The 55,508-nt window shown below is 63.6% G+C and carries 57 protein-coding genes (2 of these 57 only partly in view); 29 read left to right on the top strand and 28 right to left on the bottom strand.

Features of this window, described 5'->3' with window-relative positions; all coding sequences use genetic code 11:
- From truB to AB4136_RS13385, 5 genes are all read left to right on the top strand, one after another.
- Positions 1–377, top strand: partial view of a tRNA pseudouridine(55) synthase TruB gene (gene truB / locus AB4136_RS13405; RefSeq protein ID WP_137901144.1) — the end only. 580 nt of this gene lie to the left of the window's left edge; only the last 377 of its 957 coding nucleotides appear in the window; its start codon lies off the left edge, out of view; the stop codon is at positions 375–377.
- Between the two features lie 44 nt (positions 378–421).
- Positions 422–1,516: a magnesium/cobalt transporter CorA gene (corA, locus tag AB4136_RS13400; protein WP_024922301.1), complete on the top strand. Its 1,095-nt coding sequence runs from the start codon at positions 422–424 to the stop codon at positions 1,514–1,516.
- 180 nt (positions 1,517–1,696) lie between these two features.
- On the top strand, positions 1,697–1,966 hold the full coding sequence (gene rpsO / locus AB4136_RS13395; protein ID WP_024922302.1) for a 30S ribosomal protein S15: 270 nt from the start codon (positions 1,697–1,699) through the stop codon (positions 1,964–1,966).
- A 267-nt stretch (positions 1,967–2,233) separates the two neighbouring features.
- Positions 2,234–4,381, top strand: coding sequence for a polyribonucleotide nucleotidyltransferase (gene pnp / locus AB4136_RS13390; RefSeq protein WP_024922303.1), 2,148 nt, complete (start codon positions 2,234–2,236; stop codon positions 4,379–4,381).
- 96 nt (positions 4,382–4,477) lie between these two features.
- The gene (locus AB4136_RS13385; protein ID WP_024922304.1) at positions 4,478–5,494 is read left to right on the top strand and encodes a class I SAM-dependent methyltransferase; all 1,017 of its coding nucleotides are present in this window, start codon (positions 4,478–4,480) and stop codon (positions 5,492–5,494) included.
- Between the two features lie 58 nt (positions 5,495–5,552).
- Here AB4136_RS13385 and AB4136_RS13380 read toward each other — a convergent pair whose 3' ends face one another.
- The 4 genes from AB4136_RS13380 to fabA all read right to left on the bottom strand — a co-directional run bounded on the left by AB4136_RS13380 (position 5,553) and on the right by fabA (position 9,909).
- Complete coding sequence (locus AB4136_RS13380) at positions 5,553–7,112, bottom strand: putative bifunctional diguanylate cyclase/phosphodiesterase (RefSeq protein ID WP_024922305.1); 1,560 nt, start codon at positions 7,110–7,112, stop codon at positions 5,553–5,555.
- 201 nt (positions 7,113–7,313) lie between these two features.
- On the bottom strand, positions 7,314–8,126 hold the full coding sequence (gene fabI, locus AB4136_RS13375; protein WP_024922306.1) for an enoyl-ACP reductase FabI: 813 nt from the start codon (positions 8,124–8,126) through the stop codon (positions 7,314–7,316).
- 10 nt (positions 8,127–8,136) lie between these two features.
- Positions 8,137–9,360, bottom strand: coding sequence for a beta-ketoacyl-ACP synthase I (fabB, locus tag AB4136_RS13370; RefSeq protein WP_024922307.1), 1,224 nt, complete (start codon positions 9,358–9,360; stop codon positions 8,137–8,139).
- A gap of 33 nt (positions 9,361–9,393) precedes the next feature.
- Positions 9,394–9,909: a 3-hydroxyacyl-[acyl-carrier-protein] dehydratase FabA gene (fabA, locus tag AB4136_RS13365; protein WP_024922308.1), complete on the bottom strand. Its 516-nt coding sequence runs from the start codon at positions 9,907–9,909 to the stop codon at positions 9,394–9,396.
- 286 nt (positions 9,910–10,195) lie between these two features.
- Between fabA and irrA the strand changes: the two genes are divergently transcribed.
- Positions 10,196–10,594, top strand: coding sequence for an iron response transcriptional regulator IrrA (gene irrA / locus AB4136_RS13360; RefSeq protein WP_051504856.1), 399 nt, complete (start codon positions 10,196–10,198; stop codon positions 10,592–10,594).
- Between the two features lie 174 nt (positions 10,595–10,768).
- Here irrA and AB4136_RS13355 read toward each other — a convergent pair whose 3' ends face one another.
- Positions 10,769–11,326 carry an SH3 domain-containing protein gene (locus AB4136_RS13355; protein WP_024922310.1) on the bottom strand — a complete coding sequence of 186 codons (558 nt, stop codon included), beginning with the start codon at positions 11,324–11,326 and terminating at the stop codon, positions 10,769–10,771.
- Between the two features lie 165 nt (positions 11,327–11,491).
- On the opposite strand from AB4136_RS13355, the gene AB4136_RS13350 reads away from it, so the two are divergent.
- Positions 11,492–12,493, top strand: a complete 1,002-nt coding sequence (locus AB4136_RS13350; RefSeq protein ID WP_024922311.1) for a 2-hydroxyacid dehydrogenase — start codon at positions 11,492–11,494, stop codon at positions 12,491–12,493.
- 40 nt (positions 12,494–12,533) lie between these two features.
- Here the strand turns inward: AB4136_RS13350 and AB4136_RS13345 are convergent, their stop codons facing one another.
- From AB4136_RS13345 to AB4136_RS13295, 11 genes are all read right to left on the bottom strand, one after another.
- Positions 12,534–12,947: an aconitase X swivel domain-containing protein gene (locus AB4136_RS13345; RefSeq protein WP_137901143.1), complete on the bottom strand. Its 414-nt coding sequence runs from the start codon at positions 12,945–12,947 to the stop codon at positions 12,534–12,536.
- A complete protein-coding gene (locus AB4136_RS13340) occupies positions 12,947–14,203 on the bottom strand; it encodes an aconitase X catalytic domain-containing protein (RefSeq protein ID WP_137901142.1) in 1,257 nt (418 codons plus the stop codon). The genes AB4136_RS13345 and AB4136_RS13340 overlap by 1 nt, the downstream gene beginning before the upstream one ends.
- A complete protein-coding gene (locus tag AB4136_RS13335) occupies positions 14,200–14,682 on the bottom strand; it encodes a GNAT family N-acetyltransferase (RefSeq protein WP_137901141.1) in 483 nt (160 codons plus the stop codon). The genes AB4136_RS13340 and AB4136_RS13335 overlap by 4 nt, the downstream gene beginning before the upstream one ends.
- Positions 14,679–15,437, bottom strand: a complete 759-nt coding sequence (locus AB4136_RS13330) for a molybdopterin-synthase adenylyltransferase MoeB (RefSeq protein ID WP_137901140.1) — start codon at positions 15,435–15,437, stop codon at positions 14,679–14,681. Before AB4136_RS13330 ends, AB4136_RS13335 begins: the two co-directional genes overlap by 4 nt.
- Before the next feature lie 31 nt (positions 15,438–15,468).
- Positions 15,469–16,644 carry a DNA replication/repair protein RecF gene (gene recF / locus AB4136_RS13325; protein ID WP_137901139.1) on the bottom strand — a complete coding sequence of 392 codons (1,176 nt, stop codon included), beginning with the start codon at positions 16,642–16,644 and terminating at the stop codon, positions 15,469–15,471.
- A gap of 21 nt (positions 16,645–16,665) precedes the next feature.
- On the bottom strand, positions 16,666–17,784 hold the full coding sequence (dnaN, locus tag AB4136_RS13320) for a DNA polymerase III subunit beta (RefSeq protein WP_137901138.1): 1,119 nt from the start codon (positions 17,782–17,784) through the stop codon (positions 16,666–16,668).
- A 198-nt stretch (positions 17,785–17,982) separates the two neighbouring features.
- A complete protein-coding gene (gene dnaA, locus AB4136_RS13315) occupies positions 17,983–19,524 on the bottom strand; it encodes a chromosomal replication initiator protein DnaA (RefSeq protein WP_036254945.1) in 1,542 nt (513 codons plus the stop codon).
- Between the two features lie 819 nt (positions 19,525–20,343).
- Positions 20,344–20,610 (bottom strand): 30S ribosomal protein S20, encoded by a 267-nt coding sequence (gene rpsT, locus AB4136_RS13310; protein WP_024922319.1) that lies wholly within the window; start codon positions 20,608–20,610, stop codon positions 20,344–20,346.
- 159 nt (positions 20,611–20,769) lie between these two features.
- Complete coding sequence (locus AB4136_RS13305) at positions 20,770–21,543, bottom strand: enoyl-CoA hydratase (protein ID WP_024922320.1); 774 nt, start codon at positions 21,541–21,543, stop codon at positions 20,770–20,772.
- A gap of 40 nt (positions 21,544–21,583) precedes the next feature.
- Complete coding sequence (mutM, locus tag AB4136_RS13300) at positions 21,584–22,474, bottom strand: bifunctional DNA-formamidopyrimidine glycosylase/DNA-(apurinic or apyrimidinic site) lyase (RefSeq protein ID WP_024922321.1); 891 nt, start codon at positions 22,472–22,474, stop codon at positions 21,584–21,586.
- A complete protein-coding gene (locus tag AB4136_RS13295; protein ID WP_024922322.1) occupies positions 22,467–23,702 on the bottom strand; it encodes a phosphopentomutase in 1,236 nt (411 codons plus the stop codon). The genes mutM and AB4136_RS13295 overlap by 8 nt, the downstream gene beginning before the upstream one ends.
- A gap of 204 nt (positions 23,703–23,906) precedes the next feature.
- Between AB4136_RS13295 and AB4136_RS13290 the strand changes: the two genes are divergently transcribed.
- On the top strand, positions 23,907–24,827 hold the full coding sequence (locus AB4136_RS13290; protein WP_036254950.1) for a phosphate/phosphite/phosphonate ABC transporter substrate-binding protein: 921 nt from the start codon (positions 23,907–23,909) through the stop codon (positions 24,825–24,827).
- On the opposite strand, the gene AB4136_RS13285 is transcribed toward AB4136_RS13290, so the two are convergent.
- From AB4136_RS13285 to AB4136_RS13275, 3 genes are all read right to left on the bottom strand, one after another.
- Positions 24,824–25,447, bottom strand: a complete 624-nt coding sequence (locus AB4136_RS13285; RefSeq protein ID WP_051504849.1) for a TadE/TadG family type IV pilus assembly protein — start codon at positions 25,445–25,447, stop codon at positions 24,824–24,826. The two genes, AB4136_RS13290 and AB4136_RS13285, sit on opposite strands and share 4 nt — an antisense overlap.
- Positions 25,448–25,488: 41 nt before the next feature.
- A complete protein-coding gene (locus AB4136_RS13280) occupies positions 25,489–26,079 on the bottom strand; it encodes a TadE/TadG family type IV pilus assembly protein (RefSeq protein WP_024922325.1) in 591 nt (196 codons plus the stop codon).
- A 138-nt stretch (positions 26,080–26,217) separates the two neighbouring features.
- Entirely contained in the window at positions 26,218–26,637 is a 420-nt protein-coding gene (locus AB4136_RS13275; RefSeq protein ID WP_024922326.1) for a pilus assembly protein N-terminal domain-containing protein, read from the bottom strand.
- 35 nt (positions 26,638–26,672) lie between these two features.
- On the opposite strand from AB4136_RS13275, the gene AB4136_RS13270 reads away from it, so the two are divergent.
- From AB4136_RS13270 to AB4136_RS13230, 9 genes are all read left to right on the top strand, one after another.
- A complete protein-coding gene (locus tag AB4136_RS13270) occupies positions 26,673–26,807 on the top strand; it encodes a hypothetical protein (protein WP_275041526.1) in 135 nt (44 codons plus the stop codon).
- 51 nt (positions 26,808–26,858) lie between these two features.
- A complete protein-coding gene (locus AB4136_RS13265; RefSeq protein WP_024922327.1) occupies positions 26,859–27,377 on the top strand; it encodes an A24 family peptidase in 519 nt (172 codons plus the stop codon).
- A 202-nt stretch (positions 27,378–27,579) separates the two neighbouring features.
- Positions 27,580–28,392 (top strand): Flp pilus assembly protein CpaB, encoded by an 813-nt coding sequence (gene cpaB, locus AB4136_RS13260; protein WP_024922328.1) that lies wholly within the window; start codon positions 27,580–27,582, stop codon positions 28,390–28,392.
- Complete coding sequence (locus tag AB4136_RS13255; RefSeq protein WP_024922329.1) at positions 28,389–29,921, top strand: type II and III secretion system protein family protein; 1,533 nt, start codon at positions 28,389–28,391, stop codon at positions 29,919–29,921. The genes cpaB and AB4136_RS13255 overlap by 4 nt, the downstream gene beginning before the upstream one ends.
- 14 nt (positions 29,922–29,935) lie before the next feature.
- Positions 29,936–30,661 (top strand): CpaD family pilus assembly protein, encoded by a 726-nt coding sequence (locus AB4136_RS13250; RefSeq protein ID WP_024922330.1) that lies wholly within the window; start codon positions 29,936–29,938, stop codon positions 30,659–30,661.
- Positions 30,662–30,691: 30 nt separating this feature from the next.
- Positions 30,692–31,975, top strand: coding sequence for an AAA family ATPase (locus AB4136_RS13245; protein WP_024922331.1), 1,284 nt, complete (start codon positions 30,692–30,694; stop codon positions 31,973–31,975).
- A 27-nt stretch (positions 31,976–32,002) separates the two neighbouring features.
- The gene (locus AB4136_RS13240; RefSeq protein WP_024922332.1) at positions 32,003–33,493 is read left to right on the top strand and encodes an ATPase, T2SS/T4P/T4SS family; all 1,491 of its coding nucleotides are present in this window, start codon (positions 32,003–32,005) and stop codon (positions 33,491–33,493) included.
- 29 nt (positions 33,494–33,522) lie between these two features.
- A complete protein-coding gene (locus tag AB4136_RS13235; RefSeq protein WP_024922333.1) occupies positions 33,523–34,536 on the top strand; it encodes a type II secretion system F family protein in 1,014 nt (337 codons plus the stop codon).
- 5 nt (positions 34,537–34,541) lie between these two features.
- Positions 34,542–35,561, top strand: a complete 1,020-nt coding sequence (locus AB4136_RS13230) for a type II secretion system F family protein (RefSeq protein ID WP_024922334.1) — start codon at positions 34,542–34,544, stop codon at positions 35,559–35,561.
- Between the two features lie 123 nt (positions 35,562–35,684).
- On the opposite strand, the gene AB4136_RS13225 is transcribed toward AB4136_RS13230, so the two are convergent.
- Entirely contained in the window at positions 35,685–36,518 is an 834-nt protein-coding gene (locus AB4136_RS13225) for a tetratricopeptide repeat protein (protein ID WP_024922335.1), read from the bottom strand.
- A 122-nt stretch (positions 36,519–36,640) separates the two neighbouring features.
- Here AB4136_RS13225 and AB4136_RS13220 point away from each other — a divergent pair, with 122 nt between their 5' ends.
- From AB4136_RS13220 to AB4136_RS13210, 3 genes are all read left to right on the top strand, one after another.
- Positions 36,641–37,999 carry a M17 family metallopeptidase gene (locus AB4136_RS13220; protein WP_137901184.1) on the top strand — a complete coding sequence of 453 codons (1,359 nt, stop codon included), beginning with the start codon at positions 36,641–36,643 and terminating at the stop codon, positions 37,997–37,999.
- 94 nt (positions 38,000–38,093) lie between these two features.
- Complete coding sequence (locus AB4136_RS13215; protein ID WP_024922337.1) at positions 38,094–38,444, top strand: MarR family transcriptional regulator; 351 nt, start codon at positions 38,094–38,096, stop codon at positions 38,442–38,444.
- A 23-nt stretch (positions 38,445–38,467) separates the two neighbouring features.
- The gene (locus AB4136_RS13210) at positions 38,468–39,328 is read left to right on the top strand and encodes a C40 family peptidase (RefSeq protein WP_024922338.1); all 861 of its coding nucleotides are present in this window, start codon (positions 38,468–38,470) and stop codon (positions 39,326–39,328) included.
- Positions 39,329–39,331: 3 nt separating this feature from the next.
- On the opposite strand, the gene moaB is transcribed toward AB4136_RS13210, so the two are convergent.
- The 6 genes from moaB to AB4136_RS13180 all read right to left on the bottom strand — a co-directional run bounded on the left by moaB (position 39,332) and on the right by AB4136_RS13180 (position 43,027).
- Entirely contained in the window at positions 39,332–39,889 is a 558-nt protein-coding gene (gene moaB / locus AB4136_RS13205) for a molybdenum cofactor biosynthesis protein B (protein WP_024922339.1), read from the bottom strand.
- The gene (locus AB4136_RS13200; protein WP_024922340.1) at positions 39,876–40,760 is read right to left on the bottom strand and encodes a 4-(cytidine 5'-diphospho)-2-C-methyl-D-erythritol kinase; all 885 of its coding nucleotides are present in this window, start codon (positions 40,758–40,760) and stop codon (positions 39,876–39,878) included. The genes moaB and AB4136_RS13200 overlap by 14 nt, the downstream gene beginning before the upstream one ends.
- A gap of 38 nt (positions 40,761–40,798) precedes the next feature.
- Positions 40,799–40,984, bottom strand: a complete 186-nt coding sequence (locus AB4136_RS13195; RefSeq protein ID WP_024922341.1) for a hypothetical protein — start codon at positions 40,982–40,984, stop codon at positions 40,799–40,801.
- Between the two features lie 82 nt (positions 40,985–41,066).
- On the bottom strand, positions 41,067–41,930 hold the full coding sequence (locus AB4136_RS13190) for a S49 family peptidase (RefSeq protein WP_024922342.1): 864 nt from the start codon (positions 41,928–41,930) through the stop codon (positions 41,067–41,069).
- 84 nt (positions 41,931–42,014) lie between these two features.
- On the bottom strand, positions 42,015–42,806 hold the full coding sequence (locus AB4136_RS13185) for a tRNA1(Val) (adenine(37)-N6)-methyltransferase (protein ID WP_024922343.1): 792 nt from the start codon (positions 42,804–42,806) through the stop codon (positions 42,015–42,017).
- Positions 42,803–43,027 (bottom strand): putative signal transducing protein, encoded by a 225-nt coding sequence (locus AB4136_RS13180; RefSeq protein WP_024922344.1) that lies wholly within the window; start codon positions 43,025–43,027, stop codon positions 42,803–42,805. The genes AB4136_RS13185 and AB4136_RS13180 overlap by 4 nt, the downstream gene beginning before the upstream one ends.
- 155 nt (positions 43,028–43,182) lie before the next feature.
- On the opposite strand from AB4136_RS13180, the gene AB4136_RS13175 reads away from it, so the two are divergent.
- The 6 genes from AB4136_RS13175 to AB4136_RS13150 all read left to right on the top strand — a co-directional run bounded on the left by AB4136_RS13175 (position 43,183) and on the right by AB4136_RS13150 (position 51,065).
- A complete protein-coding gene (locus AB4136_RS13175) occupies positions 43,183–44,199 on the top strand; it encodes a polyprenyl synthetase family protein (protein ID WP_024922345.1) in 1,017 nt (338 codons plus the stop codon).
- A 221-nt stretch (positions 44,200–44,420) separates the two neighbouring features.
- Positions 44,421–46,181, top strand: coding sequence for a tetratricopeptide repeat protein (locus AB4136_RS13170; protein WP_024922346.1), 1,761 nt, complete (start codon positions 44,421–44,423; stop codon positions 46,179–46,181).
- Between the two features lie 332 nt (positions 46,182–46,513).
- A complete protein-coding gene (locus AB4136_RS13165) occupies positions 46,514–47,458 on the top strand; it encodes a glycine--tRNA ligase subunit alpha (RefSeq protein ID WP_024926654.1) in 945 nt (314 codons plus the stop codon).
- Positions 47,459–47,467: 9 nt separating this feature from the next.
- On the top strand, positions 47,468–47,944 hold the full coding sequence (locus AB4136_RS13160; protein ID WP_024926655.1) for a DUF4262 domain-containing protein: 477 nt from the start codon (positions 47,468–47,470) through the stop codon (positions 47,942–47,944).
- 396 nt (positions 47,945–48,340) lie between these two features.
- The gene (gene glyS, locus AB4136_RS13155; protein ID WP_024926656.1) at positions 48,341–50,653 is read left to right on the top strand and encodes a glycine--tRNA ligase subunit beta; all 2,313 of its coding nucleotides are present in this window, start codon (positions 48,341–48,343) and stop codon (positions 50,651–50,653) included.
- Between the two features lie 145 nt (positions 50,654–50,798).
- A complete protein-coding gene (locus AB4136_RS13150; protein ID WP_024926657.1) occupies positions 50,799–51,065 on the top strand; it encodes a hypothetical protein in 267 nt (88 codons plus the stop codon).
- A 53-nt stretch (positions 51,066–51,118) separates the two neighbouring features.
- Here AB4136_RS13150 and AB4136_RS13145 read toward each other — a convergent pair whose 3' ends face one another.
- Positions 51,119–51,592, bottom strand: coding sequence for a hypothetical protein (locus AB4136_RS13145; protein WP_137901186.1), 474 nt, complete (start codon positions 51,590–51,592; stop codon positions 51,119–51,121).
- An 84-nt stretch (positions 51,593–51,676) separates the two neighbouring features.
- On the opposite strand from AB4136_RS13145, the gene AB4136_RS13140 reads away from it, so the two are divergent.
- The 3 genes from AB4136_RS13140 to AB4136_RS13130 all read left to right on the top strand — a co-directional run bounded on the left by AB4136_RS13140 (position 51,677) and on the right by AB4136_RS13130 (position 55,001).
- Complete coding sequence (locus AB4136_RS13140) at positions 51,677–52,648, top strand: L-threonylcarbamoyladenylate synthase (RefSeq protein WP_024926659.1); 972 nt, start codon at positions 51,677–51,679, stop codon at positions 52,646–52,648.
- Between the two features lie 173 nt (positions 52,649–52,821).
- Positions 52,822–54,252: an FAD-binding oxidoreductase gene (locus AB4136_RS13135; RefSeq protein ID WP_024926660.1), complete on the top strand. Its 1,431-nt coding sequence runs from the start codon at positions 52,822–52,824 to the stop codon at positions 54,250–54,252.
- Between the two features lie 182 nt (positions 54,253–54,434).
- On the top strand, positions 54,435–55,001 hold the full coding sequence (locus AB4136_RS13130) for a DUF6101 family protein (protein WP_024926661.1): 567 nt from the start codon (positions 54,435–54,437) through the stop codon (positions 54,999–55,001).
- Between the two features lie 86 nt (positions 55,002–55,087).
- Here AB4136_RS13130 and ubiA read toward each other — a convergent pair whose 3' ends face one another.
- Positions 55,088–55,508 carry the final stretch of a 4-hydroxybenzoate octaprenyltransferase gene (gene ubiA / locus AB4136_RS13125; RefSeq protein WP_024926662.1) on the bottom strand. It continues 563 nt past the right edge of the window, so 421 of the gene's 984 nt are visible here — the last part of the coding sequence; its start codon lies beyond the right edge, outside the window; the stop codon is at positions 55,088–55,090.

Below are 55,508 nucleotides of genomic sequence, written 5' to 3'. Positions count from 1 at the left end.
GTTTTGGCCATATCGCTGACCTGCGCCGCACCGAGGTCGATCCGTTCACGTCGGAGGACTTCGTCACCGTCGCGGAATTGGAGGCAGCGTTGCCGCCGGTCAGCGAAGGCGAGGATGCACCGTTTTCCGGCGTCGACCGCTTCGCGGCGCTCGATGCATTCCTGATCGACACGGCGGCGGCGCTGGAATGCCTGCCGCAAGTGGCTATCTCCGATGAAGCGGCCTCCAAGATCAGGCTCGGCAATCCGGTGATCGTGCGTGGCCGCGACGCCCCGGTCGAGGCCGAGGAAGCCTGCGCCACCGCGCGCGGCAAGCTGGTTGCCATCGGCGCCATCGAGCAGGGCATGTTCAAGCCCAAGCGGGTCTTTGCCGGTTGAGGCGTGCCCGATAATCTCCGCGTCAGGATTCGCAAGAGGCCCGGATGGCAAAGGCTGAGACCGCTTCGCTTCATGTAGCGCGATCCGCGCGGCGGGTGCCGGCCGGTGCTTCTCCGGGCACATTGATCGCCGATCCGGCGGCGCATCGCAGCGAACTCCGTCTGACGCTGATGTCGCCCGACAAGGTCGAAACCATCGCCAATGCCAGCATCGACGACCTCACCGTCCATTGCGAGAAATGGCCGCTGATCTGGCTCGACTGCGTCGGCCTTGCCAACATCGCGCTGATCGAGGAGATCGGCCGCATCTTCGACCTGCACCCGCTGGCCCTGGAAGACGTGGTCAACACCGGCCAGCGGCCGAAGGTGGATTTCTTCGAGGATCATGCCTTCGTCGTCATCTCGATGATCGACGACGTCGCCACCAACCGCTACGAACAGGTGTCGGTCTTCTTCGGAAAGAAGTTCGTCATCACTTTCCAGGAGCGTGAGGGCGATCCGTTCGACCCGGTGCGCAAACGCATCGCCTCCACCGCACCCAGCCGCCTGCGCTCGCGCGGCGCCGACTATCTTGCCTATGCGCTCATCGATGCCGTGGTCGACAGCTATTTCCCCGCGGTGGATGCATCGAGCGACATCATCGACAGGGTCGAGGACGACATGATGCGCGGCCCGCAGAAACAGCAGATGCAACAATTGCACCAGCTGCGCCGGCGTACCGGCGTCTTGAAGGGTGCGCTGTGGCCGCTGCGCGACGCATTGGCCACGCTGATCCGCAGCGACGCCGCCTATGTGAAGGCCGAGACCAAGATATTTCTCAATGACACGCTGGACCACGCGCTTCGCCTGATTGAGCAGGTGGAAACCCAGCGCGACATGACGACCGGGCTGATCGAGATGCATCTTTCGCTCAGCCAGGCACGCACCAACGAGGTCATCAGCCTGCTGACCATCGTTTCGGCGATCTTCATCCCACTGACCTTCCTGGTCGGCGTGTGGGGCATGAATTTCGACCCGGCATCGTCGCCCTGGAACATGCCGGAGCTGCATTCTCGCTATGGCTACCCGGCCGCGCTGGTTTTCATGGCCGCGATCGCGTTCGGCCTGATCTCTTTCTTCAAATGGAAGAAGTGGCTGTAGGGGCAGGGCGCGTCACGCCCCCGGCTCAAGGCAGCCATGTGAATATGGGCTGGCTTTTTGCGATCATTTGCACTATACGCGCCGCAACATCGCGCCGGACTGCGTGATGATCATTGACCCTTGCTGGACGACATCCCGGCTATGGGCGCCTCGTTTCCTCCCTTTAGAAAGGAAAATACGATGTCGATTACTGCTGAACGCAAATCGGAACTGATGACCGAATTCGCAACCGCCAAGGGTGATACCGGCTCGCCGGAAGTCCAGGTTGCAATCCTTTCCGAGCGCATCAAGAACCTCACCGAGCACTTCAAGGACCACAAGAAGGACAACCACTCCCGTCGTGGCCTGCTCGCCCTCGTTTCCCAGCGTCGCAGCCTGCTTGACTATCTCAAGCGCAAGGATGACGCACGCTATCAGACGCTGATCGACAAGCTCGGTCTGCGCCGCTGACGAATTGGCCGGCGGACCCTCTCGGAGGGTCCGCCGGTCGCGCATTCGGGCTCTGAAAGGCCCGGCCCGGTTTCATCGGCAGAGGGCCGCATGAAACCGCCCGTGGACGGTCATGGGGCAGGATTGCAGGATGCTTGGCTCGGGCGTGGCCCGCACATATTCAAGCCTCCCGTTGTCTTGCCCGTGGCTGCCCGAGAAAGGAAGCCAGGAAGGGGGCGTCGCGCATGATCGTATGGCGCGGCCCCTTCCGCATATGAAGGACAAGATATGTTCAATTACCACAAAGTCGAAATCGAATGGGGCGGCCGTCCGCTCATCCTGGAAACCGGCAAGATCGCCCGCCAGGCCGACGGCGCCGTGCTCGCCACCTATGGCGAGACCGTCGTTCTGGCCACAGTCGTTTCGGCCAAGGAGCCGAAGCCGGGCTTCGACTTCTTCCCGCTGACCGTCAACTATCAGGAAAAGACCTACGCCGCCGGCAAGATCCCGGGTGGCTATTTCAAGCGTGAAGGCCGTCCGAGCGAGAAGGAAACCCTGGTTTCCCGCCTCATCGACCGCCCGATCCGTCCGCTCTTCGCCGACGGCTACAAGAACGACACGCAGGTTGTCGTCACCGTCGTGCAGCACGACCTCGAGAACGATCCGGACATCCTGTCGATCGTTGCCACCTCGGCCGCGCTGACCCTGTCTGGCGTACCGTTCATGGGCCCGATCGGCGGCGCCCGCGTCGGCTACATCAACGGCGAATACGTTCTGAACCCGCACATCGACGAGATGCAGGAATCCAAGCTCGACCTCGTCGTCGCCGGTACGGGCGATGCCGTTCTGATGGTCGAGTCGGAAGCCAAGGAACTGCCGGAAGACGTTATGCTCGGGGCCGTCATGTTCGGCCACAAGGGCTTCCAGCCGGTGCTCGACGCGATCATCAAGCTCGCTGAAGTTGCTGCCAAGGACCCGCGCGATTTCACCCCGCCGTCCTTCGGCGACCTGGAGAAGGACATGCTCGGCGTTGCCGAGGCTGATCTGCGCGCCGCCTACAAGATCACCGATAAGCAGGCCCGTTACGCCGCTGTCGACGCCGCCAAGGCCAAGGTCAAGGCTGCCTTCACCCCGGCCGAGGGCGAGGAAGCGAAGTATTCGCCCGAGCAGGTCGCGACCGTGTTCAAGGAACTCCAGGCCAAGATCGTGCGCTGGAACATCCTCGACACCTCCGCGCGTATCGACGGCCGCGATCTCTCGACCGTCCGCCGCATCGAATCGGAAGTCGGCATCCTGCCGCGCACCCACGGTTCGGCCCTGTTCACCCGCGGCGAGACCCAGGCGATCGTTGTCGCCACGCTGGGCACCGGCGAAGACGAGCAGTATGTCGACGCGCTGACCGGCATGTACAAGGAGACGTTCCTCCTTCACTACAACTTCCCGCCCTACTCGGTCGGTGAGACGGGCCGCATGGGCTCGCCGGGCCGCCGCGAAATCGGTCACGGCAAGCTCGCATGGCGCGCCATCCGTCCGATGCTGCCGGCTACCGAGCAGTTCCCCTACACGCTGCGCGTTGTCTCGGAGATCACCGAGTCCAACGGTTCGTCCTCGATGGCCACCGTTTGCGGCACCTCGCTGGCGCTGATGGATGCCGGCGTTCCGCTGCAGAAGCCGGTTGCCGGCATCGCCATGGGACTGATCAAGGAAGGCGAGCGCTTCGCGGTACTCTCCGACATCCTCGGCGACGAGGATCACCTCGGCGACATGGACTTCAAGGTGGCCGGTACGACCAACGGCATCACCGCCCTGCAGATGGACATCAAGATCGACGGTATCACCGAAGAGATCATGAAGGTCGCGCTTGGCCAGGCCAAGGACGGCCGCCTGCACATCCTCGGCGAAATGGGCAAGGCGCTCTCCGGCGCCCGCTCGGAGCTCGGCGAGTTCGCGCCGCGCATCGAGGTCATGCACATCCCGACCGACAAGATCCGTGACGTTATCGGTTCGGGCGGCAAGGTGATCCGCGAGATCGTCGAGAAGACCGGCGCCAAGATCAACATCGAAGACGACGGCACCGTGAAGATCGCTTCCTCCAACGCCAAGGAAATCGAGGCGGCGAAGAAGTGGATCCACACCATCGTTGCCGAGCCGGAAGTCGGGGAAATCTACGAAGGCACGGTCGTCAAGACCGCCGACTTCGGCGCCTTCGTCAACTTCTTCGGCCCGAAGGACGGTCTCGTCCACATTTCGCAGCTCTCCAACGAGCGCGTCGGCAAGACCTCGGACGTCGTCAAGGAAGGCGACAAGGTCTGGGTCAAGCTGATGGGCTTCGACGAGCGCGGCAAGGTTCGCCTGTCGATGAAGGTCGTCGACCAGGCCACCGGCAAGGAAATCGTGCGCGAGAAGAAGGCGGAAGGCGAAGAAACCGCCGCCTGATAGCAGCACTTTTTGATATGAAGCGGGCGCGCCGTGAGAGTGCGCCCGTTTTCGTTTGCGGCGAGCCTCCAAGCAGGTACGAAATAGGAAGCCGGAATGCGCGATGCGCTCAAGACCTTGTTCTATCCCTTCGAGGCGGATGCGGTCCCTTTGCCTCGGAAAGGCACGCGCGCGCTGTTCCTGGGCGCCGAGCCCGGCTTTCGGCTGCCCGCAGGCTTCGAAGCTGAGCTCTTTCCCGTTCAGGGATTTCGCCCCGACTTCCGGCTGCTCCAGGCATCCGGCCATACCGTCACGCCCGAGGCGGAAGGGGTAGGCTACGACCTGGCTTTTGTCCTTGCCGGGCGTCATCGCGGTCTCAACGAGTTGCGCATTGCCGATGCTGTCGAGCGCACGGGCGAGGGCGGCTTGATCGTGGTTGCCGGCGGCAAGGAGGACGGTATCGCCTCGCTGCGAAAGCGCGTCGGCGAGCTGGTCGCGATCGACGGGCATCTGCCCAAATATCATGGCATCGCCTTCTGGTTCCGGCGGCCTGCCGGCGAGGCTATCGCCACGGTGCTCCGTGCCGCCAATCCCTCGCTCATGGTCGAGGATCGTTACGAGACGGCGCCCGGCATGTTCTCCTACGACCGGGTCGATGCGGGATCGCGCTTCCTTGCCGAGCACTTGCCGATCGACATCAAGGGCCGGGTCGCGGATTTCTGTGCGGGCTGGGGCTTCCTGTCGGCAGCGCTAGCGGAGCGCTGTTCGAACCTTGCCGGCATCGATCTCTACGAGGCCGACTACCCGTCAGTGCAGGCTGCGGGGCGTACACTGGCCCGCCTGGCGCCCGGCCTGCCGGTTCGGCTGTTCTGGCACGATCTAGCCGGCGAGCCGCCCAGCGAACGTTACGATGCGATTGTGATGAACCCGCCCTTCCATCGCGGCCGCGCAGCCGAGCCGGAATTGGGCGCCGCCATCATCCGCGCGGCAGCGAAGGCGCTGAAACCGGGCGGTCGGCTTTTCATGGTGGCGAACCGGCAGCTGCCTTACGAGCCTGTTCTGGCCGGTGCCTTTTCCAGCCATGCGGAAGTCGCCCGCAACGACGCTTTCAAGGTTCTTCTGGCCCGGCGCTGACAGGCGGGCGCTCTGCGCCCGCAGCACATCATCCCGATCGATGAATTTGCCAGTTGGATCAGTGCATGCCGGCGCTGCCGCGCCTCTCCTGCACGATCTGTTCCACGGAGTGCGTCTGGCCGCCGATGACACGCAGCGGCGCCGGCTTGCCAAACAGATAACCCTGCACCACTTCGCAGCCAGCAGCCCGCAGCATGGAGGCCTGGCTCTCGGTCTCGACGCCTTCAGCGATGGTGCTGACGCCGAGCGCCCGCGACAGGCCGACGATGGTGGAAACCACGGCGCCGGAGCCGGAATCGGTGTCGATGCGGCTGACGAAGGAGCGGTCGATCTTCAGTTTGCGGAACGAGAAGTCGATCAGGTAGCTCAGGTTGGAATAACCAGTGCCGAAGTCGTCGACGGCGACCGAAATGCCCATGTCGGACAGTTCCCTTAGGATCGCTGCGGCGCGGTCCTTGTCCTGCATCATCGCCGTTTCAGTCACTTCCAGCTCCAGCCGCGACGGCTTGATGCCGGTGCTGGCTATGGTGTTGCGCACCATGGCCAGAAAATCCTTGGTCATGAACTGCACCGGCGAGATGTTGACCGCCACGAAGCACTCTTCCGGCAGATGGCGAGCATCCGAACATGCCTTGTGCAGCACCCATTCGCCGATCGGGCCGATCATGCCGGTCTCTTCCGCCAGCGGGATGAATTCCATCGGCGGGATCATGCCGCGCTCGGGATGGTTCCAGCGGATCAGCGCCTCATAGCCGACGACCTTGCCGGTCGGCAGGTCGAGCTGCGGCTGATAGTGCAGGTCGAAGTCGCCGCGTTCGAACGCGGTGTGCAATTCGGATTCGACCCACTGGCGGTGGTCGGCAACCTTGCCCATTTCCGGCTGGAACACCGACCATGCACCGGCGGCATTGGTTGCGCGGGCGTTCTGCAGGGCGAGATTGGCACGGCGCAGCACCAGCACGGGATCGATGCCGTCCTTCGGCATGGCAACGACGCCGATCGAAAGGCTGATCGACTGCAGATGCGTCTTCAACTGATAGGGGGCGACGAGATCGTCTACCAGCTTCTCGACCAGGGCTTCCATGGAGCCGAGCAGCCGCTTGTCGGGATAGAGCACGGCGAACTCGCCGGGACCAATGCGGCCAACGACGGCCTCGCGCGGCAGAAGGGTTTTCAGCCGCTGCGCGAACAGCTGCACCAGGTCGTCGACCTGCGCATAGCCGATAGCGTCATTGATCTGCTTGAAGCGGTTGACGTCGATGTCGAGCAGATAGACCGGTTCGCCGGTCTTCAGTGTCTGCGAGGCGGCTTCCGCCACCTTGCCGACCATCGCATGCTTGGCCAGCGTTCCGGTCAGCTTGTCGAAATTGGTTTCGGAAAACACATAGTCGGCCGATTCATCGACGCCGGCGAAGAACGACATCGCGGCCACGGCGGCGGCCAGCGCGCACAGAGCGGCAACGACGGCCGCGATAGCGTTGACGGGGAGTTCAGCCAGTCCGTCGCCGACGCCGAGCTTAAGCCCCCACAAGCCCAGCATGAAGCTGCCCAAGCCGGCGGCGGCGATGGTTATCAGCCGGAAAAGTGGCGTTCGGCCAGGATTTTTGTCGGCGGGCATACGCAGGTTCCCAATCTGCCGGATGTTCTAACCGCGTTCCCCTTAAAATAAGTTTCCTGCGATTGGTCGCATTTTATTCGCGGCTAAGCTTGCCTAACGTTTCATTAAAATGCGTCAGAAAGCAAGGGCTTGCTGAGGGTTGTGAAAATCGGGCAATTTTCTTGGCAAACAAGGCGTTTTGGGGCAGGAAGCGCGCCGTTCCTATTCCTTGCCGCTGTCCATCCGCTTCAATTCGTCCAGCACCGGCATCGAGACGATGTGGTACCCCGAATCAACATAGTGGATTTCGCCCGTCACGCCGGAGGAAAGGTCCGACAGCAGATAGAGCGCCGAGCCGCCAATCTCGTCGAGGGTGACTGTACGGCGAAGCGGGGCATTGCGCTGCTGATAGCTGTACATGTAGCGCGCGTCCGAAATGCCGGCACCCGCCAGCGTTCGCACCGGGCCGGCCGAGATGCCGTTCACGCGGATGCCGCGGCTGCCATAATCGTTGGCGAGATAACGCACGCTTGCCTCCAGCCCGGCCTTGGCGACGCCCATGACGTTGTAGTTGGGCATGACACGGACGGACCCGGCATAAGTCAGCGTGATCATCGAACCGCCGTCCTGCATCAGCGCGGCGGCATGGCGGGCGACTTCGGTGAACGAATAGCAGGAGATCACCATGGTGCGGACGAAGTTCTCGCGCGTGGTGTCGGCGTAGAGCCCCTTCAGCTCGTTCTTGTCGGAAAAGCCGATGGCGTGAACGATGAAATCGAGCTTGCCCCATTCCTGCTTGAGCGTTTCGAAGGTCGCTGCCACAGAAGCGCTGTCCTCGACGTCGCAAGGCAGAACCAGCGAGGCGCCGATCTTCTCGGCCAGCGGCTTGACGCGGCGGCCGAACGCCTCGCCCTGATAGGTGAAAGCCAGTTCCGCGCCGTGCTGGGCGAGCTTGTCGGCAATGCCCCAGGCAATCGAATGATCGTTCGCGACGCCCATGATGAGCCCGCGCTTGCCCTTCATCAATCCGTCCATGTCGAAAACCCTATGCGGAGTGGCGCTGGAAAACGAGCGTGGCGTTGGTGCCGCCGAAGCCGAAGGAGTTGGACAGGACGGTGTCGATTTTGGCGTTGTCGATGCGCTTGCGCACGATCGGCATGCCTTCGAATTCCGGGTCCAGCTCTTCGATATGCGCGCTTTCACCGATGAAACCGCCCTGCATCATCAGGATGGAATAGATCGATTCCTGGACGCCGGCCGCACCCAGCGAATGGCCGGTCAGCGACTTGGTCGAGGTGATGTTCGGCATCTTGTCGGCGAACACTTCGCGGATGGCGCCCATTTCCTTCGAGTCGCCCACCGGCGTCGAGGTACCATGGGTGTTGATATAGTCGACCGGGCCTTTCACCGTCGACAGCGCCTGGCGCATGCAGCGGATAGCACCTTCGCCCGACGGCGCGACCATGTCGAAGCCGTCCGAGGTCGCGCCATAGCCAACCAGTTCGCAATAAATCTTGGCACCGCGCGCCTTGGCATGTTCGAGCTCTTCGAGCACCAGCACGCCGGCACCGCCGGCAATGACGAAGCCGTCGCGGTTGAGGTCATAGGCGCGCGAGGCAACGGCAGCACGGTCGTTGTATTTGGAGGACATTGCGCCCATGGCGTCGAACAGATTCGACATCGTCCAGTCGAGGTCTTCGTGGCCGCCGGCGAACATGACGTCCTGCTTGCCCCACTGGATCATCTCGGCGGCATTGCCGATGCAATGCGCCGAGGTCGAGCAGGCCGACGAGATCGAATAGTTGACGCCGTGGATCTTGAACCAGGTAGCGAGCGTCGCCGACGCGGTCGACGACATCGCCTTCGGCACGGCGAACGGGCCGATGCGCTTCGGGCTGGTGTTCTTCAGCGTGATTTCGGAGGCTTCGACGATAGTCCGCGTCGAAGGGCCGCCCGAACCCATGATGATGCCGGTGCGCTCGTTGCTGGAAACGACACTTTCCTCGAGCCCGCTGTCGGCGATCGCCTGCTTCATCGCGACATGGTTCCACATGCCGCCTTGCGACAGGAAACGCGCGGCGCGACGGTCGACGAGATCGGTCGTGTCGAGGTTGGGGGCGCCCCAGACCTGGCACTTGAAGCCGTGCTCGGCGAAGTCATTGGAGAAGCTGATGCCGGACTTGGCGTCATGAAGCGAGGCGCTAACCTCGGCGGCATTGTTTCCGATGGACGATACGATGCCGAGGCCAGTTACTACGACCCGTCTCATATTGCGCTCCTCGTCTGTTGTTGAGTGCGGGCGTCAGGCAGCGGACTGCTTTGACAGACCCACTTTCAGATCCGTGGCTGAATATATGGGTTCGCCGTCGGCCTTCAGCCAGCCATCGGCGATGCCGAGCACCAGCCGGCCGCGCATCACGCGCTTGAAGTCGACACCGTACTCCACCTTCTTGACCGAAGGCGTGACCATGCCCTTGAATTTCACTTCGCCCGTCGACAACGCCATGCCCTTGCCGGGCTCGCCGAGCCAGCCGAGGAAGAAGCCGGTCAATTGCCACAGTGCATCGAGGCCGAGGCAGCCGGGCATGACCGGATTGTCGATGAAGTGGCAGGGAAAGAACCAGAGATCGCGATGGATGGCGAATTCGGCGCGCAGGAAACCCTTGTCGAACGCGCCGCCGGTTTCGCTGATCTCGGTGATGCGATCGAACATCAGCATCGGCGGGTAGGGAAGCTGGGCATTGCCGGGGCCGAACAGTTCGCCCTTGGCGCAAGCCAGCAGATCGTCGTAGTCGTAGCTCGATTTCCGATCCGCCATTTGATCCTTCCCCATCGTTCGCCCGGCGATGCGGTGCCTGCGCCCTGACATTAACTAACACAGTCCGCTTCACGCCGGAAACCGACGCCGCGAGTATCGCGGAGGCTCTAGCCTGCCCATTCCCCCGGGTCAATGCGCGCTATTGATCGGATTTGGGCGACAGAATATATCTGGCACAATGCAGGGTATCCATTTCGGCCTGACTTTTGCCTTTCTCAGCAGGCAAGGCAGGCGGAAACAAGACAACGGGTCGATCGGTTTGGACGGACGCAAGAGCGGCATTGGTGTGGACAAGCGGGTTCGCGAAGCGGGCCTGAGGCCGACTCGCCAGCGTATCGCGTTGGCCGATCTGCTGTTCGCCAAGGGCGACCGCCACCTTTCGGCCGAGGAATTGCACGAGGAGGCGCTGGCCGCTGGCGTTCCGGTCTCGCTCGCCACGGTCTATAATGCCCTGCACCAGTTCACCGAGGCCGGCCTGCTGCGTATCCTCGCGGTTGAAGGGTCGCGCACCTATTTCGACACCAACACCTCCGATCATCACCATTTCTTTATCGAGGGCGAAAACCGCATCTTCGACATCGAGAGCGGTCCGGTGACGATTGCCAACCTACCGGCTCCGCCGGAGGGCATGGAAATCGCCAATGTCGACGTGGTGGTGAGATTGCGCCCCAAGCGCGGCGTCTGAACGTCGCGCTGGCATTGCGGCTGGGTCAGCCGCTCCAAGCGCTCGCAAAAATCTGTGAATTGGCTTAGGAACCTGGGCTGGCGATCACGCCCGCTGCGCGGTCTGTCTGCTGTCGTAACGCGACGTCGTGAGCGAATGCCCAAGGCCTGATGTCGACGGATAGCCCCGATGGGCTCAGTCGTTGATCCTTTCGCCCGGATACGCGCCCCAGACCAGTCCCTGGTTGATCCAGCCGGTGCGGCCGCCAAGGGTCATTTCGCACCATTGGCCGTCGCATGCCTTGATCGTGCCAATCACGCCCGGCTCGACGATCGCCACCACGCTGGCATCCTTGGTGGCATTCTTGAGCAGGTTGATGCGGGTGTCCTTGCCGCGCTGCCAGGGTGCTATGATTGCCGTGCGCTTGCCCGAAAGCAGGGCCTGGCTGACCCAGCCTTCCGACCCGTCGGCATCACGTACGCGCCGCCAGGTGTCGAATTCCTGGATGATCTCCATCGGCATGCCGGCCTTGGTGTACATCCAGTCGACGGAATAGTTGGCGCCGGGGCCGACGCGCGAATTGACCCTGGCGGATTTTAGACTGACGAAGCGCGGCAAGGGCAGGCCGGAGGGGCCGAGCGTCACCGTCTGGACCGGCGCGGCGGCGTTCTGCGCCGAAGCGGCCGGAGAGAGCGTGAGCAGGCCAAGCACTGTCGCGGAGAGAATCAGCCGTAGCGACGCGAAACCAGACACGTTCATTTCCTTGTATGGCGCCCGCCAACCACTGGCGACGGCGCCCCTTTTTCTTTGTCTTCGACGGCACTGCTTGTTACATGAGACATAGCGGCCGCGACCGGTTTGCAGTTTCGCCGGTCTTGGTTAAAGAGGTCTCAACACCACCCCGGAAACGAGGAAACGATGGCCGGCAAGAAAAAGCCTCTCGTTGTGATCACGCGCAAACTGCCGGATCCCGTCGAGACGCGAATGCGCGAACTGTTCGACGCGCGGCTCAATGTCGAAGACCGGGCGATGACGCGCGACGAACTGGCCGCCGCCATGTGCGAGGCCGACGTGCTCGTTCCCACCATCACCGACCGTGTCGATGCCGAACTGATCGAGCAGGCCGGCCCCAACCTCAAACTGATCGCCAGCCTGAGCAACGGCGTTGACCATATCGACGTCACGGCGGCGTCCAAAAAGGGCATCACCGTCACCAACACGCCGAACGTGCTGACGGAAGACACCGCCGACATGACCATGGCGCTGATGCTTGCCGTGCCGCGGCGGCTGGCGGAAGGGGCGAATGTTCTGCCCAGCGACAAGAAATGGGCCGGCTGGTCGCCCACCTGGATGCTCGGCCGCCGCATCTGGGGCAAACGCCTGGGCATTGTCGGCATGGGCCGCATCGGCACCGCCGTTGCCCGCCGCGCCAAGGCCTTCGGCCTGTCGATCCACTACCACAACCGTCATCGCGTGCTGCAAAGCGTCGAGGACGAACTGGAGGCGACTTATTGGGAAAGCCTCGACCAGATGCTGGCGCGCATGGACATCATTTCCGTGAACTGTCCTTCGACACCAGCGACCTTCCACCTTTTATCCGGCCGCCGGCTGGCGCTGATGCAGCCGACCGCCTATCTCGTCAACACGGCCCGCGGCGACATCATCGACGAGGATGCGCTGATCAAGCTGCTGCACGACGGCAAGCTGGCCGGGGCCGGCCTCGACGTCTATGAAAACGAGCCGGCGCTGAACACCAAGCTGTTGAGGCTCGCCGCCAAGAACAAGGTCGTTCTTCTGCCGCATATGGGATCTGCGACGCTGGAAGGCCGTATCGACATGGGCGAGAAGGTCATTATCAACATCCGCACCTTCTTCGACGGTCACCGTCCGCCGGACCGCGTGCTGCCGATTCGGACCTGAGCGGCGCCTGACGCGCCGACAAATCAGGCGGCGCGCGGCCTCAGTTCAGGATGTCGAGATCGCCATCGGGCCCGACTTTGACCCGGGCGCCCGCGAAGGCTGGATAGCCCGCCCGGTCTAGTTTCACCGCCATGGGGGTCTCCCAGCCCATCTCGCGCGCCACGATCAGGCCGAGCAGCAGAATGGCGTCGGGTTCGCTGAGCACGAGTGCTGCCGGCGCGTGGCCGGCATGGACAAGCTCCATCAGTACCGCCGATGCCGACGACGAGCCGATGGTGCCGGGCAGGAACAGCACCTTTCCGGCGATGCTTTGGCCGCATTCGGGATGGCGGACATCGGCGATGCGTCCGGATTTGGGGTCGACGCCGCCCCAGAAACTGATCGGTGCCGACAGCACCAGGGCCTCGCCTTCGCCTGTATTGCCCGGCACCAGGATTTCGGCGCGGGTGCTCATCAGCCGAGCCTCGCAAATACCGGTTTGCCGGCAACCGCGCTCTCGACGCAGTCGGCCAGCGAGCCATAAAGCACGGAATAGCCGGTATTGCCCGGCGCGTAATGCGCGAACTTGCCGGAATTGGTCATCAGCACGCCGTTGATGCGGTCCGGCATGATCGGCGTGACGACGACACAGGTGTCGGCAACCACCAACACGCCGCAGGCTTCCAGCGCCTTGCGGCGCCCATCGCGCTCCAGTCCGGGCAGAACATGGCGTCCGGTGCAGGCATAGAGGGGGACGCTGAGCCGCCGGCCGGCGACGAGGCGCTCGAGTATCTCGAATTCGGCAAGCGAAAGATGCGGGCTGCCGATCGCAACCGCATGGATTGTGTCCGGCTTCTCGGCGGTCGAAAGGCGCGCCCGTGCCGCTTCCGCCATTTCGGGGGTGACGCGGATGGTGGTTTCGGGCGCCGCGCCGCCAAGTGCGCTGTCGAGATCGGGGGCCTCGGGCGTCACACCGGCGATGTGGAAAAGCCCGACCGCGCCCGAAGATGCCGCCGCCGCGCCGAACGCCTTCAGCGCGTCCTCGCCGGGATGCGGCGGGATGCCCGTGACCACGCCGATCGCATCGCCCACCTCGCGTCCGTAAAGGCTGCCGAGGATCGGCCATGCGGTTTCCGCCGCCAGGAAGGCGGCTGGCAGGCCGGACACGTCGAAGACCAGCCGCGCCCGACGGTTCTCCTGCCGGTGCAGCCCATAGTCCGGTGCGCGGGCCGCGATCGCGCAGGCGATGTCGAGGAAATCGCCATAGCGGTTGGTGCGCGCGCCGAGCACGGAATTGCAGAACACCACGGCGTTGGATTCGCCCCAGGCGACGTCGGTGCCTTTCGCGGGTCGGTGGCCGGCCTGATAGGGCGCGCAGGTCCAGCTCTGCTCGCAGCCGAGCGCGCGATAGGCTTCCATCATGCGCCGCGCCATGCCGCGTTGCGGTTCCTTCAGGCGCACAAGCGCGCAGCCGGTCAGGTCGAGCGCGCCGACATTGAGCGTGGCACGCACGCCGACATGCGCGCCGCCTGCCACCAGCTTTTCGGCAAACAGCGTGCCGGAATCGCCGTGATAGAGCGCACCGTCGATATGGGCGGACGCGATCGGGATCAGGCGTTGCGCGCCGAGCAAGCGGCCGCTTTCGGCGACGATGCGCATCGCCATTGCCGCGCCCTCGCCATCGCGCCCGGCGGCGATGGCCTGCTCTTCGGCGGTTAGTGCGAGCGTCATGGCAGGATCTTGCGCATGGTCACCGAGGTTGGCCGATGATAGCCCGCATGCGCGGTACGCTCCGTCTCGACGAAACCCAGCCGTGCGAAAGCCGCCTGATTGCCCGTCAGCTCGATACGCGCCTGCAGTTCCAGCACCGGCTTGCTTGCCGCCCGCGCCATTGTCTCGACCGTCTCCAGCAGCCGTCGCCCGACGTTCCTGCCCTGGAAGCCCGGCTCGACCGCCAGCTTGCCGACATAGACGTGCCGGGCATGTTCGGCCGCGAAGATGCAACCGACGATGTTTTCGCCCTGCCTCGCTAGGAAGCACGTTTCCTGGCTGGCCTTTTCGCGCAACCCGTCCGCCGTCAGATTGCGGGCCGATGAGGGCGGGTCGATCACGCCGTCCATGTAAGCGAAAGCGCGCAATATCAGACCGAGAAGGTCGTGCCAGCGCGTGAAATCGGAAGGCAGGCGGCTGATGACGATCTCGTCGCTCATGCCGGGCTCCTGTACCGGATGGTGTCGAAGCGCGCGCCGAGCGCATCGTAAAGCAGCAGGCGGCCGACCAGCGGTTCGCCAATGCCGGCGATCAGCTTGATGGTTTCCATTGCCTGCAACGTGCCGATCACGCCGGTCAGTGCACCGACAACGCCGGCCGTCGCGCAAGACGGCACTAGGCCGGGTGGCGGTGCCTCCGGGAAGAGGTCGCGATAGCTGGGGTGGGGGCGGCCGTCAGCGCCTTTCGCAAAAGGCATCAATACGGTGATGGAGCCGTCGAAGCGGCCGACAGCGGCATGCACCAGCGGTTTTTTCTCGGCCGCGCAGGCGTCGGCCAGCGCGTAGCGGGTTTCGAAATTGTCGGAGCCGTCCACCACGACATCATAGTCGCGCACGATCTCGGCCGCGTTTTCGACGGTCAGCCGCAGAGTGTGCAATTCCACCGTCACATGCGGGTTGATGCGGGCAATCGCGGCCCCGGCGCTCTCGCCCTTCGATTGGCCGATGGCACCGGTGTCGTGAATGATCTGCCGCTGCAGGTTTGAGAGCGAGACGATGTCATCGTCGACGATGCCGAGCGTGCCGACGCCAGCCGCCGCCAGATATTCCAGCACTGGCGCCCCGAGCCCGCCGGCACCGAGCACCAGAACGCGGGCGCGCTTCAGTTTCTGCTGGCCCGGCCCGCCGATCTCCGGCAGCACGACATGGCGCGCGTAGCGCTCCAGCTCTTCATCGGAAAGGGCAGGGGTGTTCATGGACCGATCCTACCGCTCCGCCGATGGCTTGTCAGGCGCCAGCCGTTGGCACAACCGCGCCGTGATCGACCGTCAGGAACTGCGCGCGACCGCTCAGGCTCGAAAACAGCGCGGCATCTGTGCCGGTCATGAAGGCCTGGCAGTTCAATTCCTCCAGAATGGAGAACAACGCCGCGCGCCGGCCGGCGTCGAGATGCGCGGCGATCTCGTCCAGCAGCAATATCGGCGTCAGCCCGGACATCTCGCCCGTCAGCCGCGCGTGCGACAGCACCAGCCCGACCAGCAGTGCCTTCTGCTCGCCGGTCGAGCAGAGTTCCGCCGGCATCGCTTTTGGTCGATGGCGCACGACGAGATCGGCGCGATGCGGCCCGTCCAGCGTGCGGCCGGCTGCACGGTCGCGCTCGCGCCCGTTGGCCAGCGCGCGCCGGAATTTCTCCTCGAGGTCGACAGCTGCCATGGAGCCGATTTCGGCCTCCAGTTCGCCGGAAAGGCCGATATCGGCTTGCGGAAACGGTCCGTCGCCCGGCAGTTTTTCGATCATGGCCGACAAAAGCCGCACCATCTCGCTGCGCGCGGCGGCAATCGCCACGCCGGTCTCCGCCATCTGGGTCTCGATCGCCTCGAACCAGGCGTCATCGCGGGAACCTTCGGCGAGCAACCGGTTGCGGCCGCGCATCGCTTTTTCGTAGTCGAGCGCGCGCTGACCGTGGCCGGCGTCGATCGCCAGCACAAGCCGGTCGAGGAAGCGGCGCCTGTCGCCGGCGGGGCCGGTGAACAGCGCGTCCATCGCCGGCGTCAGCCAGATCACGCGCAACCATTCCAGCATATCTTCGGCCGAGCGCGCCGCCGCGCCGTTGATGCGCACGCGGCGTCCGCCTTCGCCGGCGGCCTCGGCACCGACAACACCGGTGCCGATCTCGGCCTCTCCGGCCGGGCCGTCGAGGCTAACATGCAGGGCAAAACCGCCGTCGCCGCCCTCGCGCGCGACGTCGTCATAAGGCGCGCGGCGCAACCCGCGTCCCGGCGTCAGAAACGAAATCGCCTCAAGCAGATTGGTCTTGCCGGCGCCGTTGTCGCCGGTGAAGACGACGGCGCCCGGCTGGAGCTCCAGCGACAGCGCAGCATAGTTGCGAAAGTTGGTGAGCGTGAGCCGGGTGAGGTGCGTCTGCGCGCGTCTCGCGTCGTCCCGGCTCTCGAAACTGTTCATCGGGTCAAGGCAATGCGCGCCTTAAACGCGCATCGGCATTAGCACGTAGAGAGCGTTCTCGTCGCTGGTGTCGTGGATCAGCGTCGGCGATCCGGCGTCGGCGAGCATGAACTTGGCGTCGCTGCCGCCGAGCTGTGCGGCGACATCGAGCAGATAACGCGCGTTGAAGCCTATCTCGATCGGGTCGGAGGCATAGTCGGCGGCCAGTTCTTCGGTGGCGCTGCCGGAATCGGGGTTGTTGACCGCCAATGTCACCTGGCCCTCGGTGATCGAGAGCTTCACCGCGCGGCCGCGTTCCGAGGAGATGGTGGAGACACGGTCGACCGCGGCCGCGAAGCTCTGCCGGTCGATCACCAGCTGCTTGTCGTTGCCGGTCGGGATGACGCGCTGATAGTCGGGGAAGGTGCCGTCGATCAGCTTGGAGGTGAGGATCACGCTGCCGATGGTGAGGCGGATCTTGGTGTCGGACAGCTCGGTGGTCACCGCGACGTCCGGATCGTCGACCAGCTTCTGCAGCTCCGAGACGGTCTTGCGCGGGATGATGATGCCCGGCATGCCTTCCGAACCCGCCGGCGCGTCCATTTCGGCGCGCGCCAGGCGATGGCCGTCGGTGGCGACCGAACGCAGCTTCAGCTTGCCGCCAACCTCATGCGTGTGCAGGAAGATGCCGTTGAGATAGTAGCGCGTCTCTTCCGTGGAGATAGCGAACTGTGTCTTGTCGATCAGGCGCTTCAGCGCCGTCGAATCCAGCCGGAAGATGTGTGAGAACGACCCGGCCGACAGTTCGGGGAAGTCCGATTGCGGCAGGCACTGGAGGCGGAAGCTCGAACGGCCGGAAATGACCGTCATAGCGTTGCCGTCCTCGTCGGTCTTCAGCATCACCTCGGCGCCGTCGGGAAGCTTGCGCACGATGTCGTAAAGCAGATGCGCCGGCACCGTGGTGGCGCCCGCCCGTTCGACCTTGGCGGGAGCGGCTTCCGTGATCTCCAGGTCGAGGTCGGTTGCCTTCATCTCCAGGCTGCCGCCTTCGGCCATCAGCAACACGTTGGACAGGATCGGTATGGTGTTGCGCCGCTCGACCACGCGATGGACGTGGTTGAGGGACTTCAGGAGATTGGACCGTTCGAGAATGACACGCATGACGATGTAGGCTCGCTTGAATGGCTGTCGGGTCTCCGCTGAGCGGCGCCCCGCGAAAGGTCTGAGCGCACTCAGATTCTGGCCAAGCTGACAGGAAAATACCTGTGAACGCAAGCCCACGGAGCCGGTTGCGACCGGTTCCGTGGGCTTTCTCGGGGATAACGGGATTGGTGGGCGGTCAGGTCGCCGCCCGCCTGGTCAAGCCTGGTCGTTGATGAGCCGGCGGAGCAGTTCGAGCTCCTGCGCCAGCGTGTTGTCGGCGCCCGACAGGTCCTCGATCTTGCGCACCGCATGCAGCACGGTGGTGTGGTCGCGGCCACCGAACCTGCGGCCGATTTCCGGCAGCGAGCGCGGGGTGAGCACTTTCGACAGATACATCGCCACCTGCCGCGGCTTGACGATGGTGCGGGTGCGGCGGTTGGACAGAAGCTCGGTCTTCGACACGTTGTAGTGCCGTGCCACGATGCGCTGGATATCTTCGATGCGTACCCGCTTCGGCTCGCCGGTGCGGTAGATGTGACCGAGAATCTCGTCGATGCGATCGATGCTGATTTGCGGCTCGAACGACTGGCGGAACAGGAGCTGGTTGAAAGCGCCTTCCAGTTCGCGGCCGCTGCCGGTCACGGTGCGCGCCACGTGGTCGAGGATATCGTCGGCGATATCGAGCGAGGTGTCGTCATGCTTGGCGGTCGCCAGGCGCTGCTTCAGCATCGCAAGCCGCATCGAATAGTCCGGCGCCGACATTTCGAGCGCCACGCCGCCATTGAGGCGCGAGCGCACGCGCGGCTCGAGCGATTCCAGCTCGGAAGGCGGCCGGTCGGCGGCAACAACCACCTGCTTGGCGCTGTCGAGCAGCATGTTGATGAGATGGCAGAACTCGTGCTGGATCGACTTGCCCTGCAGGAACTGCATGTCGTCGATGATCAGGAGGTCGATGTCGCGCAGCTGCTCCTTCAGCGTCAACGCATTGTTATCGCGGATCGCGGTGGCGAAGCGCCACATGAAATATTCGGCGGTCAGGTAGACGACGCGCGATTTCGGATTGTGCCGCAGCGATTCCGCTGCGATCGCCTGCAGGAGATGCGTCTTGCCGAGCCCAACGGTAGCGTGGAGGAACAGCGGGTTGAAGCGCACGGCGCTGGAGGCGGATTCCGCGACGGCGCGCGCGGCAGCGAAAGCCACCCGGTTCGACGGGCCTTCGACGAAGGAGCCGAAAGTGTAGCGCGGGTCGAGCGGGGAGCCCAGCACGTTCTGGCGGAAATCGGGTTCTGCGGCGACGCCGCGCGCCATCGGTGCGCGTTCCTGCTTGCCGGCGCCGAGCACGGTGCCGGACGAAAGCGCGGCCTGCGACTGCTTGGCGACCTTGCGCACCGGAGCGGCTTCCAGATCAGGGCTGGCATGGCGCGTGGCACTGCGCACCACGACCTCGATCTTGAGAATGCTGGCATCCTCCTGCTTCCACAGCTCGGCGATGACATCGCTATAGTGGCCATTGATCCACGAGCGCAGGAACGCCGTCGGCACCGACATGCGCGCGACGCCCTTGGAGAGCTCGACAAGCTTCATGCGGCCGAACCAGCTGGAATAGACCTCGGAGCCCAGGCGCGCCCGCAGCTGCGCCTTGATGCGTTCGAAACGCTGGTCTGCCTCATTGCCCGCAGCCATTGCGCCTTCTCCTACCAGGTCACCGGAAAGAGGAAAGCCGCCGCCAAGCTCTCTGTTTGTGCCACCGTGTATCATCAAAAATCCTCGTTCATTTTCCAGTTTGCACCGGCGGGCTGATCTTCGCAGCCTTCTTCCGGCACTTTCCATCGTTCCACGGACCTTGCCGCCGCTGGCCGGGCACGCGGTGACGCGCAAGGGCGAAGCAATGAGCCCCTGGCATTTGATCGGGAGCGACAGGGCAAACGAAACCGCCCGGTGAGATACCGGCCGTTTCGACCTGCCATGCCCTTTTTAAACCCCGGTCCCCACTACGCATCGAAAGGGCAAACCTATGCCTTCGCGGAATTGCTCCCGCGCCGCAGATTTTTCGGTTTTTGGGCTAGGTCGAGAGCCTAACGGCCCGCCCCTCTCGATGGCCAGACATTACCGAAATCGCTGTGGAAAGGGCAAGGCCGCATCTAACGGATTTTTAACGAATCTGGTTACCATCGGGGGGCATCTAAGTGTGTTTGCGGGCGCCTCCACGGGCAAAGCTGTTGTGATTCAAACCCTTTTCCGGCGAATATGAAAAAGGGTAGCTGGCGCGAAATAATTTTTAAAAAATCGCTTGACATTGAGTTCTTTCGGAAGCCCGCCAAGCGATGTGAACAAGCTGTGGACAATTCCGCCGCGACCTCAGCTAACCCACTGAAGTTAAATCATTATTTATGCCGCGAGGAATGTGACTGTCGCCAGGTGCGCAGTCCCGGAACAAAGATGCCGGCAAAGTTCCCGACATGTTCGAAAACTGCCGCTGCGGTAGTTTCCGAACGTTCATTTCAAGCCATTGCCGGCAAACGAAAAAACCCGACGCAAGAGCGCCGGGTCTTCAGAATTTCGTGATGCCTGGAAGGCTTAGGCCGACAGCGTCTTGAGGCGCTGGGCGAGGCGCGAAACCTTGCGCGATGCCGTGTTCTTGTGCACGACGCCCTTGGTGGCGGCGCGCATCAATTCCGGCTGGGCGTCCTTGAAGGCGGCTTCGGCTGCGACCTTGTCGCCAGCGGCCAGCGCTTCTTCCATCTTGCGCACATAGGTGCGAACGCGCGAACGGCGGTTCTTGTTGACTGCCGCTCGGCGGGCGATCTTGCGCGTAGCCTTCTTGGCCGACGAGGTATTGGCCATGCTGCCTCTCTTCCGATCTCTATGGTGGGCGCTTGCGGCATGCCGCTGGGCGCAAAAAACAAATGGGCAGCCACGGGCCGCCTCAATCGATGCGGCTTATAGTTCAGCTTTTCAGGCGCGTCAACGCCGAAGGCGCGCATTTTCCGTGCATTGGCAGCCTCAGCTGTTGGTGAAATTTGCTTTCCGCTTCTCGGCGAAGGCGGCCATGCCCTCTTTCTGGTCGTCGAGCGCGAACATCGAGTGGAAAACGCGCCTTTCGAATCGCAGCCCTTCCGCCAGCGTGGTCTCATACGAACGGTTGACCGCCTCCTTGGCCATCATCACCGCCGGCAGCGAGAAATCAGCGATCTTGGCGGCGGCCTTCAAGGCTTCGTCAACGAGGTCAGCAGCGGGCACGATGCGGGAGACAAGGCCGCAGCGTTCCGCTTCCGCGGCATCCATCATGCGGCCGGTCAGCACCATATCCATGGCCTTCGACTTGCCGACGAAACGGGTGAGACGCTGCGAGCCGCCCATGCCGGGCATGACGCCCAGCGTGATCTCGGGCTGGCCGAACTTGGCGCTGTCGGCGGCGATGATGAAATCGCACATCATGGCCAGTTCGCAGCCGCCGCCCAGCGCGTAGCCGGCCACTGCCGCGATGATCGGCTTGCGGGCCCGCGTCAGTTCCTCCCAGCCGACGAAGAAGTCCTGCAAAAAGGCTTCGACATAGGTCTTGGTCTGCATTTCCTTGATGTCGGCGCCGGCGGCGAAGGCCTTTTCCGAGCCGGTGATGACCATGGCGCCGATTTTGGGGTCGGCCTCGAAGGCCTTCACGGCGTCCAGAATATCGGCCAGCACCTGCGAATTCAGCGCGTTGAGCGCCTTCGGCCGGTTCAGCGTGATCAGCCCGACCTTGCCACGCGTTTCGGCGATGATGGTTTCATGGGCCATGGCTCGGTCTCCTCATTGCAGGCGATGAGACCGATCTAGCCTACTCCTGGCAGGAGCGGCAATAGAAGGTAGAGCGGCCGCTTTGCACGATCCGTTCGATATGCCCGCCGCAGCCGGGTTTACGGCAGGGCTGGCCCTCGCGGTCATAGACCGCGAAGGAATGCTGGAAATAGCCGAGCGAACCGTCGGCCTGCACATAATCCTTCAACGAGGAGCCGCCGGCGGCGATGGCGTCCGCGATGACCGAGCGGACGGCCTCCGCAAGCTTCTCGCTCCGGTCTTTCGCTTTCTTGCCGTTGCTGGCGATGGTGCCGGCGGAACGCGTAGGCAGAAGGCCGGCGCGCCACAGCGCCTCCGAGACATAGATGTTGCCGAGGCCGGCAACCAGCCGCTGGTCGAGCAGCGCGGCCTTCAGAGGTGCTTTTCGGCCCTCGAAGAGCGAAGCCAGCAGCGGACCATCCAGCGCATTGCCAGTCGGCTCGACGCCAAGATCCTTCAGCATGGGATGGTCGCCCACCGCACCTTCGCCAAACAGCATGAAGCCGAAGCGGCGTGGGTCGTTGAATACCACACGCGCCTTACCGCCGGCAGCGGGCGCAAGATGGAAAACGACATGGTCGTGGGCGGCAGCTTTGGAGCGCTCGTGCTGGAACTCGCCGGGAGTGTCGATGCCGTCGGCTTGCTCGACGCGAAACGAGCCCGACATGCCGAGATGGCAGATCAGCGTTGGCCCATCCTCGATATGCATGGTCAAATATTTGGCCCGGCGGCCGAGCGCGCAGATCAGCCGGCCTTCGAGGCGCTCCGCGAAGCGTTCAGGAAAGGGAAAGCGCAGATTGGGCCGGCGGACCTCGACGGCGAGGATGCGGGCGCCTTCCATCGTCGGCTGCAGCCCACGCCGAACGGTCTCAACCTCGGGAAGTTCAGGCATTGGCGCCAAGCCTGGGAAGGAATGAGGTACCGTAGTGGCCGGCGGGGAGGCCGAGATGTTCGGCCACCGTCTCTCCGATGTCGGCGAAGGTCAGCCTGAGCCCGATATCGCCGCCCTTGAGGCCCTGGGCAACTCCGAATACCGGAATGCGTTCGCGTGTATGGTCGGTGCCGCGCCAGGTCGGGTCGTTGCCGTGGTCGGCGGTCAGGATGAGGAGGTCGCCGGGCTTCAGCTTCGCCAGAGCCTCTGGGACGCGCTTGTCGAAGGCCTCCAGTGCAGCCGCATAGCCAGTGACATCGCGACGATGACCGAATTCGGTGTCGAAATCGACGAAGTTGGCGAAGACGAGGTCGCCGTCGCCGGCGTCGTCCATGGCGGTCAGCGCTTTGTCGAACATGGCCATGTTGTTGGGGGCCTTGCGCACGTCGGAGATGCCGCGATGGGCGAAGATGTCCCCGATCTTGCCGACGGCAAGCACGCGGCTGCCGCGCGCGGTCAGCCGGTCGAGCAGCGTCGGCTCGGGCGGTGGAACGGCGAAGTCGCGGCGGTTCGGCGTACGCTTGAAGGTGGCGCGGGTTTCGCCGACGAAGGGCCGCGCGATGACCCTGCCGATCTTGAGCGGGTCGACCAGCCGGCGCACCACCTTGCAGAATTCATAGAGCCGTTCGAGGCCGAAATGCTCCTCATGTGCCGCGATCTGCAGCACGGAATCGACGGAGGTGTAGCAGATCGGCATGCCGGTGCGGATATGTTCCTCGCCGAAATCCTCGATCACGCCGGTGCCCGGCGCGTGCCGGTTGGCGAGGATGCCAGGCACCTTGCCTTCGCGGATCATCGCTTCGGTGAGCGAAGTCGGAAAGGCCGGGATGGTATCCGGGAAATAGCCCCAGTCGAAGCGCACGGGCAGGGCGGCGATCTCCCAGTGGCCGGACGGCGTGTCCTTGCCGCTGGAAACCTCCTGCGCCGCGCCATGGAAGGTGGCGGGGGCCGCAGGCGCGCCAGGGAAGGAAAGCCCCGTCGCGGTTCTGGCAGCGCGACCAAGCCCGAGAGCAGCCATGTTGGGCACGGCGAGTGGCCCGCTGCGCAGCCCTTCCTGGTCCGCCTTGCCGGCTGCGCAAGCCTCGGCAATGTGGCCGAACGTGTCGGCGCCGGCATCGCCATATGCCTCCGCGTCTGACGCACCGCCGATGCCGAAGGAGTCCAACACGAAAATGAAAGCGCGCGCCATTCGAACCTGTCTGCAAATTTGTCCGCCAAGACATAGGAGTGCCTAGCCGCCTTGGCAATTCGGAAACCAAACGGCAACGGCTTCCATGGACAATGGCTGTCAGTGGCGCGGTCCGACTTGTGTCGCGCCAAGATCGTGAAGGTTGATCGATTCCGGATGAAGCTTCGTCGTTTGCGCCTCCAATGCCTGATCGGGGCCTCCTTGATGGCCCTGGCGCTCTCCACGATTGCCCTTGCGCCGGCTCGCGCCGAGACCACCGGTAAGAGCGGCGCCTTCCGCATTGGCATTCTGGCCGAGCCTGGAGCCGGCAACACCGTGCCGGGGCTGTCGCAACTGACGCGCGCCTTTTCGATGGCGCTCGGCCAGAAGGTCGAATTCCTGGTCGCGCCCGACTATACCGCCCTGATCGAGGCGCAGACCGTCGGCCGCGTCGACTATGCGGCCTATTCGGCCATGGCCTATGCCGTGGTTGACGAGAAATGCGGCTGCGTTGAACCGTTGGTCGCGCCGACCGACGCGGACGGTGCGGTGGGCGTACGGTCGGTGCTCGTCACGCGCGACGACAAATTACCCTCCTTGGCGGCAATGCCGTCCCATCGCATCGCCGTTGCGCCAAGGCAGAACCTTGCCGGTTGGCAATTGCCCAGGGCCGAGCTTGCCGGAACGCCCTCGGCTTTTGCCGAGGGGGCGACTTTCCTGGAACGCGCCGAAACAGCGACGGAAGCGGAGGCCATGCTGGCCGACGGGCGGGCGGACGCGGTCTTCGGCTGGGCGCCGGCCGGTGCCGCCAGCGCCGAAACTGTCTCCGGTGGCACGGTGGCAAGACTGATCGAAGCGGGCGTGCCGGAAGCGGCGATCCGGGTGATCTGGAAGTCCGGCCTGCTACGCTATGGCCCGCATGCCGTTCTCAAGAGCATCGACCCGGAAGCCAAGCGGCGGCTCGGCGTGTTCCTGACCAATCTGAAGGGGCAGTCGCCACAAATCTACGACCTTCTGGAGCCGAAGCATTCGGGCGGCTTCGTCGCGGTCGGGCGGGAAGATTACGCCGTCGCGCGAACCATTCTGAAGGCTGTCTCGGAGGCTGAGCCGAAAGCCGATCAAGGACGCGATAAGGTCACGCCTTAGCAGTCGGTACAGTCCAGCTTCGTCAGGGTGCGCGGGCGAAGCAGATAGCTCTCGCCCATGGTTATCCCGTTGAAGGCGGTCAGGTTGAGGGCGTTGTTTCCACCCGCCACCCAAGCGAGTACCGGCTGGTAGGCGAGGCTGCTGTCGACTTTGATCAGGAATGTGTTCTGGATGGCCAGGGCCGGCGGTATCTGAACCGGACTGCCGACCGCCAGGCCCTGGCTGAAAGTGCCGTTGACCATCTTGCGCGACCAGGCGACCGTGGCCGTCGGCGTGGCGGCGGACGACAATTGCACGCCGGTGATGGTGATGGTCGGAGCTGATCGCGCATAGGGCAGCAATGCCGTCTGCCCGAGTTTCATGATACCCTCGAGGTCGGACTTGGTGGAACTGTTTGTTATCTGGCCGGCAAGATCAGCCACCATGCTGCCGAGGCGCGCGACCTTCTTGCTGGTCTCGATGGCCTGCGACGCTTCCATGGTCATGAAATACATGACGAGCAGGATCGGAGCGAGAAAGGCGAATTCGACGGCGGCGATGCCGCGCCTGTCCAAGCCGAACCGACGGGCCAGTGTCCGCAGGGGTCCACGCTTCGACCAGATTTCAGCACGAGACGACATTTTCTTTTCTTTTCTTCGTCTGTCGCGGTTCGCGATCAGGGTTAATATGTTTCGTTTTTCCAGGTGGTAGTCGCGAACTGCAGCGTGTTGCCGCCATTGAGGTTGGCCATCGACTTGGCCAGGAAGTCAGTCATAACCGGCCATTTGTAGAAGACGCGCAGAATGCTGATGGCTCCCGACCCTCCGGGCTCGGCAACGAACTGCTTCGGATCGACCTGAGCCGCCTTCATCAGCACGATATCGCCATTGGATATCTTGAATGTGTAGTTCGCGGCATCGGCGAAAGAGGTCGGCGTGCGTAAGTCGACCAGCAGGCCGGGGCAATCCTTGGCGACGATGATCTCCATGTTCTTGCAGATCATCTGCTTCAATGAGGTCACGGTAACTGTAGCTGGCTGAACCTGTCCGGTTCGCAACTGCCGGGCTGCGGTGTCCATGCTGCTCGTCATCAGTTCCTGGCCGGCGAAGGAGATACAGCTTTCCAGGATGGCGAAGACCAGCATCGCGAACGGGATGGCCAGCATGGTGAATTCGATGGCCGTGCTGCCCCGCCGGTCGCGCCCGAAACGCGCAAGCAGTCCGCGGCGTCGCGCCGGCTGCCCAGTGCCCTCGCAATTGCTTGTCTGCCCCATAGTGTCTGCGGACCCTCGCGCCTTACCTTCGCAAGCCTAGACGAAATCCGTTGAAGGCCCGTTTTCCCGGTCCCTAAACTATTGGCAGAGGTCTTTACCGGAGCTTAACCGAGGTCTGACGAGAGCGGTGAAAAACGCCTATTGGCCGGCTCTCATCTCGGTTTCCGACACTTTCTCGGCCTCGTTCTTGGTGGCGCTCTCGCAATAGGGCGTGCACGACATGGTCTGCACCTGCGAACGCCGGTATATCCGCACCGAACTCGCGCCTTGCCTGACCACGGTGATTTGTTCATCGAGGATCGGACTGCCTTGGCGGTCGAGCGCCACGAGATTGGTGACGCCGAACCCCTTGCCGGTCAGAACGATGGTCGATGCATCCTGCACGGCGGCGTCGGCGATCGCGGAATTGCCTATGACCACGGTGTCGGCCGCGCGCGGCAATTTGACGATCTTCGCCTGGTTCATGGTGACTTCGATGCCGACGTCGGCCTTGCTTGGCAAGGCAATGACCGTGGCGGCAAGCGCGGCGGCCACGATCAGCGGTTTCGACACGGACATTTCGGTCTCCGGAGACGGCGGAACTGGCAAGGAAGATGAACGAGATTGGTGAATCAAGGGTTAAATGGCGCTTGGCGATCAAGGGCGACTGCGAACTTGTCGGCGCGCGATATGGCCGGCAAATGCCGGTGAAAGGCGGCATTTGCCGGGGCGGGCTCATCGATCCTTAACGGAGTTCGGCTAGGCTGCCGCCAGATTGCAGCTCTTTTTCGTGTCAGGCCATGCTTGTAGCGCTGATCTTTGTCATCTTTCCGTTCTGCATGCTGTTCGCCGCCATCTCGGACATGGTGTCGATGACCATCGCCAACCGCGTGTCGGCGGTGCTTGTGGCCACCTTTGTCGTGGTCGCGCCGCTGACCGGCATGGATTGGACAGCTTACGGATTGCATCTGGCCGCGGGCCTGCTGGTGCTCAGCGTGACGTTCACCCTGTTCGCGCTCGGCGGCATGGGCGGTGGCGACGCGAAGCTGCTGGCTGCGACATCGGTCTGGATGGGGCTCAGCATGACGCTGATCCAGTATCTGGTGATCGCCTCCATCATCGGCGGCTTCCTCACCCTGGCGATCCTCGCCTACCGCAAGTCAATCCTGGCGGTCTACACCAAGCAGAACATGTTCCTGCGCCATTTCGCCGATGAGAAGGTCGGCATTCCCTATGGGGTCGCGCTGGGCATTGGCGGTCTGCTCACCTTCCCGGAATCGCCACTGGCGATGTGGGCACTGCAGCGCCTGGCTTCCTAGCCAGAAGTACCGTCAGGCCCGAGTACACTCCCGCAGAGAGAAAGGTATCCGGTCATCCCGGGGAGCCCGCATCGGGCTATCGTTCAAATTTGTATAAACACTAAATTAATCACGATCGTAAGCATTCCATTAACCGTAATTTGACGATTTCGGCAGCACAGTCCGGCCTGGCTAGATGGCTTGGTAGGGCGAGGTTGGACGAATGCCGGCATCCCGTTTGATTATCTTGGGCGTGGCCGCTGCCGCGGCCGGCGGGGCTGGCTATGTGGCCAAGAACATGGCTGTTCCAGTGCCGCAGATCATCGAGGCGGGCCCGCAGCAGCCAGCGATCGCCCTTCAGGATGTTCTGGTGCTCGGCGGCGACGTGCCGATGGGAAGCCCGATCCAAGCCAATCTTAAATGGGAGTCCTGGCCCCAGGACGGCGTCAATCCCAATTTCATCACCCGCGCCAACGAGCCGGATGCCTTGGACAAGCTGAAAGGCTCGGTCGCGCGCGTGGCTCTCTACTCCGGCGAGCCGTTGCGGCGATCGAAACTGGTCGACGGCGGCAAGAGCTTCATGTCGTCGATCCTGCCGTCCGGCACGCGCGCGGTGGCTACCGCGATCGCGGCCGATACTTCGGCTGGCGGCTTCATCCTGCCGAACGATTTCGTCGACGTCATCATGGTCCGCAAGTCCGATCCGGCGGCGGGCGCCGGCGGCGGGTTCACCAGCGAGACCATCTTGAAGAACATCCGCGTGCTCGCCATCGACCAGACGATCCAGGAAGACGAGGAAGGCAAGAAGACGCGCGTCGGCCAGACGGCGACGCTGGAGCTGACGCCGCAACAGGCCGAGATCATCACCGTCGCCCAGCAGATGGCGGACCGCCTGACGCTTGCGCTGCGCTCGGTCAAGGACGCGCAGGAAAAGGCGACCGGTGAAGCCGACTACCTCGTTAATGGCAACGGCCGTCGCGGCACCGTTCGCCTCATCAAATCCGGTGAAGTTTCCGAAGTGGGAGCAAGGAAATGAGGCTGAACGCCAAATCGCGGATCGCCGCTGCCCTCGCCGCCGCTCTCCTGCTTCTGGGTGTTGATACGCTTGGGACGATTGGGGTCAACGCCGCGAACGCCAAGGCGCGCGTCGGCAACAGCGTCGCTGGCCAGCGCGTCAAGCTCGGCTTGAACAAATCGGTGGTGATCGACCTGCCGAACGATGCCTACGACATCCTCGTTGCCAATCCGAGTGTCGCGGACGCCGTGACGCGAACCTCGCGCCGCATCTACCTGTTCGGCAAGGCGGTGGGCGAAACCAACATCTTCGTCTTCGGCGCGAATGGCGAGCAGATCGTCAGCCTCGACCTTGCCGTCGAGCGGGACGTCGCCGGGCTGGAGGACTATCTCAAGCGCTTCATCCCGAATTCCAGCATCAAGGTTGAGCTTATCAACGACAACGTCGTGCTGACGGGCAACGTGGATACGCCGCTGGACGCCAAGCGCGCGGTCGATCTCGCGACTGCGTTCGTTACCGGCGGTGAAGCGACCACCGGTCAGTATTCGCAGACCGCGACGGGCGGTGACAGGAATAGTGGCGTCGCCATCGACAACCCGGATTTTACGCGCCAGAAGAGCCAGATCATCAATCTCATCCAGATCAGCGGCGAGGATCAGGTTACGCTGAAGGTGACCGTCGCCGAGGTGAGCCGCTCGGTGATGAAGCAGCTTGGCGTCAATATGGTGGGCAATGGCGGTTCCGATGGGATCAGCTGGAGCTCGTACAGCTCGCCGTCCTACGGTCTGGGCAAGCCGCTTTCCGCGTCGTCGGGCTTGGGGATCGGCAACTCGTCTTTGACGGCATATGTCAACGCCATGGAACAGGCCGGTGTCATGAAAACACTGGCCGAGCCGACATTGACGGCGGTTTCGGGCGAGAAGGCGACGTTCAAGGTTGGTGGCGAGTTCAATCTCATCACCTCAAGAACCAACGCCACATCGACAGACAACCAGAAGGGCGACGTCGTCTACGAGAAGGAGCGCCTCGAATATGGCATCGGGCTTGAGTTCCAGCCGGTCGTGCTCTCCGCCGGACGCATAAGCCTGAAGGTGCGGACCTCGGTTTCCGAACCGACGGCGGAAGGCGCGACAACGCTGGAAGGTTTAAGGGGTTTGCCGGGGACGACCTTGTTGTCGATCCGCAAGCGCCTCGCCGACACGACAATCGAGTTGCCCTCCGGAGGCTCGATGATGATCGCCGGTCTCGTCCGCGACGACATCAGGCAAGCCGTAGGCGGTCTGCCCGGGCTATCCAAGATTCCCGTACTCGGCGCCTTGTTCCGCAGCCGCGACTTCGTTCGCAACGAGACCGAGCTGGTCATCATCATCACGCCCTACCTGGCCCGACCGGTGGCGCGCAACGAACTGGCCAAGCCGGACGACAATTTCAACGCCGCCAGCGATGGCGCGGGCATGTTCCTCGGCCGCGTCAACCGCGTCTACGGCACCATGCAGACCGACAAACCCGCCGGCCGGTATCACGGCGTCGTCGGCTTCATCTACAAGTAAGCGGGGAGCGGAACATGTCCCATCAGGCAATTAAGACAATCTCGCTGGCGGCGACCCGCGTCCGCGTGTCCGGCCATCGGCTGGCAATACCGGCGGCCTTGGCGGCGGCGGTCCTATTGGCCGGTTGCGCAAACCGCGACTCAATCACGGTGGGCTCGGTCCCCGACGACTACCGTACCAATCATCCGATCATGATCTCGCAGCAGGATCAGACCATCGACATTCCGGTCGGCGCCAGCGACCGGGGGATGACCAAATCGCAGAGCCAGTCGCTACTGGGCTTTCTGGAGGGTTATGATCGCAGCGCCGGCACGGTGCTGACGATTTCCGTGCCCTCGGGCTCCGCCAACCAGATCGCTGCGCAATCCGCTGCCCGCGGCTTTGCTAAGGTCGCTGCCGCCAACGGGATACGCCGCGACCGGATCGCGTTCATCTCCTACGACGCCGGTGCCGCCGATGTCGCCGCACCCGTGCGCGTGACCTATTCGGCCATGCGCGCACACACCGACAAATGCGGGCGCTGGACGGGCGACATCGCCGATACGACCGACAACAAGCACTACACCAATTTCGGCTGTTCTTATCAGAACAACCTGGCGGCGCAGATTGCCAATCCGGCCGATCTGCTCGGTCCGCGCCAGCAGACCCCAGTCGACGCGACACGGCGCATGAAGGTTATCGACGGGTATCGCAACGCGCCGTTCTACACGCCGGCGCCGAGGCAGGAAGTTGATTACTGACAGCGGTTATCTGTCAGGGGACAGGATAAAATGACGAATCTGGCCTACGGCACCGCCGCGGAAGACGATGAAATAACGCAGCAGGAGCTTGCCGCCATGCAGGCGCTGCGGCCGATCCCGCGCATTTCGATCCAGGCGTTCTGTGAAACGGATGGCGTCGCCAATCCGATGGAGCGCGCCGGGCAGGACCGGCGCATGGCCAAGGCCCATCTCAAGGTTCATATGGGCGGCATCCCGACGGCTATCGAGTTCTACCATTCGGCGCCGACGCCCAACTTGATCGTGCTGGAAACGCGGGCGGAACCGAAAGAAATGCTCGATCAGCTGGGAAGGCTGGCCGAACATTGCGATCCATCCTCGAAAGTGGTCGTCATCGGCCACTACAATGATGTCGGGCTTTATCGGGAGCTCATTCGCTCCGGCATTTCCGAATATGTGGTGGCGCCAGTGTCGATGGCCGACATCGTGGCGGTCGTCGCCTCGATCTTTGTCGATCCGGAATCGGAACCTATCGGCCGCTCGGTCGCCTTTGTCGGTGCCAAGGGCGGGGTCGGCTCCTCCACGATAGCCCACAACGTCGCCTGGGCGATGTCGTCGCTGTTCAAATCGGAAGTTGTCGTCGCTGACCTCGATCTCGCCTTCGGCACGGCCAACATCAATTTCGACCAGGACCCGGCCCAAGGTATCGCCGAGGCGGTCTTTTCGCCGGAGCGCATCGACGAGGTCTATCTCGACCGCCTGCTGGCGCAATGCGCGGAGCATCTGTCTCTGCTCGCCGCGCCGTCGACGCTGGAACGCGTCTATGATTTCGAGCCGGAAGCCTTCTCCCACATCATCGACACGGCGCAGCGCAGCGCGCCGATGCTGGTGCTCGACGTTCCGCATATCTGGAGCGGTTGGAGCAAGAACACGCTGATCAAAGCCGACGAGATCGTCATCACGGCCACGCCGGAGCTGGCCAATCTGCGCAACACCAAGAACATGGTCGACATGCTCAAGCGGCTGCGCCCCAACGATCCGCCGCCCAGGCTGATCCTCAACCAGGCTGGTGTGCCGAAGCGGCCCGAAATCTCGGCCGCCGATTTCGCCGAGCCGCTTGGCATTTCGCCTATTGCCGTGATCCCGTTCGAACCGCTGTTGTTTGGCAACGCGGCCAACAACGGCCGCATGCTGGGCGAGATGGATGCCAAGAACCCGGTCGTCGCCATCGTCAACGAGATCGCGCATGTGCTGACGGGCCGCAGCGAGCCCAAGACAAGGAAGAAAGCCGGGCTTGGCGGTCTTCTCGGTAAATTCCGGCGTGGCAAGAAGTGACCGCGCAAGCGGGATTGGTAGTTGATCATGTTTGGTAAGAGAGGCAACGACGACACGAGCCGCACGGTGCCGGAATTCCGGCAGCCGGCGCCTGTGGCGTTGGAGGCCGCACCTTCGCGGCCCTCGGCTCCTGTCGCGCCTCAGCTTGGGCCCACCCCGTCCGCCGCCCCAGCCCGGCGCATGGTCGATGCGCCCGCCATGGCGCCCGAACCACGCCGTGGGTCGCGCGAGCGCGGCGAAGCCTATTACGACACCAAGAGCCAGGTGTTTTCGGCGCTGATCGACACGATCGACCTGTCGCAGCTGGCCAAGCTGGATCCCGAAAGCGCGCGCGAAGAAATCCGCGACATCGTCAACGACATCGTCGCGATCAAGAATTTCGCGATGTCGATCGCCGAGCAGGAGGACCTGCTCGAGGACATCTGCAACGACGTTCTGGGTTACGGGCCGCTGGAGCCTTTGCTGGCGCGCGACGACATCGCCGACATCATGGTCAACGGTTCCCACAACGTCTACATCGAGGTGAACGGCAAGGTTGAGACGACGGGTATCCGTTTCCGCGACAACCAGCAGCTTCTCAACATCTGCCAACGCATCGTTTCCCAGGTCGGCCGCCGCGTCGACGAATCCTCACCAATCTGCGACGCGCGCCTGCCGGACGGTTCGCGCGTCAACGTCATTGCGCCGCCGCTTGCCATCGACGGCGCCGCGCTGACCATCCGCAAGTTCAAGAAGGACAAGCTGACCCTCGATCAACTGGTCCGCTTCGGCGCGATATCGCCGGAGGGCGCCGAGGTTCTCAAGATCATCGGCCGTGTCCGCTGCAACATCGTCATCTCCGGCTCCACCGGTTCCGGCAAGACCACGCTGCTCAACTGCCTGACCAACTATATCGATCGCGAGGAACGCATCATCACCTGCGAGGACTCGGCAGAGCTGCAACTGCAGCAGCCGCATGTGGTGCGCCTCGAAACGCGTCCGCCCAATCTTGAGGGCGAAGGCGAGGTGACTATGCGCGATCTGGTCAAGAACTGCCTGCGCATGCGTCCCGATCGCATCATTGTCGGCGAAGTGCGTGGACCTGAGGTGTTCGACCTGTTGCAGGCCATGAACACCGGCCATGACGGCTCTATGGGCACCATCCACTCCAACAGCCCGCGCGAGTGCCTGAACCGTATCGAATCGATGGTCGCCATGGGCGGTTACACGCTGCCGCAAAAGACGGTGCGCGAAATCGTCGTCGGTTCGGTGGACATCATCATCCAGGCAGCACGCCTGCGTGACGGTTCCCGCCGCATCACCCACATCACCGAAGTGATTGGCATGGAAGGCGACGTCATCATCACGCAAGACCTCGTCCTCTATAACATCAAGGGCGAGGATGCGAATGGCAGGCTGATCGGAGAGCACGTGTCGACCGGCATCGGGCGGCCGCATTTCTGGGATCGGGCGCGCTATTATGGCGAGGAACAACGCCTGGCTGCCTCGCTCGAGGCCATGGAGAAGCGGGCGGAATGACGGCCCTGAAGGTTTGAGGAACCTTGCCGATGTTCGGTATCGACACCACGGTTCTGGCTTTCGTCCTGCTGGCCGGCATCAGCGCCGGCGCGGTGGCCTATGCCTTGCTGTTCAAGCGCATGAGCGTGGAAAAGCAGGTCGGCAAACGACTGGAGACGATCAAGGCGGCCGAGACCGACCGCGCCGTGGTCAAGGCTGCCCGTGACAAGATGAACGAGGCGGCCAAGCGCCGCAAATCGCTGCAGGACACACTCAAGGACCTCGACGACAAGCAGAAGGCGAACACGCGCACCGTCAAGAGCCCGCCGCTGAGGATACAGATCCGGCAGGCTGGGCTCTCCATGACGATGGAGCGCTTCTATGTCTATTCGGCGCTTTGCGGTCTCGTGCTCGGCATATTGGTATTTTTCCTGGGCGCGCCGCTCTTTGCGGTTCCGGCGGCCGTGCTTGTCGGCGGCCTCGGCCTGCCGCGCTGGTTCATCTCGATTTGCCGCAAACGCCGGGTCAAGGCGTTTCTCAACGAATTTCCCAACGCGCTCGACGTCATCGTGCGCGCGGTGAAGTCAGGCCTGCCGCTCAACGACGGCATCCGCCTGATCGCCAATGAATCGGCCGAACCAGTCAAGGGCGAATTCCGGCGCATCGTCGACGCGCAGCAACTGGGCTTGTCGATCCCGGATGCCGCATTGCGCATGCCGGAGACCATGCCGTGCCCGGAGGCCGGCTTTTTCGGCATCGTCATCCAGATCCAGGCGCAGGCCGGCGGTAACCTTTCGGAAGCGCTCGGTAATCTTTCGCGCGTGTTGCGCGACCGCAAGAAGATGAAGGCCAAGGTTCAGGCACTGTCGATGGAAGCGAAGGCGTCGGCCGTTATCATCGGCGCGCTGCCGTTCATCGTCGCGTTCCTCGTCTACCTGACCAGCCCGAACTACCTGATGCCGCTGTTCTTCACGAGCACCGGCCATCTTATCCTCGGCTTCTCCGCGATCTGGATGTCGATCGGCATCTTGGTGATGCGCCGCATGATGAACATCGAGATCTAACGGCCATGAGCGGACAGACCATCAAAACCCTGACCGACCCGACCTTCCTGATCGCCATCCTGGTGGCGATCGCGGTGTTCGCCACCGCGTTCACGCTTCTGCCGGCATTCGCCCGCGATCCGCTCAAGGCGCGGATGAAGTCGGTGGCGCTGGAGCGCGAGGAACTGCGCGCCAAGCAACGCGCCCGCCTGGCTGCCGAAGCGGATCGGCGCCGCAAGGGCCTGCGCGAAGAGCAGTCGGTCGGCATGCGCAACATCGTCGAGAGGCTCGACCTCAAACGGGCGCTGGCCGACGAAGGCACCATGCAGAAACTCAAGATGGCGGGTTTTCGCGGCCAGAACCCGCTCACCAGGTTCCTGTTCTTCCGCCTCGTGCTGCCTTTTGCCGGCTTCGCCGTGGCCATCTTCTACGTCTTTGTGGTTGGCACTCTTTCGGAGCAGCCCCTCATCGTGAGGTTGTTCGTCTGCATCGTCGGTGCCTATGTCGGTTTCTACATTCCGGTCCTCTACGTTTCCAACAGAGCCACCAAGCGCAAGCAAGCGATCACGAAAGCCTGGCCGGACGCGCTCGACCTCATGCTGATCTGCGTGGAATCGGGCATGTCGGTGGAAGCGGCGATGCGGAAAGTCGCCGACGAAATCGGCGCGCAGTCAGTGGAGTTGGCCGAGGAATTCATCCTGACCACCGCCGAGCTCTCTTATCTGCAGGAGCGCAAGCAGGCTTATGAAAACCTAGCAGGTCGTACCGGCCTCGATTCCGTCAAGGCTGTGTCGCAGGCGCTGATCCAGGCCGAACGCTACGGCACGCCGGTTGCTCACGCCTTGCGCGTGCTTGCCTCCGAAAGCCGTGACATGCGCCTGAACGCGGCCGAGAAGAAGGCGGCGGCGCTGCCGCCCAAGCTGACCGTGCCGATGATCCTGTTCTTCCTGCCGGTGTTGTTCGCCATCATCCTCGGGCCGGCCGGTATCACCATCAGCGAGCGTGGCGTATTCGGCGATAAGCCGCACTCGACCGAACAGCAATAGTAGGCCAAGCAACCCACTCGTCTGCAGCGAACAGGGAGCCGCGACGCCTCTTCGGCGGGTTTCGGAGTGTTGCTGTGAGCTTGGCCTTTGTCTTGGCCATGCGCCCGTTGCGGCCGGGCGTCGCTAGTTGACCGCCTTGGCGGCCTGCGACTTGGACTTGTCCTGCGCCTTCAGCTGATTCCAGGCGTTCTGCTGCGAAAGCATCTGTCTGAGATAGGCGACATTGGCCTGTGCCTGCTCGGGCGACAATTCCTGCGAGGCGATCTTTTCAGCCTCGTCGAAGCGGCCTTGCAGGCCGACGGCAAGTGCCAGGTTCTGGCGCACGCGGCTGTCGGCGTTGGGCTGCGAGGAGGCCGACCGGAGATAAGTTTCGGCTGTGCGCAAATCACCTTCCAGCAGGTAGGACATGCCGAGATTGGACAGGATTGATGGCTCGTTCGGTTTCAGGTCCTGCGCCTTGCGGTAGAGCTGGCGCGCTTCGTCGCGCTGGCCGAGCTGGTCGAGGATGGCGCCTTCGGCCGACACCAGTCTCCAGTCCGGATATTCCGGCGTCTGCGCGCGGCGCACCGCGTCCAGCGCCGGTTCGAACTGGCCGTTGGCGGCCAGTGCCTTGCCATAGGCGGCAAGCACGTCGCGGTCCTTCGGATAGGAAATGGCCAGCTTGCGCATCACCGCCAGCGACTGATCGGCGTCGCCGTTCATCTGCAGCACCGTCGCATACTTTAGCGCGATGTTCTTGTCGGTCGGATTGCTCGCATAGGACTGACCCAAGCGGGCCGTGGCATCGCGCAATTCGCCGGAGCTCATCAGTTCCACCGGCTTGCCGCTGGTGCGGCCGATCGAGCCGGTCGACATCCGGTCGGTGCCGCAGCCCGCAACACCCACGGCAAGCACGGCCACGAAAGCGGCGGTCAGCAGCCGCTTGCCGGTCGCGCTGGCGGGGAGGGTGATGGGCATGGGGGCGGGCTCCATTCTTCCGGGGGCCGTTCGCCGGCCGTCTTCCCTAGCCGAGAAATATTCTGTTAACCCTAATGGATCGTTAATAGCGCCGAGTCTGCGGCGTAGTTGGAGCGTTGAAAATGCCTGTCGAGCTTGTCGAAAAGAAACCGCGCAAGGCCTTGCCCGTCCATCTGGTTCGCAAGGACGGTCTGGAGACAGCAGGTCTTTCGCCGCAAGCTCTTGCATGGGCCAAGGCCAACGGTTTTTTGGGCGAGGCGGGCAAGACGCTGGTTCTGCCTGGCAAGGACGGAGAGCTGAGCGGCGCGCTGTTCGGCCACGGCGAGGGATCGCTGCAACTCGGCGCCCTGGCTAAGGCGCTGCCGGAGGGCGATTGGCATTTCGCCGATGTTCCGGCCGATCCGGAACTCGCGGCCCTGGCTCTGGCGCTCGGCGGTTATGTGTTCACCCGCTACGGCAAGAAACCGGGCAAGGCGCTGCGTTTTGTCTTGCCTGCGGGCGCGGACGCGGCGCGCGTCGCCAGCCTCGTGGAGGCCGTCCACCTTGTCCGGGATCTCGTCAACACACCGACCAGCGACATGGGCCCGGAAGCGCTGGAACAGGCCGTGCGGACACTGGCGCGCCGGCACAAGGCCGATGTCGCGGTGACCAAGGGCGACGATTTGTTGAAAAAGAACTTTCCGATGATCCATGCCGTCGGCCGTGCCTCGGCCGAGGCGCCACGGCTGATCGATCTGACCTGGGGGCCGAAAAATGCGCCAAAAGTGACATTGGTCGGCAAAGGGGTATGCTTCGACACCGGCGGTCTCGACATCAAGCCGTCGGCCTCGATGCTTCTGATGAAGAAGGACATGGGCGGCGCGGCCAATGTGCTGGGGCTTGCCTCGATGATCATGGCGGCGGGCTTGAAGGTCAGGCTGCGCGTGCTCATTCCGGCCGTCGAGAATTCGATCTCCGCCAACGCCTTCCGGCCGGGTGACGTACTCACCAGCCGCAAGGGCATCACCGTCGAGATCGGCAATACCGATGCCGAGGGCCGCCTTGTGCTGGCTGACGCACTGGCGCTTGCCGACGATGAAAAGCCGGAACTGCTGGTCGATATGGCGACGCTGACCGGCGCGGCGCGGGTGGCGCTCGGCCCCGATCTGCCGCCTTTCTATACCGATGACGAGACGCTTGCCGGCGAGCTGGCCGCGGCGGCCGTTGCGGTCGAGGACCCGTTGTGGCGCATGCCTTTGTGGAAGGCCTATGACGGGAAGCTCGCCTCCAAGGTGGCCGACATCAACAACGTCACCCCCGACAGTTTCGCCGGTTCGATTACCGCCGCGCTTTTCCTCAAGCGCTTCGTGGAGAAGGCGCAAAGCTGGGCGCATTTCGATATTTTCGCCTGGAACCCGTCCGAGCGTGCCTACGGGCCAGCCGGCGGCGAGGCGCAGGCGATCCGCGCGCTGGAACGGGTCATTTCGGGGCGCTTTGGCTGATGGTATCGCGCCCGGCGGGTAAGGGCGGCATTTGCAGCCACTCCTGCCGTTTGACTGAAACGGAAGCGAAACGATTTCCCGTCATACTGGAGGGATGTCGATTTCGCTGCGCCCCAGCCAGGCCTTGCGACTGTGGCAGCAGGTCATGCTGTCTCAGGTGCGTGACGACGCGCCGGACCTCACCGCGCGGCAGCTCGCGATCCTGCTCACCATCTATCTCGAACCGCCGCCGCATACGATCCGCGCGCTGGCGGTCCGGCTCGACGTCACCAAGCCTGTCATCACCCGGGCGCTCGACACGATGGGCGCCCTCAAGTTCGTTTCGCGCCATCGCGACGAGCTCGACAAGCGCAATGTCCTGGTCAAGCGCACTGTGGAAGGGGCGCTCTATGTCGAGCGCCTTGGCGATGATATCATCGCCAAGGCCCATGAATTGCCGATCTGACCCCGAACAGCAGAGTTACCGATTTGACTGCCCATGACGCTCGCCTGCACGCCTTTCGCACCGATCTTGCCGATATTCGCCTGAAGGGCGAGGTGGCGGCGGAACGCTTTGTTACCGGCCGACCGGCCCGCATTTCCGTCGCGGTCGCCGATCTGCGCCGCGCGCCACGTGCTGATTCCGGCATCGACACGCAGTTCCTGTTCGGTGACGAGGTGCTGATTTTCGACGAGGCGGAAGGCTGGGCCTGGGTGCAGGGCGAGCGCGACGGCTATGTCGGCTATGTCGCGGCGGCGGAACTCAGCGGTCGCGAGGCTGCCCCAACCCACATCGTCTCGGCGCCGCGCACCTTCGTCTATCCGGGGCCGGACCTGCGCTTCCCGCGTAGCGGGCAATTGTCGATGGGATCGACCGTGGCGGTCACCGGGGCTGCCGAGACGCGGGGCACCCGTTACGCTGTGCTGGCGTCGAGCGAAACAATGATTGCCGGCCATCTGCTGCCGATCGGCGATCATGCGCCGGATTATGTCTCGGTCGCCGAGATGTTCCTCGGCACGCCCTATCTCTGGGGCGGTGTCTCGGGTTTCGGCATCGACTGCTCGGGTCTGGTGCAGCTTTCCATGCGCATGGCCGGCCGCGATGTGTTGCGCGACACTGATATGCAGGTCTCGGCTCTGGGAGAGCTACTCGACATCGGGCCGGACTATTCCGGCTTGAAGCGCGGCGATCTGGTGTTCTGGAAAGGCCATGTCGCGATCATGACCGATGCCGAGATGATGATCCACGCAAACGGCCACACCATGACCGTGGCGCGCGAGGGGCTGAAGGAAGCGGTCGCCCGCATCGGCTATCTCTATGGCGGTCCGACCGCTTTCCGCCGGCCTTGAGGTTCAGGCGCTTTTGCCGCTGCCGCGCTTCAGGTGTTCATCCAGCCTGGGCATGATTTCCACGAAATTGCACGGCATGTGGCGGTAGTCGAACTGCGCCTTGAGGATGCCGTCCCAGGCATCCTTGCAAGCACCGGGCGAGCCCGGCAGCGCGAAGACGAAGGTGGCGTTGACGACGCCGGCCGTCGTCCGGGACTGGATCGTCGAGGTGCCGATCTTGTCGTAGGAGATGCGGTGGAAGACTTCCGAGAAGCCGTCCATGCGCTTCTCGAAAATCGGCTCCAGCGCCTCCGGCGTCACGTCGCGCCCGGTGAAGCCGGTGCCGCCGGTGGTAATGACCACGTCGATAGTGGGGTCCTCCGACCAGCCCAGAACCTTGTCGCGTATCTTGTCGCGATCGTCGGTGACGATCGCGCGGTCCGCCAGCACGTGCCCGGCTTCGACAATGCGGTCGGCCAGTGTCTGGCCGGATTTGTCGTCGGCGAGGTTGCGTGTGTCGGAGACGGTCAGCACTGCGATGCGGATCGGAATGAACGGCCGGCCGAGATCAGGCGTGTTCATGTGCGGAACCTTCCGATGCCATTGAGCGTGTCGCTGCAACGAACCAGTCTGGGTGGCGCGTTCGGATGGTGGCCGCCGCACGCTTGGCGACGTTGCCGGTCTCGAACAGGCCGAAACAGGTGGCGCCCGAGCCGGACATGCGGGCAAAACCTGCCCCGGCTTTCAGCAATGCCGCCCTTGCCTTGCCGATCAGCGGCGCGATTGCCTCGGCGGCGGGTTCAAGGTCGTTGCGTGTTATTTCAAGCCAGCCGCGCAAGCTGTGGAAGTCGATTGCCTTGGGCAGCGGCGGCAGACCTTCATTGTCGCGGCGCGCAAGCGTTGCGAAAACTGCGGCTGTGCCGACCGCAACGCCGGGATTGACCAGAACCAGCCCCAAAGCTGGGAAATCGGCTACCGTCGAGACAGTTTCGCCGGCGCCATGAGCCAGCAATGGCTGCGCCTTGAGGCACATCGGCAGGTCGGCGCCGAGCGAAAAGCCGATCCGCGCCAGTTCCGCTTCGCCGATGTCGAGGTTCCAGATCGAGGCCAGCGCGCGCAGCGTCGCCGCCGCATCGCTGGAACCGCCGCCGACGCCGGAGGCGACTGGCAGGTTTTTTTCAAGGGTGATGGCGACTGCCGGTGCCTTCAGCGGGCCGACATGGTCGCGCAGCGCGTCGCGCGCCTTGAGGATCAGATTGGTCTCGTCGGCCGGCACCAGGCCGGCAAACCGACCGGAGATGTCAAAGCGGTCCTGCTCCGCGCCTTGCGCCTCGACGCGGTCGCCGAAACGGGTGAACACAGCCAGGCTTTCGATGACGTGATAGCCGTCATCTCGCTTGCCGGTGACATGCAGTGCAAGATTGATCTTCGCGGGCGCCAGGCGGGCGTCCACGGCAGCATCTCTAACTGCGGGGTCGAGTTCTGCGGTGCTCAATCCTTGGCCAGCCGGTATTCGCCGGTCTTGGGATCCTTCACCAGGGTTCCCATCGTGCCGTTGGCCCGTTGCTGCTCGGCGCGCCGCACCTTGGCGGTCACGCGCTCGGCTTCCTTGATGAAGGAACGATATCCAACATAGGCGACGACGCCGACGACGATGAAGAAGACGATCTGCGGCATGTCAAAACTCCTTCCTCAATGGCCCTCCATCGCGGAGGTTCAGGTCGGGCAAGAAATTATCGTAGACCGTTCCCGTGGCTTTTCAAAGGCCGAAACGGCTCCACAATGCGCGTTCTTCCGCCGCATCGAACAGGGCATCGACGCCTGCCGCGGCCACGGCGGGAGCCGTGAGGCTCTGCGACGATCCGAACAGCCCGAAGCGGCTGAACAGTCCGCGCGGCTGGGTGACCAGCCGGAGTTGCGTCTTCGGGCCGAAACGCTGCTTGAGCACGCCGCGCATGTCGCCGAGGGAATCGACAAGGCCGAGTTCCTGCCCCTTCTTGCCGGACCAGAACAGGCCGGTGAACAGGTCCGGATCGTCCGCCAGCTTCGCCGCGCGCCGTTCCCTGACGAGATCGATGAAGGTCTCGTGCACCTCCAGCATCAGCGTTTCCAGCCGCTCGACGTCTTCCTTCTTCTCCGGTTGGAACGGGTCCATGGAAGACTTGTTCCGGCCGGCGGTGTGCACGCGGCGCTCGACGCCGATCTTCTTGATCAGGTCGGTGAAGCCGAACGTGCCCGAAATGACGCCAATCGAGCCGACGATGGAGGAGGGGTCGGCAATGATCTCGTCGCCGGCGACCGCGATCATGTAGCCGCCGGAGGCCGCGATATCCTCGACGAAGACCAGGACCTGCTTGTTCTTCTCGGCCGCCAGGTCGCGGATGCGCTTGTAGATCAGCCGCGACTGCACCGGCGAGCCGCCGGGCGAATTGATCGAGATCGCCACGGTCGGACCGGGGAAGGAGAATGCCTTTTCGATCAGGCCCGCGGTGGAAGCCAGCGACAGGCTCGGCCGGAACTGGCTGCCGCCTGCCATGATCGCGCCATGCAGCCTGATGACAGGCACAACGACATCGGTGGAGCGCCAGGATTTCGGCAGGATGGGGTTTAAAAGGCGACGCACGGGATGCGGTTCTCCAGTTTGAGCCCATGGTTTGAGCCTGTGGCATGTAGGCATTCGCCATGCGACGGCAATGGCGAAGCCGGTTCAATCTCCGAAAAGCGAGGCCACTCCGTTGCTGATGGCGTCCGCGCGCGGCAGCAGGCCCTTGTGGTTCGCGTCGTGCAGGACGAGCGGCGGCAGCAAGGCGAGCTTGCCGCGCAAACCGAGAAAGGCACGCAGGACGATGCGGATCGCGGCCTGATCGGCACGCGGATGCACCGGTATGATCTGGGCGCTGCCGAACCGGCCCGCCAGCGCGTCGAGGATCGCGACAAGCGATTCGGGTCGCGCGATGATCGCGATCCCGCCGCGCGGCTTGACCACGGCGGCGGCGCTGCGCACCCAGGCCTCGAACAGCCCGTCGTCCATCACATGCGCCTCGCGCCGCAAGGCATCGGGCGTTGCGCGGTCTTCGCCGGCATTGAACGGCGGATTCATGATGGCGAAATCGAATTTGTTGTCGGCCAGCCCGGCGGCGGTCCTTGCCTTGCCGACAAGCGTCACGTCGGCGCGCAACACCTCCACCCGGTCGCTGAGATGCTGGTTCGCCGGATGGCCGAGCGACGCCTCGGCGAAAGCGGCCATATCAGATGATCGTTCGACAAGCGTTGCCCGGGCGCGCTCGCAGCGCGAGACCACGGCGAGACCGGCAGCACCCGCGCCGGCGCCGAAGTCAGCCACCTGTCCGCAGAAATCGGACGGGACGGCTGCTGCCAGCATCATGGCGTCCATGCCGGCGCGGTGTCCGCCCTTGGCCGGCTGCACCAGCCAGAAGCCGCCGCGATGGAAGGCATCGACCGTGTGCTCGGGAACCGCGCCGGGCGCCGTCGCCGTCATGTCCGGCGGATTTCGTCGGCGATGCCAGCGTCGGTCAGGATCCGCCGCGCTTCGTCGATACGATCGCTCTCGACCAGGACACGGCGCGGCAGGATGCCGATCGACCCGTCGAGCACGCTCATATTCTGGTCGGCGGTGAGAAAACCGATGCCGGCGTCGCGCATCAGCGATTCGACAAAGGAGATGATGACAGCATCATTGGTGCGCAGGAGCTCGATCATGGCGGCAAAATCGCAGTTTGGATCAACGATGTAAACGGCACCGTCGGACGTCCCGTCCTGCGGCCCGCGCCAATTCGCCACTTGCCGTATACGCGCACGCCGCTAGAGTCTAAATCAAGGCAGTGTACGGTCGCGCGGCGGACGGGAGTATGGTTGTGGGTGTCGTTCTCAATCTCGAAGACGGGAAGCGGGAAGCCGCATCGATCAAGGATCTGATCGACCTGACGGCCGCTGATATGGGCCGCGTCAACGAGTTGATCCTGTCCAAGGCCGGTTCCGACGTGCAGATGATTCCCGAGATCGCCAATCACCTGATTTCCTCGGGCGGCAAGCGGTTGCGACCGATGCTGACCTTGGCGGCCGCGCAGATGTTCGGCTATTCCGGCGATGGCCACGTCAAGCTGGCGACCAGCGTCGAGTTCATGCATACAGCCACGCTGCTCCATGATGACGTGGTCGACGAGAGTGGCATGCGGCGTGGCAAGAAGACGGCGCGCATGATCTGGGGCAACCAGGCGAGCGTGCTGGTAGGCGACTTTTTGCTCGGTCAGGCCTTCCGCATGATGGTCGAGGTCGGTTCGCTGGACGCACTCGATATTCTTTCCACCGCCGCCTCCATCATCGCCGAAGGCGAGGTGATGCAACTCGCGGCCGCCAAGAACCTCGATACGACCGAGGACGAGCATTTCGCGGTCATCAAGGCGAAGACCGCGGCGCTGTTCTCCGCCGCCGCCGAAGTTGGCCCGGTGATCGCCTGCGCCTCGCGTACCGACCGCGCGGCGCTGCGTTCCTATGGCATGAATCTCGGCCTTGCCTTCCAGCTCATCGACGATGCGCTGGACTATGGCGGTTCGAGCAAGGACCTCGGCAAGAATGTCGGCGACGACTTCCGCGAGGGCAAGGTGACGCTGCCGGTGATCCTCGCCTATCGGCGCGGCACGGCGGCCGAGCGCACCTTCTGGAAACGCGCCATCGAGGAGAATGTCGCCGACGATGCCGGGTTGGAGAAGGCGATTGGCCTGATGACCCGCCATGGCGCGATCTCCGACACGATCAGCCGCGCCCGCCACTTCGGCGAGATCGCCCGCGACGCGCTGGCGCCGCTGGAAAAGACGCCGCAGAAGGCGGCGCTGATAGACGTCATCGATTTCTGCATCAGCCGCGTCAACTGACGTGAAACGCGGCCGGCCGCGTCAATGGCCACCGGTCTGGACGGGCCCGGGTTCGCCCTCGGCGGAGCGGACTGCCGCGCCATGCTTTGTTAAGGGGATGTCCGCATTGTGACCGCGAGTCGGATTGATGCGCGACCCCAAAAAGGCCATGCTTGACCGGAATGATGGATTCTTTGGCGATCCCCGCCGGAGCGGGTGATTGCCTGCCAGAAAGGATTACGATGCGGCAAAGACGTGTTCGCTGGCTCTCGGGCCTGGCCCTTCTCGCTGGTCTTGTGGCGCAGACGCAGGCCGGCCTGGCAAGCCAGGCGACGGATCCCGTTGAAATCAATTCGTTTTCGGGTGCCTATCTTTCGGCCAGGATCGCCGAGAACGACAACGATCTCGACAACGCCATCGCCTATTACAAGCAGGCATTGGCCTTCGCGCCCGAGGACACGCAGCTGCAGCAGAGCCTGATGTTGTCGCTGATCGCGCAGGGTCGCTTCGAGGAATCGCTGCCTTATGCCGACAAACTGAAGGAAGTGCCGGATGTCGAGCGTTTCTCGCGTCTGGCGCTGGCGGTCGACAGCTTCAAGAAGAAGGACTTCGCCAAGGCTCAGTACTGGCTGAAGCTCTCGCTCGGTGCCGATCTCGACAAGCTGATTTCCGGCGTCATGACCGGCTGGGCGATGCAAGGGGCCGGCCAGGGCGCCGATGCCATCGATTATGTGCGCAAGCTGGAAGGACCTGAATGGTTCGGCCTGTTCAAGTCGTTCCATCGTGGGCTGATCGCCGAGGCGGCCGGGCTGAACGACAAGGCCGACGCGGCCTATTCCGAAGCGATAGGCAACACCGCCGCCGGCAGCGCGGCACCCGAGACCTGGATGCGCGCCGCCCAGGCTTACGCCACCTTCCTGGCCCGCCAGGGCGACAAGGAAAAGGCGCTGTCCGTGCTCAAGCAGGCGGAGGAATTCGGTTCCGGCAAGGTCGAGATCGCGGCGCTGCGCGACAAGATCAACAAGGGCGACAAACCCGAACCGCTTGTCGCCGGCCCCGCCGACGGCGCGTCCGAGATTTTGCTCGATCTCGCCACCGCGCTTAACCGTGGCGGCGGCGAGCCCTTCGTGCGGCTTTATCTCGAATACGCGCTGGCGTTGAAGCCGGACGGCGACGCCGTGCTGGTGCAGCTTGCCGCCGTGGCCGAGCAGCTCAAGGACGGCAACCGCGCCATCGAGTTCTACCGTCGCATCCCGGCATCCTCGCCGTTGAAGGAAGTGTCGGAGCTGCAGACCGGCCTGAACCTCGCCGATCTCGGCCGCAACGACGAGGCGATCGCGCAGCTGAAGACGCTGGTCGAGGCCAATCCCGGAGACATGCGCGGCTATATGGCGCTCGGCGGCGTTTATTCCTCCAAGCAGGATTTCCGCTCGGCCGCCGATCTCTACGACAGGGCGGTCGCGGCGCTGAAAAAGCCGACCAAGGCCGACTGGAATATCTTCTACCAGCGCGGCATCGCTTACGAGCGGGTCAAGGAATGGCCCAAGGCCGAGCCGAATTTCCGCAAGGCGCTCGAGCTCTACCCGAACCAGCCGCAGGTGTTGAACTATCTCGGTTATTCCTGGGTGGACATGGGCACCAACCTCAAGGAAGCGCTGGATATGATCAAGAAGGCCGCCGACCTGCGGCCGAGCGATGGATACATCGTCGATTCGCTAGGTTGGGCCTACTACAAGCTCGGCCGCTACGATGACGCTGTGCGCGAAATGGAACGCGCCGTGCAGCTGAAGCCGGAAGACCCGGTGCTGAACGACCATCTGGGCGACGTCTACTGGCGCGTCGGCCGCAAGCTCGAAGCCACGTTCCAGTGGCGCCACGCGCGCGACCTGAAGCCGGAGCCCGACGTGCTGGCCTCGGTCGAGCAGAAATTGCTTAAGGGCCTGCCGCCGCTCGAGAACAAGACCGCGCAGGAAGCCCCGAAGCCCAAGCCCCCGAAGGGGTGAGAAGCGGTCCGCGTTAGCGGACGAAAAGCCAATTGCTTGGCTTTTCGAGCTTCGAACGCCCTGAGCCTGCGAGGGGCCGGGAAGCGGCCATGTAGCGAATTGGAAGGTCCGGTGGACCTTCCAAAGGGCTCGAACGCTGGGGAGCTGTCGCAGGCAGCGGGCGCCCGGCAGGTGAATCCCTAAGCTAACTGCTTGGCTTTTCGAGCTTCGTTGCAGGTATCGAACTCCGGTGAGGGGAAGATCAGCGTCTTCCTTCCACCACCACTTGCCTTGACGCTCTCAGAGCAGGGCACTAGGGAGTGGCGCATTCCGCAGCACCCATCGAGGCCGCCGTGACCGCCGAACTTCCAGCAAATCTCGATCCCAAGCGCTCGTTCCAGGGCCTGATCCTGACCCTGCATAATTACTGGGCCGCGCATGGTTGTGTCATCCTGCAGCCCTACGACATGGAAGTGGGCGCCGGTACCTTCCACCCGGCGACGACGTTGCGGGCGCTCGGTCCACGCCGCTGGAACGCTGCCTATGTACAGCCGTCGCGCCGGCCGAAGGACGGCCGCTACGGCGAGAACCCGAACCGGCTGCAGCACTACTATCAGTATCAGGTCATCCTGAAGCCCAATCCGCCGAACCTGCAGGAGCTCTATCTCGGCTCGCTGAAAGCGATCGGCATCGACCCGCTGCTGCACGACATCCGCTTCGTCGAGGACGATTGGGAAAGCCCGACGCTCGGCGCCTGGGGCCTCGGCTGGGAGTGCTGGTGCGACGGCATGGAAGTGTCGCAGTTCACCTATTTCCAGCAGGTCTGCGGCATCGAATGCGCGCCGGTCGCCGGCGAACTGACCTACGGGCTGGAGCGGTTGGCCATGTATGTACAGGGCGTCGACAATGTCTACGACCTGAACTTCAATGGCATGGAAGGGCCGGACCGCGTGTCCTACGGCGAGGTCTTCCTGCAGGCCGAGCAGGAATATTCGCGTCACAATTTCGAACACGCCAACACGGCCATGCTTTTGCGCCATTTCGAGGATGCCGAGGCCGAGTGCAAGGCGCTGCTCGATGCCGGTGCGCCGGCCTCGAACACCAACATCGCCATGCACAAGATGGTGTTCCCGGCCTACGACCAGTGCATCAAGGCCAGCCACGTCTTCAATCTGCTCGACGCGCGCGGCGTCATTTCGGTCACGGAACGCCAGAGCTACATTCTGCGCGTGCGCAACCTGGCCAAAGCCTGTGGCGAGGCGTTTCTGCTCACCGATGCGGGTGGTTTGGCGGCGTGAGGCGAAGCTGTGCCACAACCAACAGACGATGCGGAGCGAGAATTCCTTAGCATCATCGAGCGCTATCGCTGGCACGTGATGATGGTTGGCGCCGACGTGGACAGCCCGGGCTTTGCCTATTCCACGGGTATCTTCCGTTTGACCGGCATGCCCGAACTGATTGTCTTCAGTCTTGCTCTGGATGTCGCCCATTTCGTCATCAATGAATATGGGAATCGGGCCCATGCCGGTGAGAGTGTGTCTCCGGGCGCGTTTTACGACGGATTTGTGGAAGGCCATCCCGTGACTTTCCTTCGCGTGGATTCACCGGACCGAGATCGCGAATACACGACATGGACCAGTTGGTTCTACGACCGAAAACCCTTTCCTGTATTGCAATTGATCTATCCCGACAGCCGATCTGGGGCATTTCCCTGGCAGCCTGGCTACCGAGAGGAATGGCGTGATCTTCAGCCACTGCTTGGCTCCCTGCCTTCCCATCATTGAGAGCTGAAGTGGGCGTCGCTGTGCAGGATGGAGTAGGCGTTAGCGTAAAGATTGTACTGGGGTGAAGTGGGCAGAGGTCGCGAGTATCTGGAGCGCCCTGCGGGTGCCAGGCATTGCCAATGCACCGTGCACCTGCGCTGTAAAGCACGCGCCAAGCGCCAGGATCTGCAGCAATGTCGATGCGGTCTTCATGGTCTTCAGCCAATGGTTTCCCGTCCGGGCGGAAGCCCGCCCGGCGCTTCGTTTCGATGATGTCGCTGTGCCCTTAGGACGGCTCAGGCCGCCGCTTGCCGACATGCCCCGCGAAATTTTCAAAGGCTCGTGGCCATGCACCGAGGGTGACAGGGCGCGGGCGACTTGCTATTGCCGCGCCAGCCATCCCGTTTGAGACCGACCATGCCCGATCTTCTGCTTGAACTCCGTTCCGAGGAAATCCCAGCGCGCATGCAGCGCAAGGCTGCCGGCGACCTGAAGAAGATGCTGACTGACGGTCTGGTCGAGGCAGGTCTGACCTACGAAGCGGCACGCGAATACTGGACGCCGCGCCGGCTGACGCTCGACGTCCGCGGGCTCACCGCGCGCTCCAAGGATGTGCGCGAGGAAATCAAGGGCCCGTCCACCAAGGCGCCGGAGCAGGCCATCCAGGGTTTCCTGCGCAAGGCCGGCCTCGCCTCCGTCGCCGAGGCGCATGTCCATGCCGACCCGAAGAAGGGCGACTTCTACGTCGCCCACATCTCCAAGCCCGGCCGCGCCGCCGAGGAGGTCATCGCCGAGCTGGTGCCGGCCATCATCCGCACCTTCCCGTGGCCGAAGTCGATGCGCTGGGGCCCCGCCTCGGCCAAGCCCGGCGCGCTGCGCTGGGTACGTCCGCTGCAATCCATCGTCTGCACCTTCGGCCCCGAGACCGAGGAGCCGGTGGTGGTCGATTTCGAGATCGACGGCATCCGCGCCGGCAATGTCACCTATGGCCACCGCTTCCATGCGCCAGGCGCCATCACGGTCAAGCGCTTCGACGACTATGCGGCGAAGCTCGACGCGGCCAAGGTCGTCATCGACGCCGAGCGGCGCAAGGAGATCATCCTGGCCGACGCCCGCAACCTTGCCTTCGCCAACGGGCTCGACCTTGTCGAGGACGAGGGCCTGCTGGAGGAAGTTTCCGGCCTGGTCGAATGGCCGGTCGTCTTGATGGGCGAATTCGAGCAGGACTTTTTGGCCATTCCGCCGGAAGTGATCCGCCTCACCATCCGCGCCAACCAGAAGTGTTTCGTCACCCGCCCGCAAGGTGAGGCGGAGAACCTGTCCAACCGCTTCATCCTCACCGCCAACATCGAGGCGAAGGATGGCGGCGCCGAGATCGCGCATGGCAACGGCAAGGTGGTGCGTGCGCGCCTGTCGGACGCGCTCTATTTCTGGCACACCGATCAGGGCGATCTGCCGGACCTTGGCGCGCTGGAGGGTTCGGCGGCCAAGTTCGGTCTCGATCTGAAAAAGCCACTCGACCAGCGCATGGCGCGGCTCGATCACCTCAACGTCACTTTCCACGCCAAGCTTGGCACGCAGGGCGAACGCGTCCAGCGCATCCGCAGGCTGGCAACCGAGGTCGCGCCGGTCGTTGGTGCCGAGCCGGCGCAGGCCCAGCGCGCGGCGGTGCTGGCCAAGGCCGATCTGCAGACCGAAGTGGTCGGCGAGTTCCCGGAATTGCAGGGCGCCATGGGCCGCAAATACGCGTTGCTGCAAGGCGAGAGCATCTCCGTCGCCGCGGCGATCGAGGAACATTACAAGCCGCAAGGCCCGTCCGACCGCGTGCCGACCGATCCGGTTTCGGTTTCGGTAGCGCTGGCCGACAAGCTCGACACGCTGGTCGGCTTCTGGGCCATCGACGAGAAGCCGACCGGCTCCAAGGACCCTTATGCGCTGCGGAGAGCGGCGTTGGGCGTGATCAGGATTGTCGTTGAGAATGAGGTGCGGTTGGGGCTGAACCTTTCCTTCCATACCGCCAACAACCTCATCTCAGACCAATATTTCGCTAGAGTTGGTGTTGAGAAGCAGAGAGTCTCGGATCGAGCCGAATTGATAGGCGTCGAACTCAAAAAGAGTACAAGTCCAAGTTTCAAAGAAGTCACGAGAGCCGTTGCGGAAGATCAAGCGGCATCTGGCGTCGCGATGAACTGGGTAGTAGGCTCTGCTCGCGCCAACCTCCTCTCCTTCTTCCACGACCGCTTGAAAGTCTATCTCCGTGACCAGGGCGCGCGGCATGACCTGATCGACGCCGTCATCACGCCGGATGCCGACGATCTGTTGACCGTCGTTCGCCGCGTCGAGGCACTGGGCAAGCTGCTCGACACCGAGGACGGCAAGAACCTGCTCGCCGGCACCAAGCGCGCCGCCAACATCCTCGCCGCTGAGGAAAAGAAGGGCACGGCGGTCGCCGCCGCCGTCGACCCGGCATTGTTCCGCGAGGATGCCGAAAAGAAGCTGTTTTCCGCGATCGATCAGGCGGAAGCGCGGGCCGGCGAAGCCATTGGCAAGGAAGATTTTTCCGCAGCCATGGTGGCGCTCAGCGCGCTCCGCGAACCTGTCGATACCTTCTTCGACAAGGTCCTGGTCAATGAAGAGGATGTCGCCGTGCGGGCGAATCGTCTTGCGCTCTTGTCACGCATCCGCGCCGCCACCGACCGGGTCGCCGATTTCTCCAAGATCGCCGGCTGATAGCCGGAAATCGGAGCGCCCCCGGGCGCTCCGGCGAGGCATTTCAGGGACTTGTAAAATAGCCGCGCGAGCCGGCTTACAGTCATATGGCGATGATGTCGGCGTGGGACATTTCGGGTGTTCACTCGAACCCACGGAGGCTTTCATGACATTCGTTGCCGAACCTGAATTGCTGGACGATATCCTGGCCTCTGACGAGGCGCTGCTCGAAGCCACGCCGGAACACGAACTGGCCGGCCGCGACGACGATGAAGTGGTGATGTCCGACGACGAGGACGATCACGACGACGAAGAAGCGGAAGACGAGGACGAAGAAGGCGAAGACACCGAGGACGGCGAGGAAACCGCCGAGGACGAAGAAGAAACCGACCACGAAGACGATGGCGAGGAAGAAGCCAAGGCCGCGGCCTGAAGCTTTTCGCCGGGGCAGGGCGGCGATGCCGCCTTGCCGCTCTGATGGTTTGTTTAACGCAGCGCTTCCGGCTTGAGTTTGCCGGAAGCCGGCAGTTTTCCATCGGCCTTGGCCGGAATTGGTTTGGCGGCGTTCGTGCTTTGGGCCACGGCCGGTTTCGTCATATGGCGCGGCAGCGCGCTGCCCACCACACCGTCTCGGATTACCATCGGCGCGCTTTCGGGTCCGCGATCGACCGGAATGGCCGAGACTGTCTCGCCAGTAACGGGCGGTTGCGCCTCGCCCATAGAAATCACTGACGAAAGCGTCGCCTGTTGCCCATCAATGCCGACGAAGAGCACCGACGGGGTCGAGGCTGGTTTTTCTTCCTTGAAATAGACGAGCGACGATGCCTGCGCGGCGCCTGCCGTGCAAACCATGAAGACCGCGATCGCGACGCTGCGCATATTGAACCCCCGCCCATACCCAATGCCTGCCATGAGCATAAAGCAGGCACCTTGATGCCGGCTTTCGCCGATCCTTTGCATTTTAGCGGTCGGCGTTTTCGCGGCCAAAGGCTTGCCGGGCGCGGCCAGCCGTATTACGCAGCCGCCTCGAAGAAGGTTCGAAACATGGCTGAAATCCTTGCCGTCCGCGATGCGATGGAACAGGCGCTGGCATTGCTCAACGCCGGCGCGGTCGTAGCCATCCCGACCGAGACTGTCTACGGCCTCGCCGGCGATGCCACCAATGGCGCGGCCGTCACCCGCATCTTCGAGGCCAAGGGCCGGCCGCGCTTCAACCCGCTGATCGCTCATGTCGCCGATATCGCCATGGCCGAACGCATCGCCGGTTTCGACCCGCTGTCGCGCAAACTCGCCGAAGCCTTCTGGCCGGGCCCGCTTACCCTCGTCTTGCCGCTGCGCGAAGGCGCCGGCATTCATCCCCTGGTCACCGCCGGGCTGGACACCGTCGCGCTGCGTATGCCGAAAGGTTTTGGCGGCGAGCTGATCGGCCGGCTCGGCCGGCCGCTGGCAGCGCCCTCGGCCAATTCCTCGGGCCGCATAAGCGCCACCACCGCTGAGGCGGTCGCTGCCGATCTCGGCCCGCGTATCAAGCTGGTCGTCGATGGCGGCGCCACGCCGGTCGGGCTGGAATCGACCATCGTCAAGGTCGATGCCGACGGACTGCATCTTCTGCGGCCGGGCGGCATCGCCGCCGCCGATATCGAGGCGATAGCCGGCGTGCGGCTGCGGCGCGGCGCCACCGGCATCCAGGCGCCGGGCATGCTTGCCTCGCACTATGCGCCGCGCGCGGCGATGCGGCTGGATGCCGGCGAGGTGCGGGCTGGCGAGGCGCTGCTCGCCTTCGGCCCGGCGCGTGCCGAAGGCTGGCGGGATGCTGTTGCGATAAAAAACCTGTCGGAGCGCGGCGACCTTGCGGAGGCAGCGGCCAATTTGTTCTCCTTCATGCAGGAACTCGACCGCTCAAAGGTAGCGGCCATAGCGGTCGAGCCGGTGCCGTTCGACGGTCTTGGCGAGGCGATTAACGACCGGCTTGCCCGCGCGGCCGCTCCGCGCGACGAACCGCTCGCCGGAGCCTAGGGCGCCGCGCGTCGTCACGGTTTGCTGGGGACGCTGCAACGCCTCGCCCTGGCGCATCATCCTTTCCGGAAATCGGGCCTGATTTTACGGTCGCGTGCTGGACGACATCGCACCGGCTGGGCCAAGATGCGGCTGCTTCCCGTTTCGATCCGTTTGGAATTTTGTCCCGCCCGATGACCGATACGCTTTCCCAACCGTCCGCCGATCTTGTCCAGCGTTTCGCCGCCATCGTCGGTGACCGCTACGCCCTGCGTGATCAGGCCAACATCGCCCCGTATCTCGCCGAGCGCCGCGGCCTGTGGCATGGCCGCACCTCGCTGGTGCTGCGCCCCGGCAGCGTCGAAGAAGTCAGCCGCGTCATGCGGCTAGCCACCGAAACGCGCACGCCGGTCGTCCCGCAGAGCGGCAACACCGGCCTTGTCGGCGCGCAGGTGCCGGACGCCTCGGGCCATCAGATCGTTCTGTCGCTGTCCAGGCTAAATCGTATCCGCGAGATCGACGTCAGATCGAACACAGCTACCGTCGAGGCCGGTGTCATCCTGCAGGTGCTGCAGGAAGCGGCCGACGCCGCCGACCGGCTATTTCCGCTGTCGCTGGCCGCCCAGGGCTCGTGCCAGATCGGCGGCAATCTTTCTTCCAATGCCGGCGGCACCGGCGTGCTTGCCTATGGCAACGCGCGTGAACTCTGCCTCGGTGTCGAGGTGGTGCTGCCGACCGGTGAGATTTTCGACGACCTGCGCAAGCTGAAGAAGGACAACACCGGCTACGATCTGAAGAACCTGTTCGTCGGCGCCGAAGGCACGCTGGGTGTCATCACCGCCGCCGTCATGAAACTGTTTCCCAAGCCGAAGGGCAGGGAGGTCGCCTTTGTCGGTCTGCCGTCGCCGGAAGCAGCCCTTGCTTTGTTCAGTCTCGCCGAGGACCATGCCGGCCCGGCGCTGACCGCCTTCGAGCTGATCGCCAGGACGCCCTATGATTTCACGCTGCGCCACGGCGCCGGCGTCACCCGGCCACTGGCCGACGACTGGCCCTGGTATGTGCTGATGCAGGTTTCGTCCGGTCGCTCCGCTGAGGATGCCAGGGCGTTGATCGAAGATATCCTGTCGGAAGGGTTGGAAAAGGGCCTGGCCGACGACGCCGTCATCGCGGCCAGCCTTTCCCAGGCCGATGCCTTCTGGAATTTCCGCGAAACCCTGCCGGAAACGCAGAAGGCGGAAGGCGCTTCCATCAAGCACGACATATCGGTGCCGATCGCCACGATCCCGACCTTCATCGAGCGCGCGGCGAAGGCGGTCGCCTCGGTCAGCGCCGGCGCTCGCATCGTCTGCTTCGGCCACATGGGCGACGGCAACCTGCACTACAACATCTCGCGTCCGCTGGATGGCGACGATGAGGCCTTCCTCGATCTCTACAAGCCCATGAACAAGGCCGTGCACGATGTCGTGCGTTCGCTGAACGGCTCCATCTCGGCCGAGCACGGCATCGGCCAGTTGAAGCGCGACGAACTGATCGCCACTGCGCCGCCGATGGCCATCGACCTGATGCGCCGGGTAAAGGCCGCCTTCGATCCGGCAGGCATCATGAATCCCGGCAAGGTTATCTGATCCTTTCAAAGCATAGTTCTTGGTTGCAATCCGATAACCATCTGTCAGATCAGCAAAATTTAACCGACTTTCTTAAGCGGGGCGGTAAGGCGCCAGCGCTAGTCTCTTCCCATAACGAGGCGGGAAAACCCGCACGGAGATGACCGGGAACCCGGCTCTCAGGAGAGACAGGAAGGCATTTCATGAACACCGGACTGAAGCCAGTCTGGGCTGGGCGCAATATGCGCCTCGACCCATTTCGCCTGCCGCAGATGGTCAGCTACGCCGCCCGCGACGACGTCGGCGACATCACGCTCACCATCGACCGGCGCGGTGCCATCATGCGCCGCACGCTGCAGATGAGCGGCATGCCGGTGGTCATCGCCCTGCCGGCGCGCGCGTTCCGTGGCGTTGCCGCTCGCGCCATGGAAGATGAGGACGGCAATGTCACGGTGACGCTGGAGCTTTTGCACAGCGATCCGATGCTGTCGGTGCCGCTGCTGGTCGCCGACGACCTCGACGATATCGCGGCCGACTGGCGCGCCTGGGCCGAAGCCTTCGGCCTGCCGATGCTGCTGATCGAGGCGGACGGTGTCGCCCGCACGCTGGAGGAATCGCTCGGCGCCGCCATCAAGACGCAGCCGCCGCGCGATCGTCGCAAGGGCCGCATCTCCACCACGCGCCGCCCGCGCTTCCTGGCCCGCCGCCGCACCGGCGATCTGGGTCTCAGGCTGGTTATCGGCGGCGAGGAGATCATCGCCCGCCAGTAGGGACTTGCCCGTCCGGAGCATGAAAAGCCGGGCGACCGGCTTTTCGAGTTTCCAGCGCCTCGAACTCTCGCGCGGTGCGCCTTCGCTTACATCAGCGGCTTCACTGCCACCCAGATGGCGCCGCCGATCAGGCCAAGGAAGATCAGCCAGCCGACCTGGTTGTTCGACTTGAACAGCTTCAGGCATTGGTCCGGATTGTCGATGTCCAGCGTGATGATCTGGCGAGCCATATGCGCGCCGGCTGCGATCAGGCCGGCGAGCGCCACCACCGGTGCCTGCGCCGAGGCAAAGGCGACGGCGAAACACATCAGCGCGCCGGCATAGAGGCCGACCAGCCAGGATTTGGTGTTGTCGCCGAACAGCCGGGCGGTGGAGCGCACGCCGACGATGGCGTCGTCTTCCTTGTCCTGGTGGGCGTAGATCGTGTCGTAGCCAATCACCCACAGGATGGAGCCGATATAGAGCAGGAAGGCCGGCGCATCGAGGTCGGCGAATTCGCTGGCCCAG

Origin of the sequence: Mesorhizobium sp. 2RAF21, assembly GCF_052115345.1 — a bacterium.
GTDB lineage: Bacteria > Pseudomonadota > Alphaproteobacteria > Rhizobiales > Rhizobiaceae > Mesorhizobium > Mesorhizobium terrae.
The sequence above is the reverse complement of the archived record's forward strand: the minus strand, read 5'-3'. Positions and strand labels throughout refer to the sequence as shown.

Excerpts from the sequence above, each read along its gene's own strand:
- AB4136_RS13180 (WP_024922344.1), bottom strand. The coding sequence starts at position 43,027 with ATGATCGAGCTCCTGCGCACCAATGATGCTGTCATCATCTCCTTTGTC.
- AB4136_RS13245 (WP_024922331.1), top strand. The coding sequence starts at position 30,692 with ATGACGAATCTGGCCTACGGCACCGCCGCGGAAGACGATGAAATAACG.
- AB4136_RS13215 (WP_024922337.1), top strand. The coding sequence starts at position 38,094 with ATGTCGATTTCGCTGCGCCCCAGCCAGGCCTTGCGACTGTGGCAGCAG.
- AB4136_RS13230 (WP_024922334.1), top strand. The coding sequence starts at position 34,542 with ATGAGCGGACAGACCATCAAAACCCTGACCGACCCGACCTTCCTGATC.
- AB4136_RS13225 (WP_024922335.1), bottom strand. The coding sequence starts at position 36,518 with ATGCCCATCACCCTCCCCGCCAGCGCGACCGGCAAGCGGCTGCTGACC.
- AB4136_RS13275 (WP_024922326.1), bottom strand. The coding sequence starts at position 26,637 with ATGTCCGTGTCGAAACCGCTGATCGTGGCCGCCGCGCTTGCCGCCACG.
- AB4136_RS13335 (WP_137901141.1), bottom strand. The coding sequence starts at position 14,682 with ATGAGCGACGAGATCGTCATCAGCCGCCTGCCTTCCGATTTCACGCGC.
- AB4136_RS13270 (WP_275041526.1), top strand. The coding sequence starts at position 26,673 with ATGAACGAGATTGGTGAATCAAGGGTTAAATGGCGCTTGGCGATCAAG.
- AB4136_RS13380 (WP_024922305.1), bottom strand. The coding sequence starts at position 7,112 with ATGCCCGCCGACAAAAATCCTGGCCGAACGCCACTTTTCCGGCTGATA.
- fabI (WP_024922306.1), bottom strand. The coding sequence starts at position 8,126 with ATGGACGGATTGATGAAGGGCAAGCGCGGGCTCATCATGGGCGTCGCG.
- cpaB (WP_024922328.1), top strand. The coding sequence starts at position 27,580 with ATGCCGGCATCCCGTTTGATTATCTTGGGCGTGGCCGCTGCCGCGGCC.
- AB4136_RS13220 (WP_137901184.1), top strand. The coding sequence starts at position 36,641 with ATGCCTGTCGAGCTTGTCGAAAAGAAACCGCGCAAGGCCTTGCCCGTC.
- fabB (WP_024922307.1), bottom strand. The coding sequence starts at position 9,360 with ATGAGACGGGTCGTAGTAACTGGCCTCGGCATCGTATCGTCCATCGGA.
- AB4136_RS13345 (WP_137901143.1), bottom strand. The coding sequence starts at position 12,947 with ATGAGCACCCGCGCCGAAATCCTGGTGCCGGGCAATACAGGCGAAGGC.
- AB4136_RS13265 (WP_024922327.1), top strand. The coding sequence starts at position 26,859 with ATGCTTGTAGCGCTGATCTTTGTCATCTTTCCGTTCTGCATGCTGTTC.
- AB4136_RS13185 (WP_024922343.1), bottom strand. The coding sequence starts at position 42,806 with ATGACGGCGACGGCGCCCGGCGCGGTTCCCGAGCACACGGTCGATGCC.
- AB4136_RS13295 (WP_024922322.1), bottom strand. The coding sequence starts at position 23,702 with ATGGCGCGCGCTTTCATTTTCGTGTTGGACTCCTTCGGCATCGGCGGT.
- AB4136_RS13150 (WP_024926657.1), top strand. The coding sequence starts at position 50,799 with ATGACATTCGTTGCCGAACCTGAATTGCTGGACGATATCCTGGCCTCT.
- fabA (WP_024922308.1), bottom strand. The coding sequence starts at position 9,909 with ATGGCGGATCGGAAATCGAGCTACGACTACGACGATCTGCTGGCTTGC.
- glyS (WP_024926656.1), top strand. The coding sequence starts at position 48,341 with ATGCCCGATCTTCTGCTTGAACTCCGTTCCGAGGAAATCCCAGCGCGC.
- pnp (WP_024922303.1), top strand. The coding sequence starts at position 2,234 with ATGTTCAATTACCACAAAGTCGAAATCGAATGGGGCGGCCGTCCGCTC.
- AB4136_RS13285 (WP_051504849.1), bottom strand. The coding sequence starts at position 25,447 with ATGTCGTCTCGTGCTGAAATCTGGTCGAAGCGTGGACCCCTGCGGACA.
- AB4136_RS13240 (WP_024922332.1), top strand. The coding sequence starts at position 32,003 with ATGTTTGGTAAGAGAGGCAACGACGACACGAGCCGCACGGTGCCGGAA.
- dnaN (WP_137901138.1), bottom strand. The coding sequence starts at position 17,784 with ATGCGTGTCATTCTCGAACGGTCCAATCTCCTGAAGTCCCTCAACCAC.
- AB4136_RS13135 (WP_024926660.1), top strand. The coding sequence starts at position 52,822 with ATGACCGATACGCTTTCCCAACCGTCCGCCGATCTTGTCCAGCGTTTC.
- AB4136_RS13130 (WP_024926661.1), top strand. The coding sequence starts at position 54,435 with ATGAACACCGGACTGAAGCCAGTCTGGGCTGGGCGCAATATGCGCCTC.
- corA (WP_024922301.1), top strand. The coding sequence starts at position 422 with ATGGCAAAGGCTGAGACCGCTTCGCTTCATGTAGCGCGATCCGCGCGG.
- AB4136_RS13330 (WP_137901140.1), bottom strand. The coding sequence starts at position 15,437 with ATGAACACCCCTGCCCTTTCCGATGAAGAGCTGGAGCGCTACGCGCGC.
- AB4136_RS13290 (WP_036254950.1), top strand. The coding sequence starts at position 23,907 with ATGGCCCTGGCGCTCTCCACGATTGCCCTTGCGCCGGCTCGCGCCGAG.
- AB4136_RS13340 (WP_137901142.1), bottom strand. The coding sequence starts at position 14,203 with ATGACGCTCGCACTAACCGCCGAAGAGCAGGCCATCGCCGCCGGGCGC.
- AB4136_RS13350 (WP_024922311.1), top strand. The coding sequence starts at position 11,492 with ATGGCCGGCAAGAAAAAGCCTCTCGTTGTGATCACGCGCAAACTGCCG.
- AB4136_RS13235 (WP_024922333.1), top strand. The coding sequence starts at position 33,523 with ATGTTCGGTATCGACACCACGGTTCTGGCTTTCGTCCTGCTGGCCGGC.
- rpsT (WP_024922319.1), bottom strand. The coding sequence starts at position 20,610 with ATGGCCAATACCTCGTCGGCCAAGAAGGCTACGCGCAAGATCGCCCGC.
- AB4136_RS13170 (WP_024922346.1), top strand. The coding sequence starts at position 44,421 with ATGCGGCAAAGACGTGTTCGCTGGCTCTCGGGCCTGGCCCTTCTCGCT.
- AB4136_RS13305 (WP_024922320.1), bottom strand. The coding sequence starts at position 21,543 with ATGGCCCATGAAACCATCATCGCCGAAACGCGTGGCAAGGTCGGGCTG.
- AB4136_RS13145 (WP_137901186.1), bottom strand. The coding sequence starts at position 51,592 with ATGCAAAGGATCGGCGAAAGCCGGCATCAAGGTGCCTGCTTTATGCTC.
- moaB (WP_024922339.1), bottom strand. The coding sequence starts at position 39,889 with ATGAACACGCCTGATCTCGGCCGGCCGTTCATTCCGATCCGCATCGCA.
- rpsO (WP_024922302.1), top strand. The coding sequence starts at position 1,697 with ATGTCGATTACTGCTGAACGCAAATCGGAACTGATGACCGAATTCGCA.
- AB4136_RS13195 (WP_024922341.1), bottom strand. The coding sequence starts at position 40,984 with ATGCCGCAGATCGTCTTCTTCATCGTCGTCGGCGTCGTCGCCTATGTT.
- AB4136_RS13280 (WP_024922325.1), bottom strand. The coding sequence starts at position 26,079 with ATGGGGCAGACAAGCAATTGCGAGGGCACTGGGCAGCCGGCGCGACGC.
- dnaA (WP_036254945.1), bottom strand. The coding sequence starts at position 19,524 with ATGATACACGGTGGCACAAACAGAGAGCTTGGCGGCGGCTTTCCTCTT.
- AB4136_RS13385 (WP_024922304.1), top strand. The coding sequence starts at position 4,478 with ATGCGCGATGCGCTCAAGACCTTGTTCTATCCCTTCGAGGCGGATGCG.
- AB4136_RS13140 (WP_024926659.1), top strand. The coding sequence starts at position 51,677 with ATGGCTGAAATCCTTGCCGTCCGCGATGCGATGGAACAGGCGCTGGCA.
- AB4136_RS13250 (WP_024922330.1), top strand. The coding sequence starts at position 29,936 with ATGTCCCATCAGGCAATTAAGACAATCTCGCTGGCGGCGACCCGCGTC.
- mutM (WP_024922321.1), bottom strand. The coding sequence starts at position 22,474 with ATGCCTGAACTTCCCGAGGTTGAGACCGTTCGGCGTGGGCTGCAGCCG.
- recF (WP_137901139.1), bottom strand. The coding sequence starts at position 16,644 with ATGAACAGTTTCGAGAGCCGGGACGACGCGAGACGCGCGCAGACGCAC.
- AB4136_RS13255 (WP_024922329.1), top strand. The coding sequence starts at position 28,389 with ATGAGGCTGAACGCCAAATCGCGGATCGCCGCTGCCCTCGCCGCCGCT.